The following is a 56,264-nucleotide window of genomic DNA, read 5'->3' on the forward strand; positions in this document are numbered from 1 at the left end:
CATCGCCGCATGCTCCGCCGTGCAGGTCGAGGGGGGTGCGGATGCTTGCGGTGGCCGTGCGGGTGAAGCCTCGGGCATTTTGCAATGACCCATTGCGGCATGTTCGGGCGTGCAGCTGTTCGCAACCGGCGCCGGTGCCTGCTCGGTCTGGCTCGCGTGCTGGGCCACGGCCGGCGTTGCGATGCCCGCCATCAGGAGGATCAGGAGACGCCTCATGCCTGCTCTCCTTCCAGCGGACGGACGCTGACGACCCGCATCATCCCCGCGTGCATATGGTAGAGAAGATGGCAGTGGAACGCCCAGTCGCCCGGAGCGTCAGCCGTCAGATCAACGTCGACATAACCGCCCGGCAAGACGCGGATGGTATGCTTTAAGGGCTGCTGGCCGGGATTGCCGTTGACGATCTCGAAGAAGTGCCCGTGCAAATGCATCGGATGCGTCATCATCGTGTCGTTGATCATCCTCAATCGCACCCGCTCGTTGCGAGCGAAGCGGTAGGGCTCCGGATTTTCGCTAAGCTTCTCGCCGTCCATCGACCACATGAAGCGTTCCATGTTGCCGGTCAGGTGGATGTCGATACGCCGCGTAGGAATGCGCGTATCGCTATTGGGCGTCAGCGCGACCAGGTCCTTATAGGTCAGTACTTTGTGGCCGACATCGTCGAGACCGATCCCCGGATCCCCGACGCGATCCATCGGCATCGGCGCGATCATGTCGACGCCGGGGCCAACCTTGAAGTCGACCTTCGACTTGTCGCGCATGTCGTGATCCATTGACATGTCAGACCCATCCGCGGCGGCGCCGTGAGCGCTGTGGTCCATCATGCCCATGTCCATCATGGTCAGCGTCGGCCGCTTACGTAATGTCGGCACTTCGGCGCGCATGCCAGCACGGGGGGCAAGGGTGGCCACGCCCATGCCGGATCGATCGATGCCCTCGGCGACCAACGTATAGGCTTGGTTCTCGGGTACAACGATCAGATCATAGGTTTCGGCATTGCCTATCTGCAGTTCGTCGACTTCCACGGGCCGGACGGCGATGCCGTCGGTCGCGACGACCAGCAACTTGAGGCCGGGGATACGGACATTGAAAATCGTCTGCGCCGCGGCGTTTATGATGCGCAGCCGCACCCGTTCGCCAGCGCGGAACAGGCCGGTCCAATTTTCTCCCGGGCTGTGCCCGTTGATAAGGTAGGTGTAAGCGGCCGCCGTGACGTCAGAAATGTCGGTCGGGTCCATCCGCATTTGCGCAAACATGCGCGCATCGGCGTCGGACAGCTTGTCCTGGTCCTTGTTGGCGAGCGTGCGCTTGTTGCGATTGAAGAAGCCGCCCTCCTGTTTCAGGCGGGTGAACAGGCGGTGGGGATGCATAAACGTCCAGTCCGACAGGACGATCACATGTTCCCGGTCATATGCGATCGGGTCGGGCCCTGCAGGATCGATGACAATCGGCCCATAATGGCCAAGCTGCTCCTGCAGGCCGCTGTGGCTATGGTACCAATAGGTACCCGATTGCCGAACCGGAAATTCGTAGGTGAAACTGGACCGCGCGCGGATGCCGGGGAAGCTGATGCCTGGGACGCCGTCCATCTGGAACGGAACAATCAAGCCGTGCCAATGGATTGATGTGTCCTCGTCGAGCCGATTGTCGACCGAGATACGGACATTCTGGCCTTCCTTGAGCCGGAGCAGCGGCGCCGGGATCGTACCGTTGATGCCGACCGCGTGGGCGGTCTTCCCGTCTACCTGGAATGACAGGTCGCTGACCGTCATGCGGATGTCCTCGCCGGTGAGCGTGCCCTGAGACTTGGCCGCCAAGCCGTGGCTGACGGTTTTGGCCCAAGCGGGTTGCAATCCAGCCGCTGCGGCAAATGCTGCGCCGCCGCCAATGAAGGCGCGGCGATCGATAATAAGGTCTTGCTTCATGGATTCCCCTTCGCAGCCGCTAACGGGTGCGAAGCCTTTAAGGTTGCCGACAAGCAAGGGCGCCGGACAATCCCGGCGCCCTCAACCTGTTAATGAGCGTGACCGCTGTGCTGGGCGGCGGGAGCGGCAGCCTTCGCACCGTCCTTTTTGTCCATGCACGCCATCTTGCCGTCCTGCTGCTTCATCTTCTCGCAGCATTCCTTGCACTCATGCTTGGCCGCATGCCGGCTGTGATCCATGGCCTTGTGCTGGCTGTGATCCATGGCCTTGTGCTGGCTGTGGTCCATCGTCTGGTGGCCCGCATGGGGATCAGTCGCTGCCGGCAGCGTCTGTGCGGTGGCGGGTATGGCGAGCGTAAGCGCGATCGCGCCGATAAGAGTCTTCATGTCAAATTCTCCGAACGTCTGAAGTGAAAAAATATATTCAACTTCAGGTGAGTTTCGGAGGGGGCGTAGCGATCTCCGGATCGATCCCCGAAAATGGCGTGGCGAGGAATACGGCGCGAGGCAGGGCGGGCTTGAAAGCCTCCCCCAGCAAAGGAACGCCGGGCGCAGGGATGGCCGCGCAAGCCGCCATGCAGTTCATGGACTTCGGCGTGGGCGCCTGGTCGCGCTGCTCATCTTGTCCGTCGGCGCAATGCGACATATCCATTTCGGCCACGCCGTGGCCCATCTCCATGCGATTGTCATTGCCCGTCGGGGTCGCAAGCGCAGGCGTGCTGGTCATGCCGAAGGGCATCAGCACCAGCGCAATTAGCGCGAGCAGGCGGAGAGCAGCCGCGGCCATGCGGTGGGCCATACGCCGCCAGAGCTGTCTGCACAATGACCAGAGCCTAGAATGCCCGGCTGATGCCGAATTCCGTGCGGGTACGCTTATAGTCGTAATATTCGACCGTGCTTTGATTGCGCTCCACGACCAGCCTAACGACCGGCGCGAAGCCCGCTACGGTCAGGTTACGGAACACAGCACCCAGCTGGAACCGGGCCCAGCGATCCTTCCGCGATTCCGGAAGCAAGGCGAGCTGCTCATCCGAGCGCAACCGTCCGAAATCCACCCCGGCGTTCACGGTTATCCTGCCAATATCCCGATAAGCCGACAGCCCTGCCGTCCAGCTGCGCGTCGAGTAGGCATCGTCCTCTGCCTTGAACCGGTCTAATCCTAAGGAGCCCGCGACGAGAAGTCGGGGAGACAAGGCCCGCTCAAGCCGTGCACGTACCGACCGGCCGTGGCCGTCCTGCAGGTTGTTAAACTTATTGTCGACCCAACGCGCGGTTGCATCAACGCGTAGCTGCGACCGTGAACCGATTGGCTGGGTGCCGCCCAGCGAGAGCCGCCAAGCGCGCTGATAGGCCTCCATCCCGTACCATTGGCCCGTCACACCCGCCTCGGCCGTCAGGCGAGTTCTACCGAGCCGAAGCTGCGGGCCTGCGCTCAGGTCCAGCGTGATGTCGTTGAAGTCGTTGTCGCGATAGATGTTGGCCTCGCCGCTCGCGCGGGCGGACAGCCCGATAGAGTCGGACAACGGAAATCGCGCCTGGGCCAGGCCGCGGACCATCGCGCCCACGCCAGAGCGCGCCTTCGCATCCTCATCTAGGGTGAAATCTCCAAGCACCGTCCCAAGCGTATCCGAACGGGTCGCGCGATTGATGTTGGAATCAGGCGCAAGTCCGAACTCCAGCTGAAAGCCCAGCGGCTTGTTCGCCTGAAGCGTTGCCGACATCCGGTCTACGAACTGTGCAACGCCGGGAGGCAGACTGGCGGATCGAAGTGCTCGAAGTTCGCGAAGTGCCGCATCTTCATCGCCCATGCCATAAAGAATTTGCGCCAGCTGCAGTCGTGCGGCGGCGGCGCTGGGCTTCTCGTCCAATATCTCGCGGAGCAGTAGTGCGGCGGCTTGGGTCTCACCAGCGCTCAAGCGAAGCTTGGCAAGTCGGAATCTTGCTTCGTTACGGAGATCGGGATCGGGGTCGTTCGCCAATAGCGTGTAAATCCGCTCGGATTGGGCGTTATCGCCTTGTGCCGCCATTCTGTCTGCTAAGCGGAGGAGGTCGAAGCCTGTCGCCCTGACGGTGCGGGTGCTACCCGGAGTGATGGCCAAGGCGGGGGTGCCATGGGAAACCGCAGCCACGATCAGGCCAAGGACTGTCTTCCAGCCAAAACCAAGCCGCATACCCACCTCCCGCAACGAATGGCAGTGGCGTGACAGTGGGAAGAGCGATATGCCATGAAGATGTGCCGATGATATGCTGATGAATGCTGATCCGGGTGAGGAGGCACGGCGCATGCTCAAGTTATCGGACCTGGTGGATCGGCCCGATATTCGGCTTGGCCCGCTACTGATCAGTCCGTCACGACGGGTTGTGCAAGGGCCTGAAGGTTCAATTCATCCCGAACCTTTGGTCATGCAGGTTTTCCTGCTGCTGCTCGATTCGCGCGGCAAGGTTGTCATGCGCAATGAACTGTTCGATCGCTGCTGGGGCGAGGCCGCCGTCGGCGACGACAGCCTGAACCGTGCTATCGCGGGCGTCCGCAAAATCGCAGCAGACGCAGCGCCCGGCCTTTTCGCTATCGAAACCGTGCCTCGGACAGGATATCGACTGACGGGGGAAATCCTTTCATTCGAGGCAGACACCGGGAAGACGCATCGCGTGTCACAGCGCGTTCCGATTTCGAGGCGAGCTATGCTCGGCGCGGCTGCCGTCGGGCTGGGTGGCCTTGGCGCCTTCGCCTTCATACGGCAGCGACAAGACCCGCGGGTCGCCGCGCTCGTCGAAAAGGGCAGGCAGACCATTCTCTATGGCAGTCCGACCCGGGCGCAAGGCACCGACTATTTCCAGCAAGCGACGAAGCTCGCGCCAAATAACGCGGCTGTCTGGGGCTGGCTTGCCGTCGCCCATCGCAACGTCGCTGAAAATGCGGGGCCTGACGAAGTGGCGGCGGCCGTGCAGGCATGTCGTGAGGCCGCCGACAAGGCACTTGCGATCGACGGGAACGAAGCCAACGCCCTTGCTGCGCTCGCTACGCTGCAGCCGTTTTTGGGGGACTGGCCGGGCGCCGAGGCACGGCTGAGGTCGGTACTCGCGAGAGCGCCCACCAATTTCCTTGCGCTCGACCAATACACGATCCTGCTCCAGGCCGCGGGCTACAATCAGGAATCTTGGACTGCGAATGAGCGGGCGATCCGGGCCGAGCCGCTTTCGCCTTTGCCGCAATACAAGCGTGCCCTGAAGCACTGGATCTTTGGAAGGCCTGACCAAGCGGACCTGACGATCGAGCGCGCCTTGGAATTGTGGCCGCGGCACCCGGCAGTCTGGAATAGCCGGTTGATGTTGTTTGCCTACACCGGGCGCGGCGAGGCGGCGTTGCACTTCATGAATGACGAACGGGCGCGCCCGCGCCTTTTTTCGGCAGAGATGAGTGATTACTGGCACACCTCTATTGCGGGACTGAGCAGACGGTCCAAGTCTGAGATTGAAAAGGCCCGTAGGGTCAACCTGGCTTACGCAAAGCGAAGCCCAGGTTTCGCGACCTGGGCGATCATGACCACGTCGATGCTCGGCGAACTGGATGCCGCATTCGAGATTGCCAGCGGATACCTGCTGCGGCGCGGACCTTCGGTCGGAAGCCTGCTAAAAGATAGCAGGGAGATGCCGATCAACGACCACCGCTGGCGACGGACGATGAACCTATTCACGCCCGCAACCGCCGCGATGCGGGCGGATCCTCGTTTTCTTGAGCTGTGCGACGGGATCGGTCTGTCGGACTATTGGGCGCGTCGCGGCAAGAAGCCGGATTACCAGCTTCAGCCGGCCTAGAAACGTGCTTCGATGCCGACCCCGAATTCCCGCGGTGGTGCGGCCGTCGCGAAGTTTTCCGAGAACATATAGGTCAGGCTGAAATCGTCCAATATGTTGCGCGCGTAGGCGGACACAGTGAAGCGGCCAACGTCCCATGCGGCATTGGCGTCAATCCGTGTCGCGCTGTCGACCCGCAGCGCGGGCGAGTTGCGGTCATCGCTGAAATAGCCAGCGTTGTGACGAATGCGTGCCGAGAGCTTGAGCCGGTCGACCGGCGTCCAGTCGACCCCGCCGGACGCGGTGAAGCGGGGTGAGCGCTGGAACTGTTTGTTCAGAGTTGGATCGCTGGGCACCAACGTCCTGTCTATCCGGGTCCGGAGCAGGCCGAGAGCCGCGTGGAGCCGAAGCCGCTCAGTTGCTTTCCAAGTGGTCTCAAGCTCCGCGCCGTAGCTGTGCGACCTCGGTGCATTGCCGATCTGCAACGCGATCTGATCGCCGCCGTCGGGTGTGGGAAACAAGGTCGATAAAGTCCGCTGGCTGCCGTTAATGTCGTTGTAGAAAATGTTTGCCGCGACGCTGAGCGTTTTAAGCGAGGCGCGGATGAACGCTTCGTAATTCCAAAGCCGCTCGGCGCCGAACGTGTCGAGTTCGCCCCGGACAGTATCGAACGTTGCGCCACCGGGATTGTACGCCCGCTGCATCAGAAGGCCCGCACGGACGTCTTCGCTGAGGTCGTAAGCGACGCTGAGCTTTGGGAGGAGCGCATCGAACCTCTTTTCGAAGTCTAGCGGAACGGTTGCATTTGGGAGCCCGGTAAAGCCGCTGCGGTCCTGGCGATCCACTTGGTAGCGGAGGCCTGCGGTGACAGTCAGGCGTTCCGTCGTCGCCTCGATTTCACCGAACAGGCCCCGGCTTCTCTGGACGTCGTCAAATTTACCGATGCCGAGGCCGACCCGGGTGATGTCAATCTGCTGGTCGAGGCTGGTGCGGAGGTAGTGGACTCCGCCGCTGGCCCGGACGGCGGGGGATGGGCGCCAATTTAGGCGTGCCTCCGCCGACGCGTCGCGGTTGCGGATCCTGGCCTGACCGAGGCCGGTCGGGGCGAAGCGGCGACTGCGCGTGTCACCAAGGGACACGGTTGCGGTGCCCTCGAGCCGGTCGGCGATGGGCACGGTAAGGTCGGTCGTCACTGCGTCGATCCTGGTGCGGAATACGCCGTAGGTCGCGGACGGGTCCTTCCGCGCCCTGAACGGCCGCCGGATGCCGCTGATCTGGGGAGACTGCGCCTCCGAATGAACGACCGTTGTGACCATGCGAAGGCCAGGGAGGACGGTGGGTTCGGCGAGCAGCTTGAACCGGACCAGTCCGTAACGATCCGTGTCGGGATCAGCGCCGACCTGGCTATCAACGATGTCGCTCGACGGACGGGCGCGCCGCAGGTCGGCGGCTAGGCGGAAGGCGAGCCGGTCGTTGACGATTGGGCCTGAGACCATTGCCGAGCCTTGCCATGCGGCGAGGCTGGCATGGATCGCCCGAGCCCTGCCTTCCCAGTGATAGACAGGATCGTTGGTCCGGATGAAGATTGCGCCCGCGATTGAATTGCGTCCTTGTGTTGTCGTCTGCGGGCTACGGAATATCTCCATTTGCCGGACGTCCCACAGCGGCGCAGTGCCGAAGACGAATTCCCAATAGCCTGCCGTCCGCCCGTCGACCTGCAGTGCAACGCGGGGCCGGTTGCCGCCCAGAAAGGCGGGCAGATCGCGCAGCACCCCGGTAGAATCCTGACCGCGGATGGAGGGGCCGAGGCCATCGGACGTGATCTGAACGTTGGGAACGAAGTCCAGCAGCTCCTCCAGGCGATCGGTGCCGCCCAGTCGCTCCAGCTGCTCTTCGGTCAATACCGCAACGCTGGAGGAGGTCTCGCGCGCCGACCGTTCAATCCGTTCGCCGGTGACGGTGATGACGGATGGGGCAGGCTCGCCGTCCCCGACGGGAATCGGCGCCGCCTGTAGACCCAGGCTCACGGACGTCCAGCACGCAGTACAAACGAGCAATGCCCCCATTGCGACCGTACTCCCACGCGGTGGCGACAGTTGGCGCTGAAAATGTGCCACCAGTCAATCCGGCAAAGGTTGGGGGCGAGGTTGGCATCGCCCCGCAAAATCCGCTAAAGGGTAGGCGACGCGACGGCCGAAGTAGCAGGTCGCTTGCGCCGCGTAGCCGGCGCCGACAAGGGAGCGACGCCGGACCCCACCGTGGAGGAGCGTCACAACATGTTGAAAAACGTCGGTAAAGCTGATCGGGTCGTCAGGCTGTTCGCTGCCGGGTTGCTTGCTTTCCTGTCGGCCACACCCGCCGTCAACGGCTGGATGGCCTACACGTCATTGGGCATCGCTGCGGTGCTTGCCATCACTGCGATCATTGGTTTCTGCCCATTCTATCGCGCGCTGGGAGTTAACAGCTGCGAACATGGCGGCACTTATCACAGCGGCGAAGACCCTTTTGATGGAAGGGCTGGCAACTAGCCAAGTGTAACGAAGCGGTCGCGAAGGTGATCTTAAGCAACACGTAGAGCCGGCTAGGCGCGGCCAGCCCGCCGCAACGCGAACAGAATGGCATCACGAATTCACTTCGTGAGGTCCATTTCGCTATTCCGCAGTATCCCGAATTCTCGCGAAGCTGCCAAAGTCGACGCACAAAAGGAAAGGCCCCGCATTGCTGCGGGGCCTACTTGTTTTGAAGAACCGCCCGGCGGGCCGGGCGACCTTTCGCCTCGCCTCTCCCCGAGGGGAGAGGAGCAAGGCTTAGTCCTCATCCTTGTTCAGGAACGCCGGGGCGAACTCTGGGGCCGGGCCTTCGTCGCGATCGGAGTGCTCGCGCCGGGGGCCGCGGTCGCCGCGGTCGCCGCGGGGGCCACGATCGCGGTCGCCGCCTTCACGGCGAGGGCCACGGTCGCCGCGATCACGACGGGGGCCGCGATCGCCACGGTCGCCACGCGGGCCACGGTCGCCGCCTTCACGCGGTTCGCGGGCCGGGCGGGTGTCCTCCAGCTCAGCGCCGGTTTCCTGGTCGACGAGACGCATCGACAGGCGGACCTTGCCACGTTGGTCGACTTCGAGGAGCTTGACCTTCACTTCCTGGCCTTCGGACAGGACGTCGCGGACGTTTTCGACCCGCTCGTTCTTGATTTCCGAGACGTGGACGAGGCCGTCCTTGCCCGGCATGAAGGTCACGAAGGCGCCGAAATCGACGATGTTTGCGACCTTGCCGGTGTAGACGGTGCCGACTTCCGGTTCCGCTACGATCCCGTGGATCCACTGACGAGCGGCCTCGATCTGCGACAGATCGGACGAGCTGATCTTGATCAGGCCTTCATCGTCGATGTCCACTTTGGCGCCGGTCGTCGCGACGATTTCGCGAATGACCTTGCCCCCGGTGCCGATCACTTCGCGGATCTTGTCCTTGGCAATCTGCATGGTTTCGATGCGCGGCGCATGGGCGCTGAGCTCGGTCCGGGTTTGGTCGAGAGCCTTGGCCATTTCGCCGAGGATGTGCGCGCGGCCGTCCTTCGCCTGGGCTAGGGCGACCTTCATGATCTCCTCGGTGATGCCGGCGACCTTGATGTCCATCTGCAGGCTGGTGATGCCTTCCGAAGTTCCCGCGACCTTGAAGTCCATGTCGCCGAGGTGGTCTTCGTCACCGAGGATGTCGCTGATCACCGCGAAGTCCGTGCCTTCGAGGATCAGGCCCATGGCGATACCGGCAACCGGACGCTTCAAAGGAACGCCCGCGTCCATCATCGACAGTGATCCGCCGCAGACGGTAGCCATCGACGAGGAGCCGTTGCTCTCCGTAATGTCGCTGAGCACGCGGATCGTGTAGGGGAACTCGTCCGTCGTCGGGAGCATCGGGTGAAGCGCGCGCCAGGCGAGCTTGCCGTGACCGACTTCGCGGCGGCCCGGCGCGCCGAAGCGGCCGACTTCGCCGACCGAGTAGGGCGGGAAGTTATAGTGCAGCATAAATCGCTGGTAGGAGAGACCCTCCAGGCCGTCGATCATCTGCTCCGCATCCTTGGTACCGAGCGTGGTGGTGCAGATGGCCTGCGTCTCGCCGCGGGTGAACAGAGCCGAGCCGTGGGCGCGCGGCAGGAAGCCGACCATTGCCTCGATAGGACGGACGGTCTTCGTATCGCGGCCGTCGATGCGGCGGCCTTCGGTGAGGATAGCGCCGCGGACGACGTCGGCCTCGAGCTTCTTCACCAGCTTCAGCGTACCGAGGTAGGCGGCGGGATCGGACTCTTGAAGGTCTGCAAAGGCTTCGCGGGCCTTCTCGCGGGCGACGTTGATCGCGGTCTGGCGTTCCTGCTTGTTAGTCAGGGCGTACGCCTTCTTCAGGTCTTCGCCGATGACTGACTTCAGCTTCGCCTTCGTGTCAGCACCGTCGTCGAGAAGGTTGAGCTCCCACGGGTCCTTGGCAGCTTTTTCGGCGAGCTTGATGATGCCGTCGCAAACCTTCTTCGAGGCGGCGTGGGCAAACATGACGGCGCCGAGCATCGTCTCTTCCGAAAGTTCCTTGGCTTCGGATTCGACCATCATCACGGCATTGGGCGTACCGGCGACGACCAGGTCGAGTTCGCCTTCCGCGACCTCGGTATTGGTCGGGTTAAGGATATATTCGCCGTCCTTATAGCCGACACGGGCGGCGCCGATCGGGCCCATGAATGGAACGCCGGAGATGGTGAGGGCGGCCGACGCCGCGCACATGGCGACGATGTCCGGCTCATTCTCGCCATCGTAGGAAAGGACCTGAGCGATCACGAGGACTTCGTTGTAGAAGCCTTCCGGGAAGAGCGGACGGATCGGGCGGTCGATCAGGCGGCTGGTCAGCGTTTCCTTTTCGGTCGCGCCGCGCTCACGCTTGAAGAAGCCGCCCGGGATGCGCCCGGCGGCCGAGAATTTTTCCTGGTAGTGGACGGTCAGGGGGAAGAAATCCTGGCCCGGCTTCACCGACTTGGCGGCGGTGACGGCGCAGAGCACCACGGTTTCGCCAAGGGTCGCCAGGACGGCGCCATCGGCCTGGCGGGCAACGCGGCCCGTTTCGAGCTTGAGGGTCTTTCCGCCAAGATCGATTTCCACAGTCTTGATGTCGAACATATTATTTCCTTACGCCCAGCGGCCGGATGCCGGTGGGGGCAGCTGTTGCAGGCGAAACCGGCCTGCGAGCGGTGCGGGGCCTAATTTGCCCCCAAGGCGGTCCGCCGAAATGCGAAACAGCCCCGAAAATGCGAAGGGCGCCGCGAGGGCGCCCTTGGCGGTTACTTGCGGAGGCCCAGCTTGGCGATCAGGTCGCTATAGCGTTGGGCGTCTTCGCGCTTCAGAAAATCGAGCAGGGAACGACGCTTGTTGACCATCATCAGCAGGCCGCGGCGCGAGTGGTTGTCCTTCGCGTGGGTCTTGAAATGGTCGGTCAGCGTCTGGATGCGGCTGGTCAGGATCGCGACCTGGACTTCAGGCGAACCGGTGTCGCCTTCAGCGCGGGCGTGTTCCTTGATCAGCTTCTGCTTCTCGTCAGCGGTAATCGACATCTAGCACTCCTTATCTGTCTATAGGTTGAACCCGCGCACGACCGTGATCGCGCCGTCCGTTGCCTCGACCAGCGCAACGGGCGTTTCCGCATCCATCGCAAGGTGAAGCCCCGGACTGACGGGGATCCCGAACAGCTGCTGCCCAAAACGGAGCAGCCGGGCCTGTTCGGGGGTGACGGGGAGGCCCGGGATGTCGTCCAGTCCCGCCTCAAGCGGGAGAACCGTCCTCGTCAGTTGGCGCGCCTTAGCGGCATCGATCAGAAAGTCCAGCGAAATCGCCTTTTCCAGGGTGAACGGACCAGCCTTTGTCCGACGCAACATAATGACATGGCCTACGCTGCCCAGCCCATGGGCGATGTCGCGGGCGAGGCTACGGATATAGGTGCCTTTCGACACGATGGCGGTCAGGGTGACGTCCCGATCGTGCATTGCGACGAGGTGCAACCCGTGGATGGTGATGCTGCGCGACTGAAGCGTGACTTCCTCGCCGGCGCGAGCGAGGTCATATGCGCGTTTTCCGTCGACCTTCAGCGCGGAGAAGGCGGGCGGGACTTGGTCGATGGGACCTGTGAAGCGGGGGAGGAGGGCTTCGATATCACTGCGCGTCGGCCGAACATCGCTGGTTGCGATCACTTCGCCTTCAAGGTCGAGTGTGTCGGTTTCTTCGCCAAAGCGGATGGTGAAGTCATAGGCCTTGGTCGCGTCGAGCAGTCGGCCGGCCAGCTTGGTCGCTTCGCCCAGCGCGATCGGCAGGACGCCGGTTGCCAAGGGGTCGAGTGTCCCGCCATGGCCGACCTTGGTCTTGGGCTCCCCGGCTTCACGCAGCGCACGCTTGACGGCGGCGACGGCTTGGGTCGAACCCATCCCCAGTGGCTTGTCCAGAATGATCCAACCGTTGAGCGCCATGGGCGGTGCCGATAGACAAGGCCCACGCGTTTGACCATAAGTCCGCGCCCGTTGTGCAAAGGACCGGAATTTTTGCTTACCATCGTCGGCGAATGCGACCAGCGACTATTCGGGATGAAGCCGGCCGAACGGCTCGCCCGGCAGGTAGCGAACCTCGGCGACCTGCAGATCGTCGCCCATGCATCTGCTGTCTTGTCCAACGATCTTGTCACCTGGTTAGCGAGCAATCCGGGAACCGTCGTCACATCTCCTGGTGGTCGGCCTCTTGCCGTCGCCGTCACCGCCGCGGACCGGGCGTGTGCTGAGCGGGTAATTGGCGGATCAGCAGGTGAGCTGAAATGCATTGGCGCCGATACGATTGGTGCAGTCTACGTCCGGAAGTTGCGCCGCCGCCTCGATCCCTTTGCACTTGCGCTCGGCGAACAGTCGCGCGCCGACGTAGAGCGAAAACTGTTCGCCAGTGTCTACAAGGGCGTGACAGACATCATCACCAAATATGCGTGGCCCGAACCTGCGCTTTGGCTGACGCGAGGCGCTGCTGCGCTTGGATTGTCGCCCAACGCGGTGACGATCTTCGGTTTCGTGCTGACTTTCGTCGCCGGCTGGCAATTCTATATCGGCAACCTGGCGGAAGGATTGCTAGCTGCTTGGCTAATGACCTTGCTGGACACGGTTGACGGCAAGCTGGCCCGGGTGACGTTAACCTCGAGCTGGCTTGGCAATCAGCTGGATCATGGCAATGATCTGATCCACCCGCCGCTTTGGTGGTACTGCCTCGCGCACGGGATCGGCGTGGTGGCGCCGGGACATCCGTGGACCTGGCCGTCGTGCTGGATCATCCTGGGCACCTATGTCGTCGGCCGGGTGCTGGAGCGCGGGTTCAAAAAGCAATTCGGAATCAACCCTTTCATGTGGAAGCAGTTTGATTCGCGGTTCCGGACGATCGTATCGCGCCGCAACATCATCCTGCTGTTCATGACGGTTGGACTGGTCGTTGGGATGCCGGCCGAAGCGTTCGCGCTTTGCGCAGCGTGGAGCCTCGTGTCCGTAGTGATCCAGGGCTGGCGGTATGGACAGGCCATTCGCCATGCGCGAACCGCGCCTATTAACGCCTGGCTGGGGTGATCAAGAAGCGCCGCATCGCCCAGCTGACATGGCGCGAGTATTTGCCCATGGCGCTGGTCATTGCGTTGTGGGGAGTGATCGTCGCCGCGATTGGCCACGCTGACGCTGCCCGTCTGCTGGCGGCGGTAACTTTGATCCGTGCCATACAGATGCTGACGCGCCTGGCGACTTCCCTAGCAGTGCGGCGCCGGATGCTGGCGCCGCGCACCATCAGACGGCAGGCGCGCAGGGTGGCGGTCAACCTCCAGCTTGCCACGCTGCTTCTTGGCCTGCTCCTCGTTGCCGCGATCGTCGAGGGATTGAAGGTGGCAGGGCACCAGGAGGTCGCTGCCTTCCTTCCATTTGTCGCGCTGGGCATGCCCGCCCGCTATGTCCGTCTGGCGGACGCACGGACGGTCTCGCCCTACTTTCGGTTAGCCTTGGGCGCGAGCGGACTGGCAACAGTGCTGGTCGGCTGGGCGCTCGGTTGGCATGCGGCGGCGATGGGCTTTGCATTCGGTGCGCGCGAATGGGTGGCCTATGCCGTCCTCCGCTGGTGGCCGCGCACGCCTTACAAGCCCAAGGTTCCGATGGAGAACCCGCTGCACTTCGCGGAAATCGCTCGCAATTCTGCGATTATGGGCCGCCGGCTTCTGACCTACCGTGTAACCAAGACAATCCTGACCGTGTTTGGGCCGTTCGGCAATGCAGCAGCACGAACCGGGCGCGAGCTGCAATGGATCCGCAAGATCGAGCCTTATGTGCCGCATCACTTTGGCGGTTTCGTCGCCTTCAGCTTGGGACTGTTCGGCGCTGCGGCCGTTGTTCTGTGGCATAGCACCGAACCTGCGGCCGCACTGTTAGCGTCCGGGCTATGCCAAATGGGCGGTGCGGCAGCCAACGTGGTATTGCTCTGGCACTGGTTGCCGCCAAAGGGCAGCGAAGTTCTGCCCATCGACGATGACGACGACGAGTAGGCGTTAGCGCGGGATTTCCAGGCTGAGCTGGCGGGCCTCGCCTTCACGCAGGCGCTCCATGAAGTGGCGGCGGCAAAGGGCCACGTAGCGGTCGTTGCCACCGATTTCCGTCTGCGCGCCGGCGGCGACTGCGTGCCCGTTCTGGTCCACGCGCAGGTTCATCGTAGCCTTGCGGCCGCATTCGCAGACCGCCTTCAGCTCGATCAGCGCGTCCGCCAACGCAAGGAGAGCGGCGGATCCCGGAAAGAGGTTGCCCTGGAAATCGGTACGGAGGCCGTAACAAAGCACAGGAATCGATAGCTCATCAGCGATCCGGCACAGCTGCAGTACATGGGCTCTGGTCAGGAACTGCGCTTCATCGACGAGGATGCAGTGGAGCTTTCGCTTAAGCAACTCGGCAACGATAGCATCGAACAGATTATCATCGTCCCGGTAGCGGTGCGCGCCCGCTTCGAGCCCGATGCGCGAGCCGATTGTGCCTACGCCAGCCCGGTCGTCGAGGTCGGCGGTCCACAACATGGTTTCCATGCCGCGCTCGCGGTAATTGAAATCCGCCTGAAGCAGGGTGGTCGATTTCCCCGCGTTCATCGCGGCATAGTAGAAATAGAGCTTGGCCATGCGGTCCTACGGGCAGAGTGAGCCGGCCGGGGCGGCACGGAAACGAGAGAGAATGACGGCCGAAACGGGTTTCGGCCAATGTTCGATCGCCAGCCGTCCGTTGGCGGGCACGGCGCAGCTTTTTGCCTCGGCCGGCCTGCCGTCGACTACCAGGGTAGCGCGGTAGGCATAGTCGTGGGGGCTGTTGTTGGTGACGGTCATGGTGGTACCCATCATCGGCTGGAGCGACACCCGAATTTGGTTGTGCGCGGGAGTCGCAGTGTTGCCGACCTTGCGGGCGTTGACGGGTTCGCCGTTCCGGACCGAGAAAATCCAGCTTTCGCCCATGCGCACCGTCAGCGGGGCCGGGGCAGCTGGTACGGCCGCGAGGAGGGACAGCAGGGCGAGGATTCGCATCATCGCCTCACCCTAGCCGCGCAGAAGTGAATGAAAACCGGATTAGCGCCATTCGTCCGTCAGGATCGAGAAGAGCACCGTGTCGCGGACATGGCCGGTCCAAGTGACGCGGTCGGCGCGCAACACGCCCTCGCGGACCGCGCCGAGTCGGGTCATGGCAGCCTGGCTGCGCGCGTTGCGGGCGTCGACGCGGAACTCGACGCGGCGATAACCGGCATCGAAGGCGCGCCGGAGCATCATGTCCTTCACGCGGCGATTGATGCCGGTCCCGCGAAACCTAGGGCGGTAATAAGTGCCACGGATTTCCAGCACACCACGCGGTTCGTCGATGTTGAGGAAATTGCCTATGCCTACGAATTCGTCGCCATCGAAAAGTGCAAAGCCTACCCAGCCCATGGCGCGCATCAGGTCAAAGGTCGCGTCAAATTCTTCAGGCCCGAAGTTGATCGAATAGATTTTCCAGATGTCGAGATCTTCGGCGCATGCGGACTTGAGCAATTCGCGATGCGCTTCCGTTAGCGGTTCGGCGCGAAGACCGTCGTCCGTCATGGCCGCGCCGAGTTTTTCTGTCTGTGATGCGGTCAAGAATTAACGCCGTGACGTCGATCCAATCGGCCTTCACTCGCCGGTCGACCGCACAATGCCAACTCTTCGCGTTGGTTCAGGATCGCTCCCCAATTCCTCACCTGCGCTCGGTTGCTCAGGTTCACTCTTCGCCCAGATCCTGCGCCACATGCTCGCTACGGAGTAGGCGGTCGATGTGGCTGCCTTCGTCGAAGCTTTCGTCTGCGAGGAACTTGAGCTTTGCCGCATACTTCATGCGGACGCGGCCTGCGACTTCGCGCTGGAGGTAGGCCGTGTTGGTGCGCAGTGCCTTCAATACGGCTTCCTCGTCTTGTCCCAGCAACGACTTTACGAAAACGGTCGCATGCCGAAGGTCGGGCGACATGCGCACTTCGGTGACGCTGACCGGATGGCTGGCCAGCACATCGTCATGCACGTCGCCGCGCTGGAGGATTTCACTCAGCACGTGGCGCACCTGCTCGCCGACGCGAAGCAGGCGGACCGAGCGGCCTTCGGGAGTTTCCTTGGTGCGCACCGACTCCTGCCTTTACAGTGTGCGAGCCCGCTCTTCGGTCTCGAAGACCTCCAGATTGTCGCCCGGCTTGATGTCGTTCGTGTCCGCGAGGAGCACGCCACATTCGAGGCCGGCGATGACCTGCGCCACGTCGTCCTTGAACCGGCGCAGCGAGGAGATGGTCGTCTTCGAAACGATTACGTCGTCGCGGGTAAGACGGGCGTGAAGACCCTTTCGGATAACGCCTTCGAGGACGAGCAGGCCGGCGGCCTTGTCCTTCTTGCCCGCCGGGAAGACTTCGCGGACTTCCGCGCGGCCGACGACCGTTTCGATGATTTCCGGGCCAAGCTCGCCCGCCATCGCCGACTTCACCCAGTCCGTGAGGTGGTAGATGACGTCGTAGTAGCGGAGTTCGACCTTGTTGCGCTCCGATGTCTCGCGGGCTTTAGCGTTCGGACGGACGTTGAATCCGATAATCGGTGCGCCGGTCGAGGCGGCCAGCGTCACGTCGCTTTCCGTAATCGCGCCCACGCCGGAGTGCAGCACGCGCACTCTGATCTCGTCGGTCGAGATCTTGTTGACGGCGTTGACGATCGCTTCGGCGGAGCCCTGCACGTCGGCCTTGATAACCAGCGGGAATTCGATGGTCGTCGAAGCGCGATTGGCGAACATGTTTTCCAGGCTTACCGGAGCAGCGGTGGTACGCTTCTTGTCGAGTACGCCCTGGCGATAAGTGGCAACCTCACGGGCGCGAGCCTCATTCTCCACAACCGTGAGTTGGTCGCCAGCTGAGGGAACGGCGCCCAGGCCGAGCACTTCGACTGGAACCGAAGGGCCGGCCTCCTTCACTTGGCGGCCATGGTCGTCGATCATGGCGCGGACCTTGCCCGAGGCAGCACCGACGACGATCACGTCGCCGACGCGGAGCGTACCGCGCTGGACCAGCACGGTCGCCAACGGACCGCGGCCCTTGTCGAGCTTGGCCTCGACCACCGCACCTTCCGCGGGGCGGTCGGGGTTGGCCTTGAGTTCCAGGATTTCCGCTTGGAGCGCGATCGCTTCGAGCAGGCTATCTAGGTTAGTTTTTTTCAGCGCCGAAACTTCGACGTCCTGGACGTCGCCGCCCATCTGCTCGACCACAATCTCATGCTGCAGGAGTTCCTCGCGGACCTTCTGTGGCTTGGCTTCCGGCTTGTCGATCTTGTTGATGGCCACGATCATCGGCACGCCGGCCGCCTTGGTGTGGTTGATCGCCTCGATCGTCTGCGGCTTCAGGCCGTCGTCGGCTGCCACGACCAGCACGACAATGTCGGTGACATTGGCACCGCGCATGCGCATGTCGGTAAAGGCTTCGTGGCCAGGCGTGTCGAGGAAGGTAATCTTCGACTTGTCCTTCAGCGCGACCTGATAGGCGCCGATGTGCTGCGTAATGCCGCCGGCCTCGCCCGACTGGACATTGCCGCCGCGAATTGCGTCGAGCAGCGAAGTCTTGCCATGATCGACGTGGCCCATGATGGTCACGACCGGTGGACGCGGCTTCAGCGTTTCGGCGGCATCGACGTCAGTCTCGCTCTGGATGTCGACGTCGGATTCGGACACGCGGTTGATGCGGTGGCCGAACTCTTCAATGAGCAACTCAGCCGTGTCCTGGTCGATCGTCTCGTTGATGGTCACCGGAGTGCCCATCTTAAACAACGACTTGACGAGGTCGGCGCCGCGCTCGCCCATGCGCTTCGCTAGTTCCTGGACGGTAATCGCCTCGGGAACGTCGACGTCGCGATACTGCTTGGCGGAAGGACCCTGCTGCTGGTGGGCGCGCTTTTCCTTTTCGCGCGCTCGGCGGAGCGCTGCGAGGCTGCGGGCGCGGCTGTCGTCTTCGCCCGACAGGGCTCGGGTGACGGTCAGCTTGCCGGAATGGCGGCGGTCGTCGCGCGGGCGATGGGCACCGGGCCGCGAGGGCTCGGGACGCTTGGGTGCATGCGACGGAGCGCCTGCGGGACGGCGGAATTCGCGGTCGCCGGCAGTCTTGGCTTCTTCGCGGGCGGGTTCGACGGGGGGCTGGGCTGCTTCCTCGGCGGCCTTGCGCTCGGCCTCGGCAGCTTCCTCGGCAGCCCGCTTGGCGGCGTCTTCCTCGGCCTTACGGTTTTCCTCGGCGCGACGCTTCTCGTCCTCGCTCTGTTCGACCTTGGCGCGATCCTCACGGCGGCGCGCATCTTCCAGCGCGGCCATGCGGGCCTCCTCCGCTTCACGCTGGAAGCGTTCCAGATTTTCCTTGCGCCGGGCGATTTCCTCGGCCTCGGAGAGGCGGCGCGCGGGCGCGGCCGGCTTCGGCGCTGGGGCTGCTGGCTTCGGCGCGGGCGTAGGTGCCGCTTCCTGCTTCGGTTCAGGCGCGGGCGGGGTTTCGCCGGGCTTGCCAAGAATGCGCCGCTTCTTGACCTCGACCACGACGGTGTTCGAGCGGCCATGGCTGAAGCTTTGCTTCACCTTGCCGGTCTCGACCGTGCGCTTCAGGCCCAGCGGAGGCCGGGTTCCAAGCTTGGGCTTGTCGCTCTGGTCGGTCATTTCGTTCCTTCGTCTACAAATTCGTCGCCCGCGTCCGGCCCAACGGCAACACTTCCAGATTTGGAGGCGCCGTCTAGCCCAGCATCGGGTTCAATGAAAGCTTGCCACCGATTGATGGCGTGAAGCACGCGCCTTGCGGCGCCGGCATCGGTCAGCGCGATATGTACCACATTCTCGCGTCCGAGCGCCATCGACAAGATGGTGCGGGGGAGCGGAAAAACCAACCCCCGTGCGTCGCCGCCACCGACGCGCCAGGCCTGGTCGAGCGAGCGGTTGCCTTCTTCGCCGGCGTCGGAAGCGTGGATCAGGACATGGACTTTGCCAGACCGAGCGGCCTGTTCGATCCGTTCCGAGCCGGTCAACAGGGTTCCCCCGCGCGCCTCAAGGCCGAGACGGTCGAGCGCCTGCTGGCGAAGCGCTTTCTCGACCTTTTCGCCAAGGTCAGCTGGGACGTCGATTTCGGTCGTCTTGAAGGCACGGGCGAGGGCGCCTCTCAATCGACCCTTGGCATTCGCCTCGTCGAGTGCCTTGCGCCCGACGCCGATCCAGGCGCCACGGCCCGGCGCACGGGCACGCACGTCCGGCGCGACTTGGCCGTCGGGGCCAAGCGCGAGACGGATAAGGTCGTCCTTCGAACGGCAGATGCGCGTCAGAATGCAGGTCCGCTCGGGACCCGTACCCTCTGCTGCCTCACTCCCGGGAGCGATTAGGCGATCATTGGTCCTTGTCCGCAACCGCGTCCTCCTCGGTTGCGGCCGGCGCTTCGTTCGCGGATGCGTCATCCTCAAACCAGTGCGCACGGGCGGCCATGATGATCTCGTTGCCCTGCTCTTCGCTCAGGCCAAATTCGGCCAGGATGCCGGCCTTGTCCTCGACGCGCTTCGGCGCGGTCTCGGCGCGGCGACGCGGCTCGGCCCGCTTCTTCTGGATGAGTTCGTCCGTTGCCAAGTCGGCGAGGTCGTCCAGCGTGCGAATATTGGCCTTGCCAAGCGTCACCAGCATTGCTTCGGTGAGATAGGGCAGCTCGGCTAGCGCGTCCTCGACGCCCAGCTTGCGGCGTTCTTCGCGAGCGGCGGCTTCGCGGCGCTCGAGCGCTTCGGTGGCGCGGTTCTGCAGTTCGCCAGCGATCTCGTCGTCGAGGCCCTCGATCGAGGCGATTTCGTCGACTTCGACGTAGGCCACTTCCTCAAGGCTGGTGAAGCCTTCGGCAACCAGTAGCTGGGCAAGAGTTTCGTCGACGTCCAGCTCCTCCTGGAACATGGTCGAGCGCTCGACGAACTCGCGCTGGCGCTTCTCGGAAGCGTCGGCCTCGGTCAGGATGTCGATCTGCGAATTAGTCAGCTGCGATGCGAGGCGGACGTTCTGGCCACGGCGGCCGATGGCCAGCGACAGCTGATCGTCAGGCACCACCACTTCGATGCGGCTTTCTTCCTCGTCGATGACGACGCGGCTGACGGTCGCGGGCTGGAGCGCATTGACGACAAAGGTCGCGGTGTCTTCGCTCCACGGGATGATGTCGATCTTCTCGCCCTGCAGCTCCTGCACGACGGCCTGCACGCGGCTGCCCTTCATGCCGACGCAGGCGCCAACCGGATCGATCGAACTGTCATAGCTGATGACGCCGATCTTCGCGCGCGAGCCCGGGTCGCGGGCGGCGGCCTTAATTTCGATGATGCCGTCATAGATTTCCGGCACTTCCTGCGCGAACAGCTTCTTCATGAAGTCAGGATGCGCGCGGCTGAGGAAGATCTGAGGACCGCGCGTCTCTCGAGAAACACGCAGGATCAGCGAGCGGATGCGGTCGCCCACGCGGACCATTTCCCGCGGAATTTGCGCATCGCGGCGGATCACGCCTTCGGCGCGGCCCAGGTCGACGACGACATGGCCGAACTCGACCCGCTTGACGACACCGGTAATCACTTCGCCGGCGCGGTCCTTATATTCTTCGAACTGGCGCTCGCGCTCGGCGTCGCGGACCTTCTGAAAGATAACCTGCTTGGCGGCCTGCGCGGCGATGCGGCCGAATTCGATCGGGGGCAGCGGATCGACAATGAAGTCGCCGACGGCGGCATCCTTCTTCAGTTTCTGGGCGCCCTTGAGGTCGACTTGCTTGAAATGGTCTTCGACTTCCTCGGTGACTTCGAGGACCCGCCACAGGCGAAGGTCGCCGCTGTTCGGATCCAGCTTGGCGCGAATGTCGTTCTCAGCGCCGTAACGGGCGCGGGCGGCACGTTGGATCGCGTCTTCCATCGCCTCGATGACAATGGCGCGGTCGATCAGCTTCTCGCGGGCCACCGAGTCGGCGATGGCGAGCAGTTCGGCCTTGTTGGCAGTGGCGGCAGCAGGCGCGGCAGTGGCCATCTTAGTCTTCCTCTGTCTCGAATTCTTCGGCGCCTTCGGAACTGAGCGGCGCGGTGGCGTTGATGAGCTTGTCGGTCAAGAGCAGCTTGGCCGACGCGATGTTGGAAAATTGAACCGTTCGCTCCCCCTTCGGAGTTGCGATGCGGATCGTTTCACCGTCGATGCCGACGATGTCGCCCGAAATCTGTTTCGCGCCATCGACGGGCTCGGCATATTTCAGCCGGGCTTCATGCCCGGTCCAATCAGCATAGTCGGACCGGCGGGTCAGCGGCCGGTCGATACCTGGCGAACTGACTTCCAGGCGATACGCTTCCTCGATCGGATCGGCATCGTCCAGCAGCTCGGACAGCTTGCGCGAGAGGTCGGCGCAGTCGTCGATGGTCAACTGCCGCGTGTCCGGACGCTCGGCCATTACCTGCAGGGTCGGGTCGGACTTGCCGCCGATCATGGCCACGCGCACGAGGTCGAAGCCCAGTTCCTTGACGGCGGGCTCGATTAGTCGAGCGATGGCGGCGGCGTCGGTCAATCCAGCCCTTTCGAAATTCAAATCTTCTTCGTTGCCGGACCGACCCCGGCCCGGCCCCAACTTCTGACGATGTCGAGGAGTGACCGCCATATAGGCGCGTCGTTCCGGAGTCGCAAGCGCCGATGCGGGACGTCTTGGCTGCTCAGCTTCCCCAAGCCGGCGGAGGTGTGGCGACCGGCTTGGTAAGGTCGAATTCGACCCGGAAAAAGCGGCCGGGGCGACGCAGCTCATAAACGAAAACGCCCGGGCGATGCTCGACCCCCCAAACATTATTCATTCCCGCGACATTGCCTTCGCGCTGGAGCAACTCCTTCGTGAACGCATCGGCCGGGAAATTTTGGCGTGGCGCAGTGGGGGGCGTCGTGGAGTCGCCGCCGTACTGAGTAACGCGGTCTTCGGTTCCATCGACATGGCGATGATCATGCTTCAGCCGGAGGCCCACCGCCGTGCGCGATAGCACCCAAGTTCGGCTATGATCGTCGCCGACGTGGAAGGGTATGCGGACCGTGTCCTCGGTGCAGGAGGCGACATGCATGATGAGGGCCTTGCCCGCGAAGGCTTCGTCGGCGGGCACCGGCGGGCTGACGATCCGTCCGACGTAAGCCCTTCCGCAATAGGGCGTGAGAGATGCGAGGAAATCGGGCGCAAGGACTGTGGTGGTGGCGCATCCGCCGAGCATGGCGAGCGCGACGGCAATCAGGGGCATTTTCATGGACGAAGCGTCTCCAGAGCCTGGTTTTCGGCGCGGATGCGGACGGCAAGCGCGACTGCGTTGAATACGGAGAAAAGAAGCGCGACGTGCCACAGTCCGAAGACCAGTGGCAGTATCGCGATCTCTGCGATGACGACCAGATAATTGGGATGGTCGACGAACCGGTACGGACCGCGGGTTACCAGCCGTTCGCCCGGGACGACAATGATGCGGGTCGTCCAGCGCGGGCCGAGGGTCCTAAGCACCCAAATTCGGGCTGCCTCCACCAGCGCGAAGATCGCGAGGAAGGGCAATTCGATCGGTCGTGACGGGGCAAGCCACCATAGGGTCGCTAGCCAAGATGCGTGCACGGCTACGATCAGCGGGTAGTGGGCGGATGCGACCTCATGACCGCCAGCGGCGAGCAAGCGCTTGGTGTTGGCGGCGGCAATTGGCAGTTCGACCAGCCGCTGTAGCGTGACGAAGGCGAGCAAGGCGATCGATGGCCACATCAGCAGCGCTCAAGCATCAGCGCGGAACAGGTGAATCCGGGGCCGAAGGCGGTCATCAGGACGCACGGGGGGAGGCCGCGTTCGATCAGTCGCTGAAGCACGAACAGCACGGTTGGGGCGCTCATGTTGCCGCAGTCGCGAAGCACGCCGCGTTCCAGATCGAGCGTTCCAGCTGGGAGCTCCAGCGAAGCCTCGATTGCGTCGATGACCTTCACTCCGCCAGGGTGGCAGCAGTATCGGTCGATTCCAGCAGCATTAGTACCCATTTCCGCCAGCATGCCGCCGACCGCTCGGGCAAGCTCGGCCTCGACGAAGGGCGGGATGGCACGGTCAAAGACGACAGCGAGGCCGGGGTCCTCGACCCGCCAGCCCATGATTCCGAGGGTGTCGGGCCACATGCGCTCTCCGGCACCGGTGATGCTAGCGATACCGCCGTCGCCTGCGCGAACCACGGCAGCTCCGGCGCCGTCGCCGAACAGGGCAGTGGCGACGATGGCGGCAGGATCGTCGCTGTCGAGGCGGATGGCAATCGAACAGGTTTCAATGGTGACGAACAGCCAGTTGCTGCCAGGTTCCGCGGCCGCCAGCCGGGCCGCGGTCGATAGACCACTGACGCCGCCGGCGCAGCCGAGTCCGAACAGCGGCACTCGCCGCACATCGGGGCGCAAACCAAGTCGCGGACCGTTGCGGGCGTCGAGGCTGGGCGTGGCGATGCCGGTGGTCGAGGCGACAACCACCCCGTCGATTTCGTTCGGCGACAGGTCCGCCCCGGCGATCGCATTGCCGGCAGCTTCAAGGAACAAGGCGTCCGCAGCCTCTAGGTAAAGGCGGTTGCGCTCCTGCCACCCGTGGTTGCCGGCATACCAGTCGATCGGCGCGACCGTATGCCGTTGGTCGATCGCGGCATTGTCGAACACGCCGGACAGGCGGTCGAACAAGGCTTTCCGGCCACCGAAGAGTTCGCGGGCCTTGGCTTTTGCCTGATCCTGTTGGACGATGTGCGGAGGCAATGCCGTGGCGAGCGAGAGGAGGCTGACGCTATTCATCCGACCTCATTCGCCCCGCTGGTGAGCAGGAGAGATTGGATGACCGCGAAGTTTTTGCAAGCAACCATTGCATGTGCGGCGCTCGTCGCGGGATGTCAGTCACCGGCACCGGCGCAGGATAACGCCGTAAGCGCCAGCGCCCGGCCGTTCGCCGTGACCGAGGTGGCTACCTTCGGCAGCCCTTGGGCGATTGATTTTCTACCTGGCAGTGGCGTGCCGCTGACCAACATGGCGTTGGTCAGCGAAAAGGAAGGCACTCTGTGGCTGGTCGATGTCGCCACGGGCAATCGGCGCGAGGTAGCGGGCGTTCCCGAAGCGCACGTTGCCGGACAGGGCGGCTTGGGCGACGTGGTCGCTCACCCCGGATTTGCGGATAACCGCCGGGTCTATCTAAGCTATGTCGAACGGGGCGAAGGCGGCACCAGCGGTGCCGCTCTCGGCTATGGCAGGCTGGATCTTGGCAACGCCCAGCAGCCAGTGCTGCGAGATTACAAGGTCATCTGGCGTCAGACACCCAAGGTCGAGGGAAATGGCCATTTTTCGCACCGGATCGCGTTCGGGCCGGACGGTTTCCTTTATCTGACTTCGGGCGATCGGCAGAAACTGGACCCGGCGCAGGACATGAGCGGCAACTTGGGTAAGGTGCTTCGCCTGACCGACGAGGGCGCGCCGGCGCCCGGCAATCCTTGGGCCTCGCGCGGCGGTGTCGCGGCTGAATTCTGGAGCATTGGGCACCGCAACCTGCTGGGTATCGCTTTCGCACCAGACGGACGGCTGTGGGAGACGGAGATGGGGCCCAAGGGCGGCGACGAGGTAAACTTGGTCGTCGCCGGCAAGAATTACGGTTGGCCGCGAGCGTCGAACGGGAGCCATTATGACGGCGGCGACATCCCCGACCACAAGGCGGGCGACGGCTTTGAAGCGCCCAAGGTCTGGTGGAGCCCGTCCATCTCGCCGGGAGGGCTGATGATTTACGGCGGCGACAAATTCGCAGCATGGAAGGGTGATGCCCTGATCCCCGCGTTATCGGGCGAGGCCCTGATCCGCGTCGACATAGATGGCGACCAGGCCGTGAAGGCGGAACAGTGGGACATGGGCGCCCGCATTCGCGCGGTCGAGCAGGGTCCGGACGGCACCGTTTATTTGCTGGAAGACGGGGGCCGGCTGCTGCGGCTGGCCCCCGCCCGGTAAATTAGTCCTGCGGCTGCGGGATGCGGCGGAGATAGGGCTTCACCGTTTCCCAGCCGTCCGGATATTTGGTCTTGGCATCTTCGTCGCTGACCGACGGCGGGATAATCACGCTCTCGCCCGGACGCCAGTTGACCGGCGTCGCGACGCCCTTGTTCTCCGTCAACTGTACGGAATCGAGCAGGCGAAGCACCTCGTCAAAGTTGCGGCCGCTGCTCATCGGATAGAGCAGCATCGCGCGGATCTTCTTGTCCGGTCCGATGATGTAGACGGTACGGACCGTGGCGTTGCTCGCGGCGGTGCGGCCGGCGGCAGTGTCGCCGCTATCGGCGGGAAGCATGTTGTAGAGCTTGGCCACGTTGAGGTCGTTGTCGCCAATCACAGGATAGCCGACCTTGTTGCCGCTCACTTCTTCGATATCGGGCAGCCAGCGGGCATTGTCTTCGGTCGCGTCGACGCTGAGGCCGATGATCTTGGTGTTGCGCTTGGCGAACTCATTCTCAAGCCCTGCCATGTAGCCCAGTTCGGTCGTGCAGACCGGCGTGAACGCCTTGGGGTGCGAAAAGAGGATCGCCCAGCTATCGCCGATCCAATCGTGGAAGTTGATCTTGCCCTGCGTGGTATCGGCCGTGAAATCGGGGGCCACGCTGCCAATTGATAGCGTCATCTTTTTCTCCTTGTGAAACGCGAAAAACTCCCGGCGCTGCGTCAGGCCGACGCGGGCACGGGTTCGAAATCGGGCGCAACTTCGACGGGATGTTCAAGCCACTCGGGCGGCTCGAGACCCTTGGATCGCAGGAACTCCGGGTTGAATAGCCGCGATTGGTAGCGGGCCGCTGGATCGCACAACATGGTGACGATCGTCTTACCAGGGCCGAGTTCCTTCGCCAGCCGGATTGCGCCCGCGACGTTGACGCCTGAGGACAGCCCGAGCGCCAATCCCTCGTCCTTGAGCAAGGCGAAGGCGACAGCGAGGCTTTCGGCGTCGGGGATTAGGAAGGCTTGATCGACGTGGAGCCCCTCGAGATTGGCGGTGATGCGGCCCTGGCCGATTCCTTCGGTGATCGAGGAGCCCTCCGCCTTCAGCTCGCCGGTCGTGTAGTAGTTGTAGAGTGCCGCGCCTGGTACGTCGGCGAGAGCGATGACGATGTCGGACTTGCGGTCCCTCAGCCCTTGCGCGACGCCAGCCAAGGTTCCACCGGTGCCAACCGCGCTGACGAAGGCGTCCACGTTGCCATTCGTCTGGTCCCAGATTTCGGGCGCCGTGGTTCGGACATGGACATCGCGGTTAGCAACATTATCGAACTGGTTGGCGAAAATTGCGCCCTGCGGATTTTCCTGTGCGATGCGCGCTGCGACGCGGGCGGCGACCTTCACATAATTGTTGGGGTTTCGGTATGGCACCGCCGGCACCTCGACCAGGCTGGCGCCGAGCGAGCGGAGTGTATCCTTCTTTTCCTGCGACTGGGTTTCGGGAATGACGATCACCGTCTTCATGCCCAACGCATTGCCGACGACCGTTAGGCCGATGCCAGTGTTACCCGCGGTCCCGTCGACGATTGTTCCGCCGGCACGAAGCTCCCCGCGGTCTATAGCATCGGTGACGATACCTAGAGCAGCACGGTCCTTCACCGAGTGGCCGGGATTCATAAACTCGGCCTTGCCGAGGATGGTGCACCCGGTTTCCTCCGACGCGCGATTGAGATTGATAAGGGGCGTGTTGCCGATCGCGGCAAGGACGGAGGCTTTGATGTCCATGGCGCGCAGATAGGCGCCGCGCTGTTCCAGTTAAAGGGGGTCAGTTGAGGCGGCGATAACGAAACTGGTGAGGCGTGCGTCCTTGGCGGCGGGCCTTGGCCGCATAGCGGGTTTCCAGCCAGCCGGAAGGGTAGTTCAGCCATTCGCCAGGGGCTTTATTGACCCATTCGAACTGGTGGGTGTGGCGCTGCATGATCATTAGAAGCCAATTAAGATAGGTGGGGTCGTCGGTCGCGACGCGAAACTCGCCGCCCGGCTTTAACTTGGCGGCGATCAGGTCGACCGGTCCGTCGTTCATCATCCGCCGCTTGGCGTGACGTGCCTTGGGCCACGGGTCGGGATGGAGCAGGTAAAGCATGGTGAGCGCTCCGTCGGGAACTCGGCGGAGAACCTCAAGCGCGTCCCCCATGTGCAGTCGCACATTTGCCAGCCGCTGGTCGCGAATATGGGTCAGCGCTTGGGCGACGCCGTTAACGAAAGGCTCGCAACCGATGAATCCGTGGTCGGGGAGCAGGTCGGCACGATAGGCGAGATGCTCGCCCCCGCCAAAGCCGATCTCGAGATGAAGCGGCCGATCTTCGCCGAACAGCCGCTGCGCCGTTATTTCACCCTCCTGCGGGACGGAGATAGCAGGGAGCAGCGTTTCGACCAGTTCCGCCTGGCTGTTACGCAGCTTATGCCCGCTCGACCTGCCGTAGAGGCGGTTGAGGGTGGTCGGATCGCCGGATTTGAGTGCAGTCATGTGGACCCGGCGGCTAGCCGAGCGGACCCGTTGCCGCAAGCGCTGCTAGTGTTTCGCCTCGCGGAGCCATTGAGGGAGTTCGGCTGGCGGGCAAAGACGGAACACTTGGTCGCCGCCGCCTTCGACGATGAGCGCGAAGCGGTTGCGGCTGGTGGCGCGCAGGACGAACGTCGTGCTGCTCGGAGTTCCTGAATAATTGTCGATGCAGGTCTGCTCGACCTCGATGCCGTTGGCCTGCCCGACGCTCGGCGATGCCTTGCAGGCCCGGGTCGTCGAGCCGCTCAAACCTTCGCCGTTCCATATCCGCCAACTGGCGTTGGGCGGGTTGCCGCAGTCGACGCCGACCTCAACGTAGGTGCCCTCATCGATCGCAATCTCGGGAGCGGACTCTTCGGTGTCCACGGGGGTCGGCAGTGATAACTCCGACCGCGACATCGGCCTTCCGGTTGAAACGCTGTTGCCGGCAGCTTCGTCCGGGATCGCCTCTTCTTGAGCTACGTCGGTGCCGGACGGCTCGGCCTGGCAAGCGGTCAGCAGCGCAATGGCGACGACCCCGTCGAATGGCCTCACGCCAGAGCGGCCCTCAGGTCGTCAACCAAGTCAGTTTTCTCCCAAGGGAAAAGATCGCCCTCGGCCTTACGACCGAAGTGGCCGTAGGCGGCTGTCGCGCCGTAAATCGGCTTGTTGAGCGTCAGGTGCGTGCGGATTCCGCGCGGCGTCAGGCCGCCAAGCTTATCGATCTTGCCGATGGCCGCCTCGAGTTGGTCGTCGCCGACTGAACCGGTGCCGTGCGTGTCGACATAGAGCGACAGCGGCTTCGACACGCCGATAGCGTAAGCGAGTTGGATGGTGCACCGGCGGGCAAGGCCGGCCGCTACGATGTTCTTCGCAAGGTAACGCGCGGCATAGGCGGCCGAACGGTCGACCTTGGTCGGGTCCTTGCCGCTGAACGCGCCGCCGCCGTGTGGAGCCGCGCCGCCGTAGGTGTCGACTATGATCTTGCGGCCGGTGATGCCGGCATCGCCGTCTGGTCCGCCGATCTCGAAGCTGCCGGTCGGGTTGATGTGGTAAACCGTGTTAGCCGTGATGAGGTTGGCCGGAAGTACGTCGGCGATGACTTGCTTCACATAAGTATGAAGCTCGGCTTCGTTCTCGCCCTCGTCATAGCCCTTGGCATGCTGGGTTGAGACCACGATCGCGGTCGCTTCCACCGGCTTGCCGTTTTCAAAGCGCAGCGTGACTTGGCTCTTGGCGTCCGGCTCCAGGAAGGGCGCGCGCCCCGAATGGCGGTCGTCAGCCATGCGCTGAAGGATCTTGTGGCTGTAATCTAACGTCGCCGGCATCAGGTCCGGCGTTTCGTCGCAGGCAAAGCCGAACATGATGCCTTGGTCGCCCGCGCCTTCGTCCTTGTTGCCGCTGGCGTCGACGCCCTGCGCGATATGCGCCGACTGAGGATGCAGGTGATTGGCGAAGTCGAGCTTGTCCCAATGGAAGCCGGACTGTTCATAACCTATCCGCTTCACAGTCTCGCGGACCGCACGCTCGATTTCCTCGCGTACGCCCTCGGCCCAATTGCCGTCTTCGTCCATGATGCCCTTACCGCGGATTTCGCCGGCTAGGACGACGCGGTTGGTTGTCGTCATCGTCTCGCACGCCACGCGGGCCTCCGGGTCTTTCGACAGGAACAGGTCGACGATTGCGTCGCTGATTTGGTCGGCGACCTTGTCGGGATGGCCTTCGGAAACCGATTCGGAGGTAAAGAGATAGGACGTGCGCATGGGGAGCCGTTATTCCTTGGCTGAAATCAGCGAAAATTTAGGGATATAAAGAAATCCTTATATCCCGCTGTAGCGGGAGCGGCGACCGAGCGCAATCGCGGCAATGAGCAGGGCGAAGCCAAGCGCGACGGGGATGATGTTACCGAGCCTTGCGAACAATGTCGGTTCGAGTGCGGACGGCAACGCCGCATCGATCACGCCCGCGGTCTGCCAGGGCAGCGAATGAAGCAGGCGCCCTCGTGCATCGATGAGCGCGCTGATCCCAGTCGGGGTCGAACGGATAACGGGTAGACCTTCCTCCGCTGCTCTTAACCGGGCTTGCGCGAGATGCTGCGGCGGTCCCCAGCGGCCGAACCACGCGTCGTTGGAAGGGTTGAAGATGAAGTCCGGACGGTTGCGGCGGTCGACGACTTCACCCGAGAAGATGATCTCGTAGCAAAGCTGAAACCCGACCTTGCCCCATTGCCCGGGCAGCGCGACGCTCTGCGGGCCCGGTCCCGGTGCGAAATCGAGATCGCCTGGCGCGAGCCGCGACAGGCCGATAGCCGACAAAACCGGTCGCATCGGCAGATATTCGCCATAGGGGACGAGGTGAGCCTTGTCGTAGCGGCCCAGGACTTTGCCCAGAGCGCCGAGGATATAGACGCTGTTTGTCGCGCCATCGACGACCTGACCATCGCGCGAGGTGAAGCTAAGCCCGCCGGTGAGGAGGATGTCACTGGGGCCCAGAGTTCGCGTCGCGCGCAGACGCTCAAACTCGGTGATTTGCGCGGCGCCTTTGCGTTCGTCCTCCATCGGATTTGTAACCGCTGCTTCAGGCCAGAATACCAGCCGCTGAACGGGCTTGCCCTTGATTGTCAGCCCGTCCAGCGTGCGGCTGGCGATTTCGTCGAAGCCGGGGCGCCACTTATCCTGCTGGCCGATGTTCGGCTGGACGATGCGGATCGGCTTGATCGTTGTCGTGTCGCCGACGATGGTCGGCGCAGGCAGCGCCCAAAGCAGGAGCGAGGCGACAACTAGGGCGGCGGGCAGGCGCCATTCCCGGCGCACCGCTGCCCAGATCGACCCGCCAAGTAGGACGACTAGCGCAGAAAGGCCGTAGGTGCCGACCCAGCGGCTGCCTTCGCGGAGCGGTGTATCCACCAGCGTCACGCCGATCGGGTTCCACGAAAAGCCAGTAAACATGGTGGCGCGCAGCCATTCGGTCAGCGCCCAGCCGCCGGCCAGCGCGAAGACAAGCGCCACCTTGTTGGTTCGCCCGAAACGCCAGGCCAGGCCGGCCGCCATCATCGGATAGATGGCGAGATAAAGCGAAAGCAGCACGACCGCGATCCAGCCGAGCCAAGCAGGCATCGCCGCCTGGAAAGTGAAGGCGGTCGCGATCCAATTGAGGCCGATGCAAAACTGACCAACTCCGAAGCCCCATCCGACGGCCAGAGCCTGCCGCATCGACGGGGCACGGCCGACCAGTTCGCAAAAGCCTGCGATGCACAGGATCATCAGCGGCCACAGGCCGACCGGTTGGAACGCGAAAGCAGAAGCAGCGCCGCCGAGCAACGCCAGGAGGAAATTCATCCGGCCTTGGCTAGCGGCAATCAGCGCCCGCACAAGTGCTAGCCATCGTCCTGGACGTCATTTGGCAGCGGCTCGGGCGCATGGAGGCGAAGGCGGATCATCTTGCGCGTATCTGCCTCGACGCTTTCGATGCGCCAGCCGGACGGATGCTCGACCGATTCCCCCGGCTGCAGGATGCGGCCGGCCAGGATGAAGGCAAGGCCGCCCAGAGTGTCGACCTCGTCGTCCTCCGCCACGAGCCGGGCATCGATGTCGCGTGCGACTTCCTCCAGCTCGACGCGGGCGTCGGCTTCCCACAGTCCTTCGTCTAGCGGCTTCAGCAAGCCCGCGGCCTGCTCATCATGCTCGTCCTCGATCTCGCCGACGATCTCCTCGACAACGTCCTCGATGGTCACCAGCCCTTCGGTGCCGCCGAACTCGTCAACCACGATGGCAAGGTGGACGCGCTCGGTCCGCATGCGGGCGAGAAGGTCGAGCACGCCCATCGATTCCGGGACGAACAGCGGCGTGCGAAGGAGGCCTTCCACGGTTCGCGAGCGATCGGGATCCTCCTGCGCCTTGAAGACGTCCTTGATGTGAATCATGCCGATGACTTCGTCGAGGTCTTCACCGGTCACCGGTAGACGGCTATGCTCCGCTTCGGCGAATGCGCGGACGAGATTCTCGAACGAAATACTTGCCGGCACAGCGACGATGTCGCCTCGCGTGACCGCCACTTCGCCCACAGTACGGTCGCCGAAGTGCAGTAGGTTGCGCAGCATCTGCCGTTCGAGCGGGCTGAGGTCACCGCGCCTGGGCGCGGCGGCATCCGCCTCGTCGATCGCATCCTCTATCTGGTCGCGCAGTGTCGCTTCATGTTCGTCACCAAAGATCAGCGCGCGCATGCCCCGCCATAAACGCGACCCGCCCTCGTCGTCCTGACGCGTCGCCATCTAGCGATCCTCCGCGTACGGATCAGATATGCCCATGCGCGCCAGCGCGCGAATTTCGCGCGCTTCCATGTCGGCGGCGCCCTGGTCGTCCATATGATCGTAGCCCAATAAATGAAGCGTGCCGTGTACCATAAGGTGCGCAGCATGGTGATCGAGTGGGATGGCCTTGTCGGCCGCTTCCCGTTCGCAAACTCCGTGCGCCAGAATAATGTCGCCGAGCATCAATTCCGGACCCGGTACGTCCGATTCCTGCAGGTCGTCAGCTTCGGCCATGGGGAAGGAGAGGACATTGGTTGGCTTGTCTTTGCCGCGCCATTCGGCATTCAGTGAATGGACTTCCGCGTCACCGGCCAGACGGATCGACAGTTCGACCGGGCGCTCGCCCTGTCCTAACTGCGGGAAGGCGCTTTCGGCGATGGCGGCGGTGGCGGCAGACCGGGCCAACTCGGCCCAGCCGGTGCTACTGTCCCATTCCCCGTCGGCATCGATAGCGATGTCGAGCGTCATTGGCCGGGACCTTCATAAGCCTCGACGATCCGTCCTACGAGGGGGTGTCGAACGACGTCGGCGGCGCTGAACCGGACCATCGACAGTTTGGGAATGCCTTCAAGCTTCGAAACGGCATCGGCGAGGCCCGATGTAACGCCAGGCGGCAGGTCGGTCTGGTTGGGGTCGCCGCAGATTACCATCCGGCTGCGCATTCCGAAGCGGGTGAGGAACATCTTCATCTGCTGCGGTGTGGTGTTTTGTGCCTCGTCGAGAATGATGAAGGCATCGTTGAGCGTGCGACCGCGCATGAAGGCGATCGGGGCGATCTCGATTTCGCCGCTGGCGATCCGCCGTTCGACTTGCTCCGCAGGAAGCATGTCGTACAGCGCGTCGTAGAGCGGGCGGAGATATGGATCGACCTTTTCCTTCATGTCGCCGGGCAGGAAGCCGAGCCGCTCGCCCGCCTCGACTGCCGGACGCGAAAGGATCAGGCGTTCCACTTGGCCCGTAATCAACATCTGCACGGCCTGCGCGACGGCGAGGTATGTCTTGCCAGTGCCCGCGGGCCCTAGCGCGAAGATCATGTCGTCACGTGCGAGTGCTTCCATGTAGCGCGTCTGGATGACCGAGCGCGGCACAATCGTCTTCTTGCGCGTCCGGATCATCACCTTGGGCGCGTTGGCGACCTCTTCGGAAACGATGCCGTCGAACAGCGGCTGGTTGGCCATGCCGATCACGGCTTCGACTGCCGCAGCATCGACGTCCTGGCCTTGGTCGAGCCGGTCGTAGAGGCCCATCAACACTTCGCGGGCGCGGGCCGCCGCGTCCGGCTCGCCCTCGATCATCACGCGGCTGCCGCGCGCGGCAATATGCACGCCTAGACGGTCCTCAATCATTACGAGGTGGCGGTCGTAATCGCCGAACAGAGGGCCGAGCAGGTAGGGCTGCTCAAACTCGATCTCCAGGCGGGCGCGGCCGTCGGCAGCATCGTAATTGGCGGCAGCGAGGTCTCTCTTGGCCATCAGGCAGCCACCTTCGAGTCGCGCAGGACGCCGCCGAGGCTATTGGGAAGCGCTTTGGTGACCGTGACGTCCACCATGTCGCCGATCCTTGCACCGGTCTCGACGAAGACGGACTGGAGCCAAGGCGACTTGCCGATCATCTGGCCTGGAAGGCGGCCCTTCCGGTCGATCAGGATTCTCGTGTCCTTGCCGACGGTAGCGCGGTTGAAGGCGAGGCTATGCTCGGCGAGGCGGGCCTGAAGCCGCTGCAGTCGATCGTCCATCACCTCTGGCGCCACCGCTCCTTCCATGACCGCCGCCGGGGTACCCGGGCGGGCGGAATATTTGAACGAATATGCCGAAGCGTAACCGACCGCATCGACGATTGCGAGAGTGGCGGCAAAATCTTCTTCACGCTCTCCCGGGAAGCCGACGATGAAGTCGCCGGAGATGGCGATGTCGGGGCGAGCCGTACGGACTTTCTCCAGCGTTTCCAGATAGCTCTCCGCCGTGTGACTGCGGTTCATCGCCTTCAGGATCGGGTCCGACCCGGACTGGACCGGCAGGTGAAGGTAAGGCATCAGCTTGTCGATCTCGCCATGCGCGGCGATCAGCGCGTCGCTCATGTCGGCGGGGTGGCTGGTCGTGTAGCGAATCCGCTCCAGCCCGTCGATTTTCGCGATGGCACGGATGAGATTGTCGAGGCCGCCTTCGAACGCATTCACATTCTGACCAAGCAGCGTGATTTCGCGCGCGCCGCCATCCACCAGTGACTGCGCCTCTGCCACTACGTCGGCGAAGGGCCGGCTGATCTCCGCGCCACGCGTGTAGGGCACGACGCAATAAGTGCAGAATTTGTCGCAGCCTTCCTGAACAGTCAGGAAGGCGCTGGGTCCGACCTTACGGCGGGCGGGAAGGGCGCCGAACTTCGAAATCGCTGGCATGTCGGTGTCGACCGGGCGACCGCCCTTTGCCACCTCGGCGACCATGTCGGGCAGACGGTGGTAGGCTTGGGGCCCGACGACAAGGTCGATCAAGGACGAGCGTGATTTCGCTTCGGCGCCTTCGGCCTGCGCGACGCAACCCGCCAGCGCGACGATCGGTTTGCTGCCATCTTCGCGGCGAAGGCGGCCGACATCGGAATAGGCTTTCTCCGCCGCCTTCTCCCGAATGTGACAGGTGTTGAGCACGACTAGGTCGGCATCCTCGCCGTCGCCAGCGGCGGTCATGCCCTGGGCGCCAAGCAGCTCGGCCATGCGCTCCCCGTCATAGACGTTCATCTGGCAGCCGAAGCTTTTGACTCGGTAAGTCTTGGGAATCTCGGTCATTTGGTGCGGGCCTATAGGCCGGACGGCGGCGCCACGGAAGAGAGAGCCTCGGCCAGCCGATCGCGGGCGTGGCGGGCAAGAGCCTTGCGGTCGTCGAGCCGAGGAAGCGGGTCTAGCAGACGAACATGCACGTCCATGGTACCGCGCCGCCCAAGCACGCGCATTGCATTGGCCAGTCCACCCTCACCACCGTGCCACCCGACATGATCAACGTGGTGGCCGTAATCAATGGCGACCGGGCGAACGCTGACACCTTCGGGCGGCGGGGCGACGGCATGGAACAATGTCGACCGAAACGGCATCAGGGCACGTCCATGTCCGGTCGTGCCTTCGGGAAAAATCGCTAGCGGCTGATGGTGGTCGAGGGCGTCGCGGATGCGCCGGACTTGGCCATGCGCGTCGCCGCGCTCGGAACGCTCGATGTAGAGCGTGCGGTTCTGGTCGGCGAGCCAGCCGATCAGCGTTGTTGCCTTCACCTCCGCTTTGGACACGAAAGCTGTACCGGTCGCCCCGCCCAGAACCAGGATGTCGAGCCAACTGGTGTGATTGGCCACGACCAGCGTGCGTGGGCCGAGCGGCTCGCCTGACAGGCGGGACCGCGCACCGGCAATGCGGGCGGCGGCGGCGAGAAAGCGCCGGGGCCAGCGCGACCGGCGCAGCATCAGTTTTGATAGGATATGGGGGGGCAGGTAAGCAAGGAACAGGCCGGCGAGTCCGACAATGCGCAACCCGGCGACTAGCCGCGACGGGGCCGGCTCAGCCTTCGCGGTCAACTCTGACGCCGTAGAGTTCCATCCGGTGGTCGACCAAGCGGAACCCGAGCTTCTGTGCAATGCGGCGCTGAAGCTCCTCCAGCTCCTCGTCTACGAATTCGATGACGTTGCCGGTTTCTACGTCGATCAGGTGGTCGTGGTGCGTTTCCGATGCAGCTTCATACCGCGACCGGCCGTCGCCGAATTCGTGTCGTTCCAGAATGCCTGCCTCTTCGAACAGGCGGACGGTGCGATACACCGTGGCGATGGAAATGTTCGGGTCCATGGCTGCTGCGCGGGCGTGGAGCGTCTCGACGTCCGGATGGTCCTCGCTGTCGCCCAGCACCCTGGCGATAGTCCTGCGTTGTTCGGTGATGCGCAGCCCCTTGTCCGCGCAAAGCTGCTCGATATCGATCTGGCGATGCATGGTACCTTACCTAAGCGGTGGAGCGCCGAATGGGAAGCACTGGGAAGAGTGGGGGCGATCTTACTAGCGACCTTTAAAACGTGAGCCCCGTTTACCCGACGGCTCTTCCTTGTACCTTCATTATCGCCAACTGCGCTTTAGGTCAGTCGCTCAATACTATTTTATTCGCTAGCGACTTGCTGTGCAGACCAAGTAAAAAGAGCGGACGTTGGCCCGCCCGCTCTTCTTATTATTCCTGACTGAGTATGTACTGGCCGACTTATTTGCCGCGCGTCTTGCGGCGCTTGGTGCCGAGGCCGATCGACTTGGCCAGCGTACGGCGTTGTTCGGCATAGTTGGGGGCGACCATCGGATAGTCGGCAGCAAGGCCCCACTTCTGGCGGTACTGGTCCGGAGTCATCTGGTAATGGGTCATCAGGTGCCGTTTGAGCATCTTCAGTTTTTTACCGTCTTCCAAGCAGACGATGTAGTCTGGCTTCACAGACGAACGGATCGGAACCTTGGGTTCCAATTTCGCTTCAGCCGCCGCACCCGCGCCGGAAAGCGTCGAAAGCGCGCCGTGAACGTTGGCGATTAGCTGCGGCAAGTCATTAACCGCCACGCTATTATTGCTGACATGCGCCGCGACAATGTCGGCGGTAAGCGTGATCAGCGTGTCGTCGTTTCCCTGATTGTCCATTATTCTTCATCCCGAGCATGATTAGGAACAGGGCAGTATGATGACTGTCGATACTAAGATTTCACTACTACCGGGATATTGTCGCTACAAGCATTAAGACATTGATTAAAGTTAAGTTATTTAATTAACCAGCTTTAGAGTGACCGCGTCATGCTTCGTTCCATCGGCGCCGCTGTAATAGTTGCGGCGGCGACCGGCGGGCCTGAACCCTGCTGCGGAGTACAATGCAATTGCCGGGTTATTGTCGCGGACCTCTAGATGAAGCGTCTCGGCCCCAGCCTGTCGCGCCTGCTCGATAAAGTGCATCAGCAGTGCCTGGCCGACGCCGCGACGCTGGGAGGACGGATTGACGGCGATCAGCAGCAACTCCGCCTCGTCAGCGATGGTCCGCGCCAGCGCGAAGCCGAGCGCGCTCTCGTCATCATCTTCGGCGAGGGTGAGGGTCACGCCAGCCATCGGTAGGATTCCGGCGCATTGCGATCGAGTCCACGCCTCGCCGAAACAGGGCTGGAAGGCCGCCATCATGACCCGCATCACATCGTCCAGGTCATCCACGCCCCCCGGCCGCAACCGGCAGGCCGGTGGCCGGTGAGCGGGCGTCGCCATCAGGCCGCTTTTGGCCGGGCATCAGGAGCCCGGATGTAAACGGGTTTGCAGTCCATGGCCCGAAGCAGGTCGGGCAGTCGCATTGCTCGACTGGCGGAGGGTAGAAGATGCAACGCCTCACCAGTTCCCCGTGCATCGACAAGCGCTTGTGCGCCGCTGCCGACGATTAGCGGCCCGCTAACCGTCCTTGCCGCTTCGGCGGGGGGCAGGCTGGCAATGCCGCCGGTCGGGATGAGCGTTCTGCGGTCGAAGGATTGGACAAACAACTCGCCATGCCCGCCGGATACCGCGGCGGTAATAAGGCCGTCGCCCGGTGGCGCCGAAGCGGCAAGCAGCGCCAGGCTGTTCATGCCCGATAGCGGGATACTCCAGCCGATGGCGAGCCCGTGCGAAGCTGCAATGCCGACGCGGAGACCGGTGAAGCTGCCGGGGCCGACTCCGACCAAAAGGCGACTCGGGACATGGCCGTCGAGCATCTCGGCGATCAGCGGTACTAGCCGTTCGGCGTGACCCCGGCCGATTTCCTCATCACGCGATGCGACGATGGTTCCGTCGGGCAACAGCAGCGCGGCGGTGCAAGCAGCGGTCGATGTGTCCAGGGCGAGGATCAAGAGCCCGGCTCCTTTTACGTGCCAACAAGGAGGCACAAGCGCCGGTTCTCGGCAAGAAAAAAAGGAATGAAGTCAGACGGCTTCGATTGTCTCGACCTCGGGCACATAATGTTTGATCAGGCTTTCGACACCGCGCTTCAGTGTGACGGTCGAGGAGGGACATCCCGAGCAGGCGCCCTGCATTTCGAGGAAAAGTTTGCCGTCCTTGTAACCGCGATAGACAATGTCGCCGCCGTCCTGCGCGACGGCCGGGCGGACCCGCGTTTCCAGCAGCTCTTTGATCTGGTCGATGATATCGGAGTCGGCCGGGTCTTCTTCGAACGAAAGGGCAGCGTCCGGCGCAACCTCGATGCCGGCCGCCGTGCCGGGTTTAAACAACGGGGCATCTAGCAGGAAATGGTCGAGTAGGACCGACAGCACATCCGCTTCCAGGTTGGTCCATTCAACCGTGGGCGCGGCGGACACGGACACGAAGTCGCGCCCGAAATAGACGCCGTCGACTTGGCCCGTGGCGAACAGCGCTTCGGCGAGAGGGCTGGCTGCGGCCGCGTCGACGTTCGGGAAGTCGCGGCCGCCATGTTCCATCACCGTGCGGCCGGGCAGGAACTTACGGGTTGCCGGGTTCGGCGTCTTTTCAATCTCGATTAGCATGGGCGCGATGTGGTCCTTCGTTCGCTCGCGATCAAGCGTCCGACAGATCGCTTGCTGGCAAAGCTTCGCTTCACTCGCCCGGCACTTCCCAGCTATCGTCGATCATCTTGATTAGTGCGGAGAAATCCTTGCCCGCGCCCCCCCGGTCGACGAAGCGTTGATAGAGTTCTTCTGCCTCGCCACCCATCGGTGTGTAGGCACCGGCGGCCTGCGCGGCTTCCATCGCCAGCTTCAGGTCCTTTAGCATCAACGCGGCGGCGAACCCGCCTTCGTAATTGCGATCTGCTGGGGTCTCGGGACCCACGCCGGGGACAGGGCAATAGCTGGTCATGGACCAACTCTGGCCGCTGGCCTTGGACGAAATGTCGAAAAAGGTTTGCGGGTCGAGGCCCAGCTTCTGCGCCAGCACAAATGCTTCGCAGGTGCCGGCCATCGTGACGCCCAGCAACATGTTGTTGACGATTTTCGCCGCCTGACCCGCGCCCGGGCCGCCGGCGTGGATCACCGCCTTGCCCATCTTTTCGAGGTAGGGGCTGGCCTTGGTGAACGCTTCGTCGCTGCCGCCGACCATGAAGGTCAGCGTTCCGCCTTCCGCAGCCGCGATGCCGCCGCTGACCGGCGCATCGACCATCGTGAATCCGGCAAACGCCGCCTCGTCCTCGACCTTCTTGGCTGTAGCGACGTCGATGGTCGAGCAGTCCATCAGGATCGCGTCCTTGGGCGCGTTTAGGAGGACATTGGTCCGGAAGACCTCAGCGACATGCTTACCAGCCGGGAGCATTGTGACGACTGCATCCACGCCCTGGACGGCCTGCTCCGCGCTTTCCGCCACGGTGCAGCCATTGGCTGCCGCGCGCGCCAGTGCATCCTGGCTCAGGTCGAACGCCATGACCTCATGCCCCGCCTTGACGAGGTTTGCGGCCATCCCGCCGCCCATGTTGCCGAGCCCTATGAATGCGACGCGTGCCATTGCCCGATACTCCTTACTTGCCGGTCCAATTGCCCGGGCGCTTTTCGACGAAGGCGGTCATGCCTTCCTTCTGGTCTTCAGTGCCGAACAGGCCGTGGAACAGGCGCCGTTCGAAGTTGATGCCCTGCGCTAGGGTCATTTCGAAGGCGGCGTTGACCATTTCCTTGTTGGCGATGGCCGCGAGCGGCGCCATCCCCGCGATCGCTTCGGCTGTCTTTATCGCCTCGTCCATCAGGTCGGCGGCGGGCACGACCTTCGCGACCAGTCCGCTGCGCTCCGCCTCTTCCGCGCCCATCATCCGGCCGGTCAGGCACATTTCCATCGCCTTGGCCTTGCCAACGGCCCATGTCAGCCGCTGCGACCCGCCCATGCCCGGAGTGACGCCCAGCTTGATTTCGGGCTGGCCGAACTTGGCGCTATCGGCGGCGATAATGAAATCGGCCATCATGGCGACCTCACAGCCGCCACCTAGCGCGAAGCCCGCCACCGCCGCGATCCACGGCTTACGTGTCCGGGTGACCTGTTCCCAGCCACCGAAGAAGTTGGATGCATACATCTGGGCGAAGCCCTGTGCCTGCATCTCTTTGATATCGGCGCCCGCCGCGAACGCCTTTTCACTGCCCGTCAGGACGAGGCAGCGCTGTGAGGCGTCGGCGTCATACGCGGCGAAGGCGTCGATCAGTTCCTGCAGGACCGTCGAATTGAGCGCATTCAGCGCCTGCGGGCGGTTCAGCGTGACCAGCGTCACCGCCCCGCGCTGTTCGACCAGGATGGTTTCGTACTGGCTCATACCTGCTCCTTAAAAATCGAAGGGCCGCCATTCTTCCTCGGGGGGAAGCGGCTCGAAAAATTGCGCCACGTCCCGGTCGCCGATGGCTTCGGGGCGGGTGGGGTGCCAGTTGGGCTTGTTGTCCTTGTCGATCAGTAGGGCGCGGACGCCCTCTTTGAAGTCGGGATGATGGATCAGGCGAACCATGATCCCATATTCCATCCGCATCTCGTCGACGAAGTGGAGCTGGTAGGGGCTTTCCTGAAGCAGTTTCAGGCTGACTTTACAGGCCATCGGCGACTTGGCGCGGATCGTCGCCGCTTCCTTAATCGCCCATTCGTCACCCTCGGCTGCGCCTTCATCGAGCGCGTCCAATATATCTTCGAGTCGGTCGGAAGCAAAATAGCGGTCGACCTTGGCGAGGTTGGAGGTGATCCGCGCGGGCGGTACATCCTCTTCACTCAGTTCGTCGAGGATCGCTTGGACTCGGAATGGCTGGGCCATGATCCGCTCTTTGGCTTCTTCCAGTCGGTCGGAGGGAATGTAATGGGTCGCAAGCCGCAGCTTCAGGCACTCCGCACCGTCCAGCCGCGCGCCGGTCAGCGCCAAGAACTGAGCCAGCCGCCCGCGCAGCCGCGACAAATAGCGCCCGCCGCCGACGTCCGGGAAAATGCCAATCGTCGTTTCGGGCATGGCCAACATCGTTCGCTCGGTCGCGACCCGGAATCGGCAGGGGCAGGCGATGCCGACGCCACCGCCCATGGTGATGCCGTCCATGAACGCCACGCCCGGCTTAGGATAGGTATATTCGAGGTGGTTGAGCCGATACTCGTCGAAGAAGAAGGCACGCGCAGCCGCCTCATGCCCTTCGACGTCCTGGCTGATCGTCACGACATCGCCGCCCGCGCAAAAGCCGCGGCCCTCGGCATGGTCGATCAGGATGATGCGGACGTCGGGATCGTCGCGCCATTCAATCAGCGCCTGCGCCATGTCGCGCACCATCTGGCGGTTGAGGCTGTGTAGCGCCTTGGGACGATTGAGGCGAAGACGGCCGGCAAGGCCTTCCTTGGTGGTCAGTACGTCGCTCACGGTCGTCATCGAATCCATTTAGGGCATCATCGCGTAGCGGCCCGGCGCGGGTTCGATCCCGTCGGCGATGGCGCGCGCTGCGACCTTTTTGCTTGATCCATGGTCGTTCAACCATCCAGTCCAATGCGGCCACCAGCTTCCTTCATGCCGCGTAGCTCCGGACAGCCATTCATTAGCGTCCACCGGCATGTCGTCGCGGGTCCAAAAGCCATGCTTGTTGGCTGCGGGCGGGTTAATCACGCCGGCATTATGGCCCGACCCGCCAAGGATGAAGTCGGCGCCGATGTCGCGTGCGCCGCGATAAACGGCTTCCCATGCCGAGACGTGGTCATCCTTCAAGGCAATAACGAGCATCGGCGTTTCGATGGCGGCAAGGTCGATCGGTACGCCGTCGACCTCGAACCCTGCCGGTTCTTTCAGCCTGTTATTGAGCAGCAGGTCACGGTTGTAGCTTTTCAGGAAGGCCGCTGGGATGCGCGCGCCGTCCTCAAACCAGTAAAGCAGGTCCGACGCCGGGGCCGGCTTGTCGAGCAGGTAATGATTGACGACGCTGGACCAGATCAGGTCGTTGGCGCGCATCGCCGCGAACAGGCGCTGTAGCTCCAGGCTGTCGATGAAGCCCTGTCCCTCAAGATGGTCTTCCAGCGCTGCGAGGTGGCCCTCGTGGACGAATGCCGACCAGTCGCGCATGTCACCAAAGTCGACCAGGCTCCCGATCAGCGTTGCCGAGTTGACATCCTTGCCGCGATTCTTCGCCGCAAGCCACGCGAGCGCCATCGCGACCAAGGTCCCGCCAAGGCAGAAAGCGAACAGGTCGGGCGACGAGCCAGTGCGCTGCCGCACTTGTCCGACCGCTTCGACGATGCCTTCCAGAACATAGTCGCCGACGCCCTTGTCTTTATGCTTCTCCGTCGGGTTAACCCAGCTGACGACGAATACGGTGCGCCCCTCGTCGACCAGCCATTTCACCAGGCTTTGACGGGGGACGAGGTCGATCATGTAGAAACGATTTACCAGTGGCGGCACGTAGAGCAGCGGCTCGGCCGCGACCTTTTCGGTTGTTGGCGTGTACTGGATCAGCTGGAACAGGTCGTTTTCGTACACCACCTCCCCAGGCGTCGCGGCGATGGTCTTACCCTTCTCGAACGCATTCGGGTCGGTACGGCGTTGCACGATGCCCTTGCCGCCCGCCATATCCTCGATGAGGTTCGCGAAGCCCTGGACAAGGTTGGCGCCGCCAGTTTCCTTGACGCGTTTCACCACTTCCGGGTTGGTCGCGGCGAAATTGGCCGGCGAAATCGCGTTCAGATACTGGTCGAGCAAGAAGCGGACCATGGCATGTGAGCTCTCGCTCCCTTCGCCCACCGAAACCACATCGCGAAGCTGCTGCGACGCAAGGAGGTAGGCATCGCGGATGGCACGGTAGTAGGCGTCGTCCTGCCACTCGGGTGCTGCAAAGCGCCGGTCGCGGGGCTTCTCGCCCGCCTTGCCCGACAGAGCGCCAGCCCAGAAGGCGCCCCACTGCTGCGCGGCGGCGAGCTGCACTTCCATCAGATCCTGGGGCTTCATCGCCAGGCCAAGCGCAAACTCGCTGCTCGCTTGCGCGATGGCGAAGGGATCGAAGGGCAGGCTGGGCTTAACCTCGCCTTTCATCATCCTCTCTGCGGCTTCGGTCAGCCGGCGGGTCATGTCGGCAATCACTGGCGGGTCAGCTCCCGCCCGACGATCATTCGCATGACTTGGTTGGTACCTTCCAGGATCGAATGGACGCGCAGATCGCGCCAGAACCGCTCGATGGGATAATCCTGCAGATAGCCGTAGCCGCCGTGAAGCTGCAGCGCGCGGTCGACCACGCTGCTGCCGGTGTCGGTCGCCAACCGCTTGGCCATTGCCGCGAACTTGCTCTTGTCGGGAGCATTGGCGGTAACCTTGGCGGCCGCGACGTAGAGCAGGTATCGCGCGGCCTGAAGCTCGGTTTCCATGTCAGCCAGCATGAACTGGGTATTCTGGAAATCGGAGATCGCCTTGCCGAACTGCTTGCGTTCCTTGGTATAGTTCACCGCCTCGTCGAGGCAGCGCTGCGCCCCGCCCAGCGAGCATGCACCGATGTTGAGGCGACCGCCGTCGAGACCCATCATCGCGATGCGGAAGCCTTCACCTTCACCCCCGACGCGATTTGACACGGGAACGCGTACCTCATCGAAATTTACCTGCGCGGTCGGCTGCGAATGCCAGCCCAGCTTCTTTTCGTTGGCGCCGAAGCTAACGCCCTTCATGTCCTTTTCGATGACTAGGCAGCTGATGCCCTTGGGACCGTCTTCGCCGGTGCGGACCATGGTCACATAGACTTCATTTTCGCCGCCGCCCGAGATGAAGGCCTTGGATCCCGATACGACATAATGGTCGCCGTCCGTGACCGCCCTCGTTTTCAGCGCCGCGGCGTCGGAGCCGGACGACGGCTCGGTCAGGCAATAACTTGCGATCCGTTCCATCGGGATCAGGGAGGGGAGGTATTTCTGCTTCAGCTCGTCCGATCCGAAGCGGTCGATCATCCAGCTTGCCATATTGTGGATCGAGATGAAGGCGCTGGTCGACGGACAGCCGTAGGCCATCGCTTCCATGATCAGCGCAGCGTCCAGCCGACCAAGGCCGATGCCGCCACTTTCCTCGCTGACGTAGATCGACCCAAAGCCAAGCTCGGCTGCCTGCCGGATCGTGTCGCGCGGGAAGATATGCTTCTCGTCCCATTCGGCAGCGAACGGCGTGATCGCGTCGGCGGTGAATTTCTGCGCCATTTCCTGGATCTGGCGCTGGTCGTCGGTCAGGTCGAACTGGGTCATGGTGGCGGCGCCTAGCACCCCAATCCCGGGCGTTCCAGTGGCTAGCCGCCGGTCCGTGTGCAGCGGCGATAACGCAACGTCCCGCCGTCCACCTGCCGGATGAGGACGTTACTGCTGCCGGTCAGCGAAAGTTCCTCTGTCGCTGACCAGCGGCCGCGATCTCCCTCGTAATTGAAGGTACCGACATAGCGTTCAGGAAAATTGCCGAGCGTCTGGATCAGGCGGCCTTGCCCCTCGGGCAGGCCAAGCATTCCGCCGCTGATTTCCAGAGCCATCGATCCAGGGCGGCGCGGGCTTATGCAATCGTCCACCGACATACCCCAGCGTCCACGGAAAGCCTGCGGGATCGGGGTGGCGCCGGCCTGCATTTCATCCTCCGGCGCAAGCTCGTCACGCTCGCCCAGCTCGTTGCTGAGGTCGGCGGTCTCGTTGGCGACGGGTTCTGACGCGGGGGCAGGCTCAGGATCGTTGCTCAGTGCGACCTCCGGCAGCTCGCTCGCCGATTGCGACCGCTCGATCGCTTCGGGAGTCAGCTTGTCCTCATCGCTCGGCGACCCGCAGGCCGCCAGGCAAACCGCCAGCGTCAGGATGATCCCCCGTCTCACCGTCAGGAGCAGCGCTTATAGGTGAAATTGCCTTCCGCTTCGGCGCGCTTCAGCGTCTCACCGGTGCGGGTGAAGGTCATGATCTTTTCCCACGTCTGGCCTTCGCCGGTGAAACCGAACAGGCCCGAAAAGCTTGTCGCGATGGCCGGACGCTGTTCCTTCAACGTTGCCGTGGATTCGTAGAAGCGGATGCTCTTCTCACCGATGGTCATCAGGCCCTTGGCATCGCTCCGGCCCTGTTCGCAGTCAGCCGCGACCATGCCCCACCGGCCGCGATATTGGCTGGGGATCAGCGACGCTTCGGGCGTTCCCGGCGGCGACGGCTGCTCGGATCTGGCGTCGTCCGCTTCGTTCAGCGAACCGTGCGCATCGTCGGGCGTCCCGGCCGATTCGTCGGGCGGCAGGGTTTCGGGGTCGGCGGAGGCGGCAGCGTTGGTTTCGTCGATTGCAATATTTTCGTCGGTGGACGTTTGTTGGCAGGCGACGAGTGCGAACGCCAGCAGTGCGGCGGGGAGGAGGGCGTTGGTCAGTTTCATGTCGAACTAACGTCCTACCTCCCTGTGCGTTGCGTCAGCCCATGGTGGGAATGACGAACGCTTCCTTGTGATCGCCGGCCGCCGTGCCATCAGGCCAGCGCTGTGTAACCACCTTGGTCTTGGTCCAGAAACGCAGACCTTCCTGCCCGTACTGTCCGATGTCGCCAAAGCCTGACCGCTTCCAGCCGCCGAAGCTGTGATAGCTTACCGGCACGGGGATCGGCACGTTAACGCCGACCATGCCGACATTCACGCGGTTGACGAATTCGCGCGCTGCATGGCCGTTGCGGGTGAAGATGGCGACGCCGTTGCCATAATCGTGGGCGCTCGGCAGGCGGACGGCTTCGTCGAAGCTGTCGGCGCGGACGATTTGCAGCACCGGGCCAAAAATCTCTTCCCTGTAGGACCGGAAGCTGGGCTTCACATGGTCGAAAAGCGTCGGTCCGACAAAGAAGCCCTTCTCGTGGCCCTGCAGCGTGAAGCCGCGGCCGTCGACGACCAACTCGCCGCCCTCATCGGCGCACATCTGGATGTAATTTTCGACGCGCTGCTTGTGCGCCTCGTTGATGACCGGGCCATAATGGGCGTCTGGGTCGGTTGAGATGCCGATTTTCAGCTTTTCGATCGCCGGCACCAGCTTTTCGCGGAGGGCGGCGGCGGTGTCGTCACCCACCGGTACGACCACGGGCAGCGCCATGCAGCGCTCACCGGCCGATCCGAAGGCCGCGCCGGTCAGGTCGGTGACGACCTGGTCAAGGTCGGCGTCGGGCATGACGATGCCGTGGTTCTTGGCTCCACCGAAAGCCTGTACGCGCTTACCGTTCGCGGTGCCGCGCGAGTAGATGTACTGGGCGATGTCGGACGATCCGACAAAGCTGATGCCGGCGATATCAGGGTGATCCAGAATGGCGTCGACCATTTCCTTGTCGCCGTGGACGACGTTCAGGATGCCGTCGGGCAGGCCTGCTTCCTTCATCAATTCGGCCAGGCGAACCGGAACGCTGGGATCGCGCTCGGAGGGCTTCAGAATGAAGGCGTTGCCGCAGGCGATGGCCATGCCGAACATCCACATCGGGATCATCGCTGGGAAGTTGAACGGCGTGATGCCGGCGCCGATGCCGAGCGGCTGGCGCATCGAATAGACATCGATGCCGGGACCTGCGCCCTGCGTATATTCGCCCTTCAGGGCCTGGGGGATTCCGCAGCAATATTCGATGACCTCAAGGCCTCGCTGAACGTCGCCGCGCGAGTCCGCCAGCACCTTGCCATGCTCGCTCGAGAGCAACTCGGCGAGGTCGTCCATATTATGCTCGATCAGTTCCTTGAACTTAAACATGACTCGGGCGCGGCGCTGCGGGTTGGTCGCGGCCCAAGCGGGTTGCGCGGCAAGCGCTGCATCGACCGCCTTTTGTAGGGTCGATGGCGTGCCCAGCGTGACGGTCGCCTGCACTTCGCCATGCGAGGGGTTCCACACTTCGCCCGTGCGGGTGCCTTCGGACAGGCTACTGCCGTTGATGAAATGCTCGATGCTACGCATGGCCGGGATCCCGAAACTGATTGAGGTTCGGGCGCTCCCCTAACGCCGCCTCCGATCAATTGCCAGCGGGGCAATCTGCATATTGGCTCGCAGTCAGCCCATCCCACGCCGCCTTGCCGCCGGCTGTCGCCTTTTCCAGCGTCAGTCGAAAATCGCGATATTCCTGGTGGTTGGGTAGGCCCAGGCGCGCCTCGACGATATGGCCACCCTCTGCGTCGATCCACAAGGTGCCGCTGCTGGGTGTCGTGCCCGTCACCGTCAGGTCGAAGCGGATTGTCTTGCGGCCAAGATAATCTTCTTCGCCACCGAAAGCTGCGCGAAGTAGCCCTAGGTCCCGAAAAACTCCGTTCTGGCCGGGCCAGATGACCGGAAGCTCGAACGAGAAATCTTTCTGCGGCCGATGCTCCTGCAGGAAGCTGTTCAGGTCGGCAAAGTCGAAATCATAGAGTAGGAAGGGCCGTGACTTCAGTGGATGACTCTCCTGGATGCGCGGGCCGCCGGGCGGTGCCACGTCGGCAACCAGCGTCGAACGCGCCGGGTCCAGCGTAAGCGTCCCGAACCGCGCCTGGCTTCCGTCGCGCGTTACCTTGCCGGCGACGAACAGCGTTCCTTCTTGCACCCGCTCATCCATCCACGCCGTTACATAGGCCGACGTGGTGCACTTGCTGACCCATTTGTACACGGTGATCTCGCGCCGCGACGGTCTGTAGTGAACGACATGCTCCGGTTGCGACCCGTCGATGTTCGAACGGACGTAATGGAGGATGGGCGAGGGCTGGACGATAGCAAGCGCGACGGCGAAGGCAGCGATCATGTATCAAAGGTAACTGTATTATATATGTAATACAATAGCGGGCTGGATTGCCTGCGCGGCCCGTGCTTAAGTTGCAGGCATGGTACGCGCATCCCTCCTCCTCACCGCCCTTTTCTCCACCACCGCCGCGGTCGCCCAACAGTCGCCGCAGGACGCTCGCCTCGGGCAGATCGCTAGCGCGGTCGATGCCGCGCGCATGAAGGCGACGGTCGCCACGCTGGTCAGCTTCGGTACCCGCCACACCTTATCGTCGCAGACCGATCCGAAACGCGGCATCGGCGCCTCGGTCCGCTGGGCGGAAGCAGAGATGAAGAAGCTCGGCCTGCAGACGCTCCAGACGTGCGACACGGTGACGGGGCGCCGAGTGCCGACCCCGACAAAGGTATGCAACGCGGTGGCTATCCAGCGCGGGACCGAGCGGCCGAGTGACGTGGTCATCATTACCGGTCATATCGACAGCCGGGTGACCGACGTGATGAACGCAACCGCCGACGCACCGGGCGCGAACGACGATGGATCGGGCACGGCGGCAGTAATGGAGGCGGCGCGGGTACTGTCGAAGCACAAGTTTCCCGGCACCATCGTCTATGCCGCGCTGAGCGGGGAAGAGCAGGGACTCCTCGGCGGCAAGATCCTCGCTGATTATGCCAAAGCGCAGGGCTGGAACGTCATCGCCAATCTGAACAACGACATTATCGGCAACAGCTGCGGCTCCGACGGCGTGTGCAACGACAAGCAAGTGCGCGTCTTCTCGGAGGGGCTGCGCTGGCAGGGGGGCGACGAGCTTCGCGACGATGTACGTAGCCTCGGTGGCGAGAACGACAGCCCGTCACGCAACATCTCACGCTACCTCGACAGCCTAGCCGAGCGGCTGCCTTCGATTGGCCTCGACGTCATGCAAGTCTGGCGCAACGACCGCTTTGGCCGCGGCGGGGATCACACGGAGTTTCTGAACGCGGGATTCCCGGCGGTGCGGATGTCGGTCGCGGTCGAAAACTACAATTGGCAGCACCAAGACCTGCGTACCGAAAAAGGCGTCGAATATGGCGACACCATCGACAAGATGGATTTCCCTTATCTGGCCAAGGTGACCAAACTGAACGTCGCTGCATTGGCCGCCCTAGCCAGCGCCCCGCCGCCGCCGATGCCGACCGTAGAAGGCGCGGTGAGTACGGACACGACAATCAAGTGGCCGCTTCTTTCGACTGCCGAAAGTTTCGTGGTCCGGTGGCGTCGTACCGACTCCAATCAATGGCAATTCGAACGTCGGGTGCCCAAGCAGCTTAGGGTCGACACGCCCGACACAGTGGTTCTTCCGAAAGTTCGCGTCGACGACTGGGTGTTCGGCGTTTCGTCTGTCAGCAAGGACGGCTACGAAAGCCCGGTCGCCTCGGCTGTTCCCGGCGGCGCTTTCAAGCCTTATGTAAATCCGGCGAAAACAAAGTGAGGACACTTTAGGATTGCGCGTGCATTAAACGCCTGATGCCCCGCAAACCTTCCGCTGGCCTGCCGACCGCAAAGCAGATTCTCGACTTCATCGAAAGCTCCGGGCAGCCCGCCGGCAAGCGCGAGATCGCGCGGGCATTCGGCCTATCCGGTCACGAGAAGATCCTGCTGAAGGCGCTGCTTAAGGACATGGCCGACGAAGGCCTGATCGACAGCGCGCCCGGCCGCGCTTTCCACAAGGCGGGCGGGGTACCGCGTGTCACCGTGCTACGCGTCGTGTCGGTCGACGACGGGCAGGTGTTGGCCACGCCCGAAAGCTGGCACGCCGACACCCCGCCGCCGAAGCTTCGCGTAATCGAGCGTGGCAGGCGGTCCGCGCTTGCGCTCAACGATCGCATCCTGGCCCGCACCGAGGAAGCCGGCGCTGGCTACGTTGCTCATCCGATGAAGAAACTGGCCCGCTCGGCCGAACTGGTACTGGGCGTGGTGCGGCTGGAGGGTGATCGCCATTATCTTACCCCGGTCGACAAGAAGGAGCGGCGCGAGCTTCCGATCTCCGACCTAAAGGACGCACAACCGGGCGACCTCGTCCTTGCCGAACCCTCCGGTCGCCCGCCGCGCACGACCGCGCGGGTGGACGCCATCCTTGGCGATCCGTTTGCCCCGCGCAGCTTCTCTATGATCGCGATCCACAAGCATGGCATCCGCGACGAATTTCGCGCCGAGGCCACCGCGGAAGCCAAGAAGGTCGCCTCGCAGCTGCTTGGTGACCGTGAGGACCTGACCCAACTGCCGATTGTAGCCATCGATCCGGAAGATGCGCGCGACCATGACGATGCCATCTGGGCCAAGGCGCGCGAGGACGGCGACGGCTGGGACGCGATTGTCGCCATTGCTGACGTTAGCTACTACGTGCGCCCCGGTAGCGAATTGGATCGCGAGGCCCGGGCCCGCGGCAACAGCGTCTATTTTCCCGACCGCGTCGTGCCGATGCTGCCCCACGAACTGTCGTCCGACATCTGTTCGCTGAAGCAAGGGCAGGAGCGGGCCGCGATGGCCTGCCACCTCCACGTCGGCAGTGACGGCGCCCTTAAAAGCTGGCGATTCTCGCGTGCCAAAATTTGTGTCGCTGCAAACATTGCGTATGAGAATGCTCAGGCGGCGATGGACGCGGTTGGAGAGCAAGTTGTTGAAGTCGCAAGCTCTCCCTGTTCGATGCCCGATCTTGAAGGTCCGGTTCCGAAAGAGTTGGTCGACAAGGCGCTGATACCGCTCTGGGCCTGTTGGCGAGCCTTGCTGTCTGCCCGGGAAAAGCGCGAACCGCTTGAGCTCGACCTTCCCGAACGGCGCGTCATGCTCGACGAAAAGGGCCGAATCCTCTCCGTCGCCCCGCGCGAGCGACTCGATGCCCATCGGCTGGTCGAGGACTATATGATCGCTGCCAACGTCGCAGCGGCCAAAGCTCTGGAGCGCAAGAAGGCGCCGGTCATGTACCGCGTGCACGAAGGCCCGGGCCGCGAGAAGTTGGTCGCGCTCAAGGATTATCTGGCCACCTTCGATATCGAATTTGCGCTTGGCCAAGTCATCAAGCCCGCGATTTTTAACCGGATCATAGAGCGGATTGGCCCCGATCACGATGCCCGGCCGGAAATCATGGAACAATTGCTCCGGACCCAGATGCAGGCGCGCTACTCGCCTGAAACGCTCGGCCATTTCGGGCTCGCGCTTGGCAGCTACGCGCATTTCACGTCGCCGATCCGTCGTTATGCCGACCTGCTCGTCCACCGAGCGCTGGTCAGCGCCTACCGTCTCGGGGATGGCGGCCTCCCTTCCCAGGAAGCGGAGCAGTTTGTCGAGATCGGCGAGCATATTTCGATGCTGGAACGCCGGGCGATGGAGGCGGAACGAGAGACGATCGATCGCTACGTCGCCGCTTTCCTCGCCGACAAAGTCGGGCAGATTTTGCGCTGCCGGATTACCGGCGTCCAGCCGTTCGGCTTCTTCGCGACGGTCGAGGATTTGGGCGGTGACGGGCTGGTGCCGGCAGCGATCTTGGGCAACGAATATTTCCGCTACGACGAGGCAGCCCGCGCCTTGGTTGGAGAGCAAAGCGGTGAGACCTACCGCGTCGGCCAGCATCTCGAGCTCAAGCTGGTCGAGGCCAATCCTGCGTCGGGCGCGCTCCGCTTCGAGCTTCCCGAAGGCAAGTTCGCCGCGCCGCCGCGAACCGCGCGCAAGGACCGCACTCGGGCAGGGTCGAAACGTGGGCGCCCCGGCAATATCCGGCACCAAGGCAAGCGCCGCCGTTAGGGCTGCAACCAATTCAACCATCATGCGCTTCGTTCCCGACGGAAATAAGGGGCGCAGCAATGGCCAATCACAATATCGCGATCATCGTCGGCAGCCTTCGCGACGGCAGCATCAACCGCAAGGTCGCGCGCTCTATGTGCGCCTTGCACGACCGGTTGGACTGCGAGATTGTGGAGATCGGCGATCTTCCACTCTACAATCCGGATCTTGACGGCAAGGACCCGCCTGCAAGCTGGAGCCGGTTCCGTGACGCCGTGCGCGGCGCGGAAGGCGTCCTGTTCGTCACGCCCGAATATAATCGCTCAATGCCCGGCGCGCTGAAGAACGCGATCGACGTTGGCTCGCGTCCTTACGGGAAAAGTGTGTTTGCCAAAAAACCGGCGGCCATCGTCACCGTCTCCCCCGGCGCCATCGGCGGATTCGGTGCCAACCACGCGCTTCGCCAGTGCGCGGTGTTCCTCGACATGCCCGTTATGCAGCAGCCGGAAGCTTATTTGGGTCAGGTCGCCGAAGATGCGTTTGGAGATGACGGACTGCTAAAGGACGGCCCCTTGAAGGATCTCGTCGCGAAGCTGTCGGCGGCGTTCGGCGACTGGGTCGACCTCATCAAGGCCGGTCGCGCCAAGCTGCTTGGCGACAGTTCGGGGTCGGAAGGTTAGCACATCGACTCGCCATCCATTGCGGGTTAGCCTCCGGGCTTCGATAGCGACGGAGGCAAATCATGGCTCACAAGTTCGTGATCAAGAAATCGTCCAACGGCGAATACATCGCCAGCTTCGAGTATAATGGCGAAAAAGTCTTCTGGACCGAAACGTACAAGTCCAAGGCGTCTGCCCAGAACGCGATCGATTCCATCAAGAAAAACGGCCCCATGGCCGAGGTGCATGACGCGACTTGAGCGCCCGAGCAGCGATGCGGGTCCCACTGCAATCGCAGGAAACGCGAAGAGCTAGCCAAGGCGGCCAGCCGTGCGCGAACTGGCTAGGACTTACGTTACGGGATTCCTGCCCCTGACGCGCCTGCGATCGGACTAAAGTCTCGGGAGCGTTACCCCCCGCTGGCCCATATATTTGCCGGCCCGGTCCTTGTAGCTAGTCTCGCACCGCTCGTTTCCTTTCAGGAACAGGAACTGGCACGCGCCCTCGTTGGCATAGATCTTGGCCGGCAGGGGTGTCGTGTTCGAAAATTCCAGCGTGACATGACCCTCCCAGCCGGGCTCCAAGGGGGTCACGTTCACGATGATCCCGCAACGCGCATAGGTCGACTTGCCGAGGCAGATCACCAGCACGTCTTCCGGCACCCGGAAATATTCGACCGTTCGGGCCAGGGCAAAGCTGTTGGGCGGGATGATGCAAACGTCGGTCTGGCGATCGACGAAGCTGTTGCCAGCAAAATCCTTCGGATCGACGACGGCGCTGTCGATGTTGGTGAAAATCTTGAATTCGTCCGCAACCCGCGCGTCATACCCGTAGGACGACAGGCCATAGCTGATGCAGCCCTCGCGGCGCTGCGCCTCCACGAACGGCTCGATCATGCCGTTGGTCTGGGCCTGCTCGCGAATCCATCTGTCGGAAAGTATGCTCATGCTGCTTTGGCTAGCCGCCGCGACGGGCCGCACGCAATGCCGCTGATTATCCACAGCGGTGTCCACGGAAAAATGGATCGGCGGGTAGAGCCTCGAATGTCCATCGCGTAGGGTTCTGCCATGGCCGAGATCATTCGCATCAACGAGGCCGGCGATGCGCCGGCGCCCGAGACCAAGCTCCCGCAAAATATCGAGGCAGAGGCCGCGCTGTTGGGCGCGCTTATGATCGACAACCGGCTGGTCGAAGATGTCCAGATTCGACTGAAACCACACCATTTCTTCGAACCACTGCACGGTCGTATTTACGAAGCGATCTTGCGGATGAGCGACAAGAACATGGTCGCCAACCCGGTGACCCTGAAGCCGATTTTCGAAGCCGATGACGCGATGAAGGAGGTAGGTGGACCGGCCTATCTCGCGCAGCTGACCGGTTCGGGCGCCGCTGTCATTGGCGCGCGCGACTTCGCCGCGCAAATCTATGACCTGGCGCTGCTCCGCGCGCTTGTCGGCGTCGGCCGCGACATGGTCGAAAGCGCGCTGGACACCTCGGAGGAAGTAGCGCCGCTCTCGCAGATCGAGCGGGCGGAAAGCGAGCTGTACCGCGTCGCGGAAGAGGGCGGGAACGAAGGTAAAGTCAAAAGTTTCGGGGAGGCGAGCATCCTCGCCGTGAAGCAGGCGGAAAAGGCACTCAACAGCGGCGGTCACCTGTCGGGTGTAACCACTGGCCTCGACGGGGTGAACACCAAGGTCGGCGGGCTGCACAAGAGCGACCTTATCATCCTTGCCGGCCGTCCGGGCATGGGCAAGACGTCGCTTGCGACTAACATGGCCTTCGCGGCGGCGCAGCGCTTCGTCCGCGACCAGGAAGATGGAATTGCGGCAGACAAGAGCGCTGGTGCGCCGGTTGCCTTCTTCAGCTTGGAAATGTCCGCGGACCAGCTGGCAACCCGTATCCTCGCCGAACAGTCCGGGATTTCCTCGGAAAACCTACGCATGGGCAAGATCAGCCAGCAGGAATTTCGCAACCTCGCGCGGGCCTCCAGCGAATTGTCGAACCTGCCGCTATACATCGACGATACGCCCGGCCTGTCGATCGCTGCGCTCCGCGCCCGGGCTCGCCGCCTGAAGCGGCAGAAGGGCATCGGCTTCGTCGTCGTCGATTATCTTCAGCTGCTGCAGGGCACCGGCAAGGGGTCGGCTGGCGACAATCGCGTCCAGGAAATTTCGGAAATCAGCCGCGGCCTCAAGCAGCTCGCCAAGGAACTCGACCTGCCGGTCATGGCGCTGTCACAGCTCAGCCGTGCGGTCGAACAGCGAGAGGACAAGCGGCCCCAACTGTCCGACCTTCGTGAATCGGGTTCGATCGAGCAGGACGCCGACATGGTCTGGTTCGTATTCCGCCCCGACTATTATGTCGCCGCCAAGCAGCCTAGCGAGGATCATCCTGACTTCGCCGCCTGGCAGGAAGAGATGTCGCGTGTTTACGGCACCGCCGAATTGCTCGTCGCTAAGCAGCGTCACGGCGCGACGGGCAAGGTTCGCATGCGCTTCGACAGCCGCATCACCAAGTTCAGCGATCCCATCGATGGCGACTATCTGCCGGAAATGCGCGGGTGAACAGTCGCCGCCGCGTCACCGTCAACGACGAGATGCAGCAGGGCTATAGCTACGAACTGACTGCGCGGGAGGGCCGCGACTTCGATCCGGAATTCCGGCCCGAACTGACGCCGAAGGAGATGCTGGAATTCGGCATTTTCTGCGGAAAATATATGACCGACTGTCGCGACGAATTCCCGGCGAGCTGGTTCGAGAAGGCTCAGCTGGCCGACGGCAAGCGCGACTGTTCGCTCAACTATTTCGGGGTGGACGCCAGCCAGCCGCTATCCGAATGGAAGCGCAAGGGCTGGATCCATCCCGACGACCCGCGCGGATGGTTCCAATGGTATTGCCGCTACTACATGGGCCGCCGCCTACCCGGCGAGGACGATCGGCAGATCAAACGCTGGAAGAACATTCGCAGGCACATCGCGCAGATCGAAAAGCATTGCGATCCCGGCGACATCAGTTGCCGCCGAAAGCAGCGCCAAGCCGTGCTCCACTGGGCCTACGACAGCCGGAAAATCTAGAAGAGAATAATGCCTCCCATCCCCGAGCCCGCGACGACCGCGAGCACGGCGAGCTTCGACTTCCAGAAATAAAGCAGAGCCAGGCTAACGGCGAAAACTACTGCGGCAACCGGGAGTGGCGCGGAGCCGGCGACGTTCACGCCCAGTTGCACTGCAGTAACCGCGATCAGTCCGACGACGCCCGCGGCAACGCCCTCCAGGATCCGATGTAACCGGTCATTCTCGGCGATCTTTTCCAGCCGCTCGGAGAACAGCAGTGCGAAGGCGAAAGCCGGTAGGAAAATTCCGACGGTGATCGCCAATGCCCCGCCAAGCCCGGCTGCAATATAGCCGGCGAAAGTCGCGAAGATGATGAGCGGTGCGGGGAGGACGCCAGTGAGAGCGATGCTGTCGAGGAATTGGCGATCCGTAATCCATCCGCGGCCCACCGCATCTTCCCGCACGAACGGGATGGCGGTGTAGGCGCCGCCAAACGTCAGCAGCCCGGCCTTCAACCCCGACAGGAAAAGCGCAGCAGCTGTCGCCGTTCCGGCAGTAATCGCGGAGTCCACCGGCAGCTCGACGGAGGAAATGCCGGTGCCCCAGCTTGCACCTGCGGCGGCCACGGCGAGGAAGACGATTGCCGTTGGGCGCCTACCCGACGTCCAGAGTGCGTAGAATAGCCCGGACGCGGGCAGAATCAGCCAGAAGCTGACGCCCAGCATCGTCGCTGCCGCGCTTGCGAAGCCGACGAACCATGCCGGCGCGTCGACCAAGACGTGTCCGGCTATCCGGTGAACGGCGCGAACGATTAGCGCGACAAAAACGCCGACCTGCATTCCGAGGAACAGCGCGGCGAGCATCGGCGTGTGCAGGTCAAGCCGCACGTATAGCCACGCCATTGCCAAGGTGAGGACCAGCCCGGGCAGCATGAAGCCGAGCCCGGCGAGAATTCCGCCGATCCTGCCGCCCGTCATCATGCCCAGGTGGACGCACAGTTCGTGCGCTTCCGGCCCGGGGAGGACTTGGTAGGCGGCAAGCAGGCGGTTGAACCGCTC

The 56,264-nt window shown here is 63.1% G+C and carries 57 protein-coding genes (1 of these 57 only partly in view); 11 read left to right on the forward strand and 46 right to left on the reverse strand.

Going from position 1 to position 56,264, the window contains the following annotated elements:
* Positions 1-212: 212 nt before the first annotated feature.
* The 4 genes from D3M59_RS08215 to D3M59_RS08230 form a co-directional block, all read right to left on the reverse strand.
* Positions 213-1,925, reverse strand: coding sequence for a copper resistance system multicopper oxidase (locus tag D3M59_RS08215; protein ID WP_119533358.1), 1,713 nt, complete (start codon positions 1,923-1,925; stop codon positions 213-215).
* Positions 1,926-2,014: 89 nt separating this feature from the next.
* Positions 2,015-2,311 carry a hypothetical protein gene (locus tag D3M59_RS08220; RefSeq protein ID WP_119533162.1) on the reverse strand — a complete coding sequence of 99 codons (297 nt, stop codon included), beginning with the start codon at positions 2,309-2,311 and terminating at the stop codon, positions 2,015-2,017.
* Between the two features lie 43 nt (positions 2,312-2,354).
* Positions 2,355-2,711 carry a hypothetical protein gene (locus D3M59_RS08225; RefSeq protein ID WP_119533163.1) on the reverse strand — a complete coding sequence of 119 codons (357 nt, stop codon included), beginning with the start codon at positions 2,709-2,711 and terminating at the stop codon, positions 2,355-2,357.
* Between the two features lie 46 nt (positions 2,712-2,757).
* On the reverse strand, positions 2,758-4,095 hold the full coding sequence (locus D3M59_RS08230) for a surface lipoprotein assembly modifier (protein WP_158581981.1): 1,338 nt from the start codon (positions 4,093-4,095) through the stop codon (positions 2,758-2,760).
* A 112-nt stretch (positions 4,096-4,207) separates the two neighbouring features.
* On the opposite strand from D3M59_RS08230, the gene D3M59_RS08240 reads away from it, so the two are divergent.
* Entirely contained in the window at positions 4,208-5,740 is a 1,533-nt protein-coding gene (locus D3M59_RS08240; RefSeq protein WP_158581982.1) for a winged helix-turn-helix domain-containing protein, read from the forward strand.
* On the opposite strand, the gene D3M59_RS08245 is transcribed toward D3M59_RS08240, so the two are convergent.
* A complete protein-coding gene (locus D3M59_RS08245) occupies positions 5,737-7,746 on the reverse strand; it encodes a TonB-dependent receptor (RefSeq protein ID WP_158581983.1) in 2,010 nt (669 codons plus the stop codon). The genes D3M59_RS08240 and D3M59_RS08245 overlap by 4 nt on opposite strands.
* Positions 7,747-7,929: 183 nt before the next feature.
* Here D3M59_RS08245 and D3M59_RS08250 point away from each other — a divergent pair, with 183 nt between their 5' ends.
* A complete protein-coding gene (locus D3M59_RS08250) occupies positions 7,930-8,247 on the forward strand; it encodes a YgaP family membrane protein (RefSeq protein ID WP_119533166.1) in 318 nt (105 codons plus the stop codon).
* A 279-nt stretch (positions 8,248-8,526) separates the two neighbouring features.
* On the opposite strand, the gene pnp is transcribed toward D3M59_RS08250, so the two are convergent.
* The 3 genes from pnp to truB form a co-directional block, all read right to left on the reverse strand.
* The gene (gene pnp, locus D3M59_RS08255) at positions 8,527-10,875 is read right to left on the reverse strand and encodes a polyribonucleotide nucleotidyltransferase (protein ID WP_119533167.1); all 2,349 of its coding nucleotides are present in this window, start codon (positions 10,873-10,875) and stop codon (positions 8,527-8,529) included.
* 161 nt (positions 10,876-11,036) lie between these two features.
* Positions 11,037-11,306, reverse strand: coding sequence for a 30S ribosomal protein S15 (gene rpsO / locus D3M59_RS08260; protein ID WP_119533168.1), 270 nt, complete (start codon positions 11,304-11,306; stop codon positions 11,037-11,039).
* 18 nt (positions 11,307-11,324) lie between these two features.
* Positions 11,325-12,212, reverse strand: a complete 888-nt coding sequence (gene truB, locus D3M59_RS08265) for a tRNA pseudouridine(55) synthase TruB (RefSeq protein ID WP_119533169.1) — start codon at positions 12,210-12,212, stop codon at positions 11,325-11,327.
* A 72-nt stretch (positions 12,213-12,284) separates the two neighbouring features.
* On the opposite strand from truB, the gene D3M59_RS08270 reads away from it, so the two are divergent.
* A complete protein-coding gene (locus tag D3M59_RS08270) occupies positions 12,285-13,337 on the forward strand; it encodes a CDP-alcohol phosphatidyltransferase family protein (protein WP_147416729.1) in 1,053 nt (350 codons plus the stop codon).
* Positions 13,334-14,293, forward strand: a complete 960-nt coding sequence (locus D3M59_RS08275; RefSeq protein ID WP_119533171.1) for a hypothetical protein — start codon at positions 13,334-13,336, stop codon at positions 14,291-14,293. Before D3M59_RS08270 ends, D3M59_RS08275 begins: the two co-directional genes overlap by 4 nt.
* A gap of 3 nt (positions 14,294-14,296) precedes the next feature.
* Here D3M59_RS08275 and D3M59_RS08280 read toward each other — a convergent pair whose 3' ends face one another.
* From D3M59_RS08280 to D3M59_RS08330, 11 genes are all read right to left on the reverse strand, one after another.
* On the reverse strand, positions 14,297-14,911 hold the full coding sequence (locus D3M59_RS08280) for a thymidine kinase (RefSeq protein WP_119533172.1): 615 nt from the start codon (positions 14,909-14,911) through the stop codon (positions 14,297-14,299).
* A gap of 6 nt (positions 14,912-14,917) precedes the next feature.
* Positions 14,918-15,310, reverse strand: a complete 393-nt coding sequence (locus D3M59_RS08285) for a hypothetical protein (RefSeq protein ID WP_119533173.1) — start codon at positions 15,308-15,310, stop codon at positions 14,918-14,920.
* Positions 15,311-15,349: 39 nt separating this feature from the next.
* The gene (locus tag D3M59_RS08290) at positions 15,350-15,856 is read right to left on the reverse strand and encodes a GNAT family N-acetyltransferase (protein ID WP_119533174.1); all 507 of its coding nucleotides are present in this window, start codon (positions 15,854-15,856) and stop codon (positions 15,350-15,352) included.
* Between the two features lie 157 nt (positions 15,857-16,013).
* Positions 16,014-16,406: a 30S ribosome-binding factor RbfA gene (gene rbfA / locus D3M59_RS08295; protein ID WP_119533175.1), complete on the reverse strand. Its 393-nt coding sequence runs from the start codon at positions 16,404-16,406 to the stop codon at positions 16,014-16,016.
* Between the two features lie 12 nt (positions 16,407-16,418).
* Positions 16,419-18,947: a translation initiation factor IF-2 gene (infB, locus tag D3M59_RS08300; protein ID WP_119533176.1), complete on the reverse strand. Its 2,529-nt coding sequence runs from the start codon at positions 18,945-18,947 to the stop codon at positions 16,419-16,421.
* The gene (locus D3M59_RS08305; RefSeq protein ID WP_407695442.1) at positions 18,944-19,681 is read right to left on the reverse strand and encodes a DUF448 domain-containing protein; all 738 of its coding nucleotides are present in this window, start codon (positions 19,679-19,681) and stop codon (positions 18,944-18,946) included. Before D3M59_RS08305 ends, infB begins: the two co-directional genes overlap by 4 nt.
* A complete protein-coding gene (gene nusA, locus D3M59_RS08310) occupies positions 19,662-21,308 on the reverse strand; it encodes a transcription termination factor NusA (protein WP_119533178.1) in 1,647 nt (548 codons plus the stop codon). The genes D3M59_RS08305 and nusA overlap by 20 nt, the downstream gene beginning before the upstream one ends.
* Position 21,309: 1 nt before the next feature.
* Positions 21,310-21,834 carry a ribosome maturation protein RimP gene (rimP, locus tag D3M59_RS08315; protein ID WP_233543198.1) on the reverse strand — a complete coding sequence of 175 codons (525 nt, stop codon included), beginning with the start codon at positions 21,832-21,834 and terminating at the stop codon, positions 21,310-21,312.
* A gap of 142 nt (positions 21,835-21,976) precedes the next feature.
* Positions 21,977-22,546 (reverse strand): hypothetical protein, encoded by a 570-nt coding sequence (locus D3M59_RS08320; RefSeq protein ID WP_119533180.1) that lies wholly within the window; start codon positions 22,544-22,546, stop codon positions 21,977-21,979.
* Complete coding sequence (locus tag D3M59_RS08325; protein WP_199662461.1) at positions 22,543-23,037, reverse strand: isoprenylcysteine carboxyl methyltransferase family protein; 495 nt, start codon at positions 23,035-23,037, stop codon at positions 22,543-22,545. Before D3M59_RS08325 ends, D3M59_RS08320 begins: the two co-directional genes overlap by 4 nt.
* Positions 23,037-24,083 (reverse strand): type III polyketide synthase, encoded by a 1,047-nt coding sequence (locus D3M59_RS08330; RefSeq protein WP_119533182.1) that lies wholly within the window; start codon positions 24,081-24,083, stop codon positions 23,037-23,039. Before D3M59_RS08330 ends, D3M59_RS08325 begins: the two co-directional genes overlap by 1 nt.
* Before the next feature lie 39 nt (positions 24,084-24,122).
* On the opposite strand from D3M59_RS08330, the gene D3M59_RS08335 reads away from it, so the two are divergent.
* The gene (locus D3M59_RS08335; protein ID WP_119533183.1) at positions 24,123-25,274 is read left to right on the forward strand and encodes a PQQ-dependent sugar dehydrogenase; all 1,152 of its coding nucleotides are present in this window, start codon (positions 24,123-24,125) and stop codon (positions 25,272-25,274) included.
* 1 nt (position 25,275) lies between these two features.
* Here D3M59_RS08335 and D3M59_RS08340 read toward each other — a convergent pair whose 3' ends face one another.
* The 25 genes from D3M59_RS08340 to D3M59_RS08460 all read right to left on the reverse strand — a co-directional run bounded on the left by D3M59_RS08340 (position 25,276) and on the right by D3M59_RS08460 (position 47,760).
* On the reverse strand, positions 25,276-25,938 hold the full coding sequence (locus D3M59_RS08340; protein WP_119533184.1) for a peroxiredoxin: 663 nt from the start codon (positions 25,936-25,938) through the stop codon (positions 25,276-25,278).
* A gap of 41 nt (positions 25,939-25,979) precedes the next feature.
* A complete protein-coding gene (locus tag D3M59_RS08345; protein ID WP_119533185.1) occupies positions 25,980-27,029 on the reverse strand; it encodes a cysteine synthase A in 1,050 nt (349 codons plus the stop codon).
* Between the two features lie 40 nt (positions 27,030-27,069).
* Complete coding sequence (gene trmB, locus D3M59_RS08350) at positions 27,070-27,771, reverse strand: tRNA (guanine(46)-N(7))-methyltransferase TrmB (protein ID WP_119533186.1); 702 nt, start codon at positions 27,769-27,771, stop codon at positions 27,070-27,072.
* A 45-nt stretch (positions 27,772-27,816) separates the two neighbouring features.
* Positions 27,817-28,341 (reverse strand): hypothetical protein, encoded by a 525-nt coding sequence (locus D3M59_RS08355; protein WP_119533187.1) that lies wholly within the window; start codon positions 28,339-28,341, stop codon positions 27,817-27,819.
* Positions 28,338-29,549 (reverse strand): methionine adenosyltransferase, encoded by a 1,212-nt coding sequence (gene metK, locus D3M59_RS08360; protein ID WP_119533188.1) that lies wholly within the window; start codon positions 29,547-29,549, stop codon positions 28,338-28,340. The genes D3M59_RS08355 and metK overlap by 4 nt, the downstream gene beginning before the upstream one ends.
* 57 nt (positions 29,550-29,606) lie before the next feature.
* Positions 29,607-31,124, reverse strand: coding sequence for an apolipoprotein N-acyltransferase (gene lnt / locus D3M59_RS08365; protein WP_119533189.1), 1,518 nt, complete (start codon positions 31,122-31,124; stop codon positions 29,607-29,609).
* A gap of 38 nt (positions 31,125-31,162) precedes the next feature.
* A complete protein-coding gene (locus D3M59_RS08370) occupies positions 31,163-32,056 on the reverse strand; it encodes a hemolysin family protein (protein ID WP_119533190.1) in 894 nt (297 codons plus the stop codon).
* On the reverse strand, positions 32,057-32,563 hold the full coding sequence (gene ybeY, locus D3M59_RS08375) for an rRNA maturation RNase YbeY (RefSeq protein WP_119533191.1): 507 nt from the start codon (positions 32,561-32,563) through the stop codon (positions 32,057-32,059).
* Positions 32,560-33,567: a PhoH family protein gene (locus D3M59_RS08380; RefSeq protein ID WP_119533192.1), complete on the reverse strand. Its 1,008-nt coding sequence runs from the start codon at positions 33,565-33,567 to the stop codon at positions 32,560-32,562. Before D3M59_RS08380 ends, ybeY begins: the two co-directional genes overlap by 4 nt.
* Positions 33,567-34,874, reverse strand: coding sequence for a tRNA (N6-isopentenyl adenosine(37)-C2)-methylthiotransferase MiaB (miaB, locus tag D3M59_RS08385; protein ID WP_119533193.1), 1,308 nt, complete (start codon positions 34,872-34,874; stop codon positions 33,567-33,569). Before miaB ends, D3M59_RS08380 begins: the two co-directional genes overlap by 1 nt.
* An 11-nt stretch (positions 34,875-34,885) precedes the next feature.
* Complete coding sequence (locus D3M59_RS08390) at positions 34,886-35,647, reverse strand: lysophospholipid acyltransferase family protein (RefSeq protein ID WP_119533194.1); 762 nt, start codon at positions 35,645-35,647, stop codon at positions 34,886-34,888.
* Positions 35,631-36,053: a Fur family transcriptional regulator gene (locus D3M59_RS08395; RefSeq protein ID WP_119533195.1), complete on the reverse strand. Its 423-nt coding sequence runs from the start codon at positions 36,051-36,053 to the stop codon at positions 35,631-35,633. Before D3M59_RS08395 ends, D3M59_RS08390 begins: the two co-directional genes overlap by 17 nt.
* Before the next feature lie 259 nt (positions 36,054-36,312).
* On the reverse strand, positions 36,313-36,732 hold the full coding sequence (locus tag D3M59_RS08400) for a MucR family transcriptional regulator (RefSeq protein WP_119533196.1): 420 nt from the start codon (positions 36,730-36,732) through the stop codon (positions 36,313-36,315).
* A 120-nt stretch (positions 36,733-36,852) separates the two neighbouring features.
* Positions 36,853-37,338, reverse strand: a complete 486-nt coding sequence (gene rimI, locus D3M59_RS08405; RefSeq protein WP_119533197.1) for a ribosomal protein S18-alanine N-acetyltransferase — start codon at positions 37,336-37,338, stop codon at positions 36,853-36,855.
* Positions 37,338-37,949 carry a tRNA (adenosine(37)-N6)-threonylcarbamoyltransferase complex dimerization subunit type 1 TsaB gene (gene tsaB / locus D3M59_RS08410; RefSeq protein WP_119533198.1) on the reverse strand — a complete coding sequence of 204 codons (612 nt, stop codon included), beginning with the start codon at positions 37,947-37,949 and terminating at the stop codon, positions 37,338-37,340. The genes rimI and tsaB overlap by 1 nt, the downstream gene beginning before the upstream one ends.
* 72 nt (positions 37,950-38,021) lie before the next feature.
* Positions 38,022-38,600: a NifU family protein gene (locus tag D3M59_RS08415; protein WP_119533199.1), complete on the reverse strand. Its 579-nt coding sequence runs from the start codon at positions 38,598-38,600 to the stop codon at positions 38,022-38,024.
* Between the two features lie 70 nt (positions 38,601-38,670).
* Positions 38,671-39,570: a 3-hydroxyisobutyrate dehydrogenase gene (mmsB, locus tag D3M59_RS08420; protein WP_119533200.1), complete on the reverse strand. Its 900-nt coding sequence runs from the start codon at positions 39,568-39,570 to the stop codon at positions 38,671-38,673.
* A 13-nt stretch (positions 39,571-39,583) separates the two neighbouring features.
* Positions 39,584-40,360, reverse strand: coding sequence for an enoyl-CoA hydratase (locus D3M59_RS08425; RefSeq protein ID WP_119533201.1), 777 nt, complete (start codon positions 40,358-40,360; stop codon positions 39,584-39,586).
* 9 nt (positions 40,361-40,369) lie between these two features.
* The gene (locus tag D3M59_RS08430) at positions 40,370-41,437 is read right to left on the reverse strand and encodes an enoyl-CoA hydratase/isomerase family protein (protein WP_119533360.1); all 1,068 of its coding nucleotides are present in this window, start codon (positions 41,435-41,437) and stop codon (positions 40,370-40,372) included.
* A gap of 9 nt (positions 41,438-41,446) precedes the next feature.
* Entirely contained in the window at positions 41,447-43,117 is a 1,671-nt protein-coding gene (locus D3M59_RS08435; protein ID WP_147416730.1) for a PHA/PHB synthase family protein, read from the reverse strand.
* 8 nt (positions 43,118-43,125) lie between these two features.
* Positions 43,126-44,268 carry an acyl-CoA dehydrogenase family protein gene (locus D3M59_RS08440; protein WP_119533203.1) on the reverse strand — a complete coding sequence of 381 codons (1,143 nt, stop codon included), beginning with the start codon at positions 44,266-44,268 and terminating at the stop codon, positions 43,126-43,128.
* 41 nt (positions 44,269-44,309) lie between these two features.
* Complete coding sequence (locus tag D3M59_RS08445; RefSeq protein ID WP_119533204.1) at positions 44,310-44,873, reverse strand: hypothetical protein; 564 nt, start codon at positions 44,871-44,873, stop codon at positions 44,310-44,312.
* Between the two features lie 2 nt (positions 44,874-44,875).
* Positions 44,876-45,409, reverse strand: a complete 534-nt coding sequence (locus D3M59_RS08450; protein ID WP_119533205.1) for a hypothetical protein — start codon at positions 45,407-45,409, stop codon at positions 44,876-44,878.
* 34 nt (positions 45,410-45,443) lie between these two features.
* Positions 45,444-46,946 (reverse strand): CoA-acylating methylmalonate-semialdehyde dehydrogenase, encoded by a 1,503-nt coding sequence (locus tag D3M59_RS08455; protein WP_119533206.1) that lies wholly within the window; start codon positions 46,944-46,946, stop codon positions 45,444-45,446.
* A 55-nt stretch (positions 46,947-47,001) separates the two neighbouring features.
* A complete protein-coding gene (locus D3M59_RS08460) occupies positions 47,002-47,760 on the reverse strand; it encodes a hypothetical protein (protein WP_119533207.1) in 759 nt (252 codons plus the stop codon).
* 79 nt (positions 47,761-47,839) lie between these two features.
* Here D3M59_RS08460 and D3M59_RS08465 point away from each other — a divergent pair, with 79 nt between their 5' ends.
* The 4 genes from D3M59_RS08465 to D3M59_RS08480 all read left to right on the forward strand — a co-directional run bounded on the left by D3M59_RS08465 (position 47,840) and on the right by D3M59_RS08480 (position 52,414).
* On the forward strand, positions 47,840-49,207 hold the full coding sequence (locus D3M59_RS08465; RefSeq protein ID WP_119533208.1) for a M28 family peptidase: 1,368 nt from the start codon (positions 47,840-47,842) through the stop codon (positions 49,205-49,207).
* Between the two features lie 35 nt (positions 49,208-49,242).
* Entirely contained in the window at positions 49,243-51,516 is a 2,274-nt protein-coding gene (locus tag D3M59_RS08470; RefSeq protein WP_119533209.1) for a ribonuclease R family protein, read from the forward strand.
* Between the two features lie 59 nt (positions 51,517-51,575).
* The gene (locus D3M59_RS08475) at positions 51,576-52,175 is read left to right on the forward strand and encodes an NADPH-dependent FMN reductase (RefSeq protein WP_119533210.1); all 600 of its coding nucleotides are present in this window, start codon (positions 51,576-51,578) and stop codon (positions 52,173-52,175) included.
* A gap of 62 nt (positions 52,176-52,237) precedes the next feature.
* Positions 52,238-52,414 carry a YegP family protein gene (locus tag D3M59_RS08480; protein ID WP_119533211.1) on the forward strand — a complete coding sequence of 59 codons (177 nt, stop codon included), beginning with the start codon at positions 52,238-52,240 and terminating at the stop codon, positions 52,412-52,414.
* A 132-nt stretch (positions 52,415-52,546) separates the two neighbouring features.
* Here D3M59_RS08480 and dcd read toward each other — a convergent pair whose 3' ends face one another.
* Positions 52,547-53,101 carry a dCTP deaminase gene (gene dcd / locus D3M59_RS08485; protein ID WP_119533212.1) on the reverse strand — a complete coding sequence of 185 codons (555 nt, stop codon included), beginning with the start codon at positions 53,099-53,101 and terminating at the stop codon, positions 52,547-52,549.
* A gap of 120 nt (positions 53,102-53,221) precedes the next feature.
* Here dcd and D3M59_RS08490 point away from each other — a divergent pair, with 120 nt between their 5' ends.
* Positions 53,222-54,718: a replicative DNA helicase gene (locus D3M59_RS08490; RefSeq protein ID WP_119533213.1), complete on the forward strand. Its 1,497-nt coding sequence runs from the start codon at positions 53,222-53,224 to the stop codon at positions 54,716-54,718.
* Positions 54,715-55,227, forward strand: a complete 513-nt coding sequence (locus D3M59_RS08495; RefSeq protein ID WP_199662464.1) for a hypothetical protein — start codon at positions 54,715-54,717, stop codon at positions 55,225-55,227. The genes D3M59_RS08490 and D3M59_RS08495 overlap by 4 nt, the downstream gene beginning before the upstream one ends.
* Here D3M59_RS08495 and chrA read toward each other — a convergent pair.
* Positions 55,224-56,264: the 3' portion of a chromate efflux transporter gene (gene chrA, locus D3M59_RS08500; protein WP_119533214.1), read on the reverse strand. 156 nt of this gene lie beyond the right edge of the window; the window shows 1,041 of its 1,197 coding nt (coding positions 157-1,197); its start codon lies off the right edge, out of view — the gene reads right to left on this strand; its stop codon occupies positions 55,224-55,226. The two genes, D3M59_RS08495 and chrA, sit on opposite strands and share 4 nt — an antisense overlap.

The sequence above is a fragment of the Sphingomonas edaphi genome, assembly GCF_003583725.1.
Lineage (GTDB): Bacteria > Pseudomonadota > Alphaproteobacteria > Sphingomonadales > Sphingomonadaceae > Sphingomicrobium > Sphingomicrobium edaphi.

Excerpts from the sequence above, each read along its gene's own strand:
- D3M59_RS08215 (WP_119533358.1), bottom strand. The coding sequence starts at position 1,925 with ATGAAGCAAGACCTTATTATCGATCGCCGCGCCTTCATTGGCGGCGGC.
- D3M59_RS08220 (WP_119533162.1), bottom strand. The coding sequence starts at position 2,311 with ATGAAGACTCTTATCGGCGCGATCGCGCTTACGCTCGCCATACCCGCC.
- D3M59_RS08225 (WP_119533163.1), bottom strand. The coding sequence starts at position 2,711 with ATGGCCGCGGCTGCTCTCCGCCTGCTCGCGCTAATTGCGCTGGTGCTG.
- D3M59_RS08230 (WP_158581981.1), bottom strand. The coding sequence starts at position 4,095 with ATGCGGCTTGGTTTTGGCTGGAAGACAGTCCTTGGCCTGATCGTGGCT.
- D3M59_RS08240 (WP_158581982.1), top strand. The coding sequence starts at position 4,208 with ATGCTCAAGTTATCGGACCTGGTGGATCGGCCCGATATTCGGCTTGGC.
- pnp (WP_119533167.1), bottom strand. The coding sequence starts at position 10,875 with ATGTTCGACATCAAGACTGTGGAAATCGATCTTGGCGGAAAGACCCTC.
- rpsO (WP_119533168.1), bottom strand. The coding sequence starts at position 11,306 with ATGTCGATTACCGCTGACGAGAAGCAGAAGCTGATCAAGGAACACGCC.
- truB (WP_119533169.1), bottom strand. The coding sequence starts at position 12,212 with ATGGCGCTCAACGGTTGGATCATTCTGGACAAGCCACTGGGGATGGGT.
- D3M59_RS08280 (WP_119533172.1), bottom strand. The coding sequence starts at position 14,911 with ATGGCCAAGCTCTATTTCTACTATGCCGCGATGAACGCGGGGAAATCG.
- D3M59_RS08285 (WP_119533173.1), bottom strand. The coding sequence starts at position 15,310 with ATGATGCGAATCCTCGCCCTGCTGTCCCTCCTCGCGGCCGTACCAGCT.
- D3M59_RS08290 (WP_119533174.1), bottom strand. The coding sequence starts at position 15,856 with ATGACGGACGACGGTCTTCGCGCCGAACCGCTAACGGAAGCGCATCGC.
- infB (WP_119533176.1), bottom strand. The coding sequence starts at position 18,947 with ATGACCGACCAGAGCGACAAGCCCAAGCTTGGAACCCGGCCTCCGCTG.
- nusA (WP_119533178.1), bottom strand. The coding sequence starts at position 21,308 with ATGGCCACTGCCGCGCCTGCTGCCGCCACTGCCAACAAGGCCGAACTG.
- D3M59_RS08320 (WP_119533180.1), bottom strand. The coding sequence starts at position 22,546 with ATGAAAATGCCCCTGATTGCCGTCGCGCTCGCCATGCTCGGCGGATGC.
- D3M59_RS08325 (WP_199662461.1), bottom strand. The coding sequence starts at position 23,037 with ATGTGGCCATCGATCGCCTTGCTCGCCTTCGTCACGCTACAGCGGCTG.
- D3M59_RS08330 (WP_119533182.1), bottom strand. The coding sequence starts at position 24,083 with ATGAATAGCGTCAGCCTCCTCTCGCTCGCCACGGCATTGCCTCCGCAC.
- D3M59_RS08335 (WP_119533183.1), top strand. The coding sequence starts at position 24,123 with ATGACCGCGAAGTTTTTGCAAGCAACCATTGCATGTGCGGCGCTCGTC.
- D3M59_RS08340 (WP_119533184.1), bottom strand. The coding sequence starts at position 25,938 with ATGACGCTATCAATTGGCAGCGTGGCCCCCGATTTCACGGCCGATACC.
- D3M59_RS08345 (WP_119533185.1), bottom strand. The coding sequence starts at position 27,029 with ATGGACATCAAAGCCTCCGTCCTTGCCGCGATCGGCAACACGCCCCTT.
- trmB (WP_119533186.1), bottom strand. The coding sequence starts at position 27,771 with ATGACTGCACTCAAATCCGGCGATCCGACCACCCTCAACCGCCTCTAC.
- metK (WP_119533188.1), bottom strand. The coding sequence starts at position 29,549 with ATGCGCACGTCCTATCTCTTTACCTCCGAATCGGTTTCCGAAGGCCAT.
- lnt (WP_119533189.1), bottom strand. The coding sequence starts at position 31,124 with ATGAATTTCCTCCTGGCGTTGCTCGGCGGCGCTGCTTCTGCTTTCGCG.
- D3M59_RS08370 (WP_119533190.1), bottom strand. The coding sequence starts at position 32,056 with ATGGCGACGCGTCAGGACGACGAGGGCGGGTCGCGTTTATGGCGGGGC.
- ybeY (WP_119533191.1), bottom strand. The coding sequence starts at position 32,563 with ATGACGCTCGACATCGCTATCGATGCCGACGGGGAATGGGACAGTAGC.
- D3M59_RS08380 (WP_119533192.1), bottom strand. The coding sequence starts at position 33,567 with ATGGCCAAGAGAGACCTCGCTGCCGCCAATTACGATGCTGCCGACGGC.
- miaB (WP_119533193.1), bottom strand. The coding sequence starts at position 34,874 with ATGACCGAGATTCCCAAGACTTACCGAGTCAAAAGCTTCGGCTGCCAG.
- D3M59_RS08395 (WP_119533195.1), bottom strand. The coding sequence starts at position 36,053 with ATGCATCGCCAGATCGATATCGAGCAGCTTTGCGCGGACAAGGGGCTG.
- D3M59_RS08400 (WP_119533196.1), bottom strand. The coding sequence starts at position 36,732 with ATGGACAATCAGGGAAACGACGACACGCTGATCACGCTTACCGCCGAC.
- rimI (WP_119533197.1), bottom strand. The coding sequence starts at position 37,338 with ATGGCGACGCCCGCTCACCGGCCACCGGCCTGCCGGTTGCGGCCGGGG.
- D3M59_RS08415 (WP_119533199.1), bottom strand. The coding sequence starts at position 38,600 with ATGCTAATCGAGATTGAAAAGACGCCGAACCCGGCAACCCGTAAGTTC.
- mmsB (WP_119533200.1), bottom strand. The coding sequence starts at position 39,570 with ATGGCACGCGTCGCATTCATAGGGCTCGGCAACATGGGCGGCGGGATG.
- D3M59_RS08425 (WP_119533201.1), bottom strand. The coding sequence starts at position 40,360 with ATGAGCCAGTACGAAACCATCCTGGTCGAACAGCGCGGGGCGGTGACG.
- D3M59_RS08430 (WP_119533360.1), bottom strand. The coding sequence starts at position 41,437 with ATGACGACCGTGAGCGACGTACTGACCACCAAGGAAGGCCTTGCCGGC.
- D3M59_RS08435 (WP_147416730.1), bottom strand. The coding sequence starts at position 43,117 with ATGACCCGCCGGCTGACCGAAGCCGCAGAGAGGATGATGAAAGGCGAG.
- D3M59_RS08440 (WP_119533203.1), bottom strand. The coding sequence starts at position 44,268 with ATGACCCAGTTCGACCTGACCGACGACCAGCGCCAGATCCAGGAAATG.
- D3M59_RS08450 (WP_119533205.1), bottom strand. The coding sequence starts at position 45,409 with ATGAAACTGACCAACGCCCTCCTCCCCGCCGCACTGCTGGCGTTCGCA.
- D3M59_RS08455 (WP_119533206.1), bottom strand. The coding sequence starts at position 46,946 with ATGCGTAGCATCGAGCATTTCATCAACGGCAGTAGCCTGTCCGAAGGC.
- D3M59_RS08460 (WP_119533207.1), bottom strand. The coding sequence starts at position 47,760 with ATGATCGCTGCCTTCGCCGTCGCGCTTGCTATCGTCCAGCCCTCGCCC.
- D3M59_RS08465 (WP_119533208.1), top strand. The coding sequence starts at position 47,840 with ATGGTACGCGCATCCCTCCTCCTCACCGCCCTTTTCTCCACCACCGCC.
- D3M59_RS08470 (WP_119533209.1), top strand. The coding sequence starts at position 49,243 with ATGCCCCGCAAACCTTCCGCTGGCCTGCCGACCGCAAAGCAGATTCTC.
- D3M59_RS08475 (WP_119533210.1), top strand. The coding sequence starts at position 51,576 with ATGGCCAATCACAATATCGCGATCATCGTCGGCAGCCTTCGCGACGGC.
- D3M59_RS08480 (WP_119533211.1), top strand. The coding sequence starts at position 52,238 with ATGGCTCACAAGTTCGTGATCAAGAAATCGTCCAACGGCGAATACATC.
- dcd (WP_119533212.1), bottom strand. The coding sequence starts at position 53,101 with ATGAGCATACTTTCCGACAGATGGATTCGCGAGCAGGCCCAGACCAAC.
- D3M59_RS08490 (WP_119533213.1), top strand. The coding sequence starts at position 53,222 with ATGGCCGAGATCATTCGCATCAACGAGGCCGGCGATGCGCCGGCGCCC.